Origin of the sequence: Streptomyces sp. NPDC014864 (assembly GCF_043081525.1) — a bacterium.
Taxonomy (GTDB): domain Bacteria; phylum Actinomycetota; class Actinomycetes; order Streptomycetales; family Streptomycetaceae; genus Streptomyces.
In genome coordinates this window covers 282,776-338,411 of the sequence record NZ_JBIBWT010000008.1, presented here as the reverse complement: position 1 = coordinate 338,411, position 55,636 = coordinate 282,776, and the positions used below count along the sequence as shown (strand labels likewise).

Genomic DNA, 55,636 nt, shown 5'->3' with positions numbered 1-55,636 from the left:
GCGCTCTTCCCGCTCGGAATCGCGTTGGATGATCACACGGACGTCTGACACCGGTCTCTCCTGACTGCAGGTGGGGTGCGGCGCCATACCGGGAGCGCGCGCATGACTGGGATCGTACCGAGCCGGGGCCGCCGACCGCGAAACGGTTACTGTCCGTCCTCCCCCGCGCACACCTCCCCGAAGCGGTCCCGGTCCCCGGTGTCCTCGCGCAGGGACTTCATCAGCCGGTCCCGCTCCTCGTCGTCCACCTCCACGGGTACGACTTCCCGGGCGCCGGTGAGCCGCCGGAAGCCGCCCCGGCTCTCCAACCGGCCCTCCACCCGGACCGGCAGGCCGACCAGGTGCGCGTGCCCGGCGGTCCGGTAGTCCTCCTCGTCCAGGGTGACGCGCAGGTGCGGCACCTCGGCGCCGGCGATCACCCGCAGTCTGACGGTGCCCTCGCCGCGTGGCTGCGACCGGCGCATCCGCACCACCGCGCCGGTGACCCGCACGGGCACGGACGGCTCCGCGCGCAGGTAGCGGGCGCCGGCCTCGCGCAGCACCGGCAGGTCGCCCGGTGAGAACTCGACGGGTTCCGTGGTCGCCGCGCAGTCCCCGGGGACACCCGCCGCGGGCGCCCACTCGACGGCGATCCGGGCGCCCTCGGTGCCGCGCACCAGTGCGACGAGGGCGTCGGTGAGCTCCCTGCTCACGCCCGCCGCGACGGCCCCGTCGAAGGCGTCCATCCCGCCCGCGGCCCGCCGGTAGTCGACGGCCTCCCGGACCGCGTACAGGGCCTGGTGCAGCCGTACCGCGAGCGGCCGCCCGGTGCCGACGGGGACGAACGCGGTCAGGCGGCGGCCGTCGGCCACGGAGCCGACGAGGACGTGGTCCAGGGAGGCGGCGGCCGGGCGCCGGTAGCGGGCGCCGTAGTAGCCGGCCCGGGCGCAGCCGGCGAGCGCGGCGGCGAGCAGCATCCGGCGGGCGGCGGTGCGCAGTCCCTCCTCGGCGTACCAGGGCGCCGCGTCGCCAGGCCCGCCGGGCACGTCCCGCCACCAGCGGATCTCGTCGCTGGGCACGGCGAGCGAGACCAGCACCTCGCGTGCGGACGGCGTGCCGCTGCGGGCAAGGGCGTCGATCGCCTCGCCGAGCAGGTCGTCGCTGTCGGGGAAGGCGCGGCTCTCGGGCACCAGCAGGCTGGTCCCGGCGCCGCCGGGGCCTGGCGGGGTCCAGCGGCCGTAGCGCCCGGGGGCCCCGCCGCGCCGCTGCCAGCCGTGCCGGTGCAGCAGGGCGCCGAGCACGGCGGGGTCGACGTCGGCGGGGTCGATGTCGGCCGGCCCGGGCGTCCGGTGCCAGGGGGCGACGGGCCGCGGCCGTTCCTGCCACACCGGTCGCGCCGGTCGCACTGGTCGCACGGGTGGCGGGGTCTCGCCGAGAGGGCGGTGCGTCATGGCCGGCCTCCCGGCCCCTCGAGTGGCCGGAGCGTCACGGTCTGCCTCCCGTCCCGACCCGCGTCATGATCTCGCAGAGCGCCCGGTCGTCGAAGATGCGCGAGGTCGGTATCCGCACGGTGGTGCGGTGCCGTCCGGTGATGGGGTGGCCGGCGAGGTTGATCCAGTAGCAGCAGTGCCTGAGGTCGAGCCGGTCGTGGCCGGCCCGCAGCCACTGCTCCTGCGAGCGCGGGACGATCATCACGACCAGGATCTTGTGCACCGTGACCGGGGTGCGGGCGAGCTTGGCCAGGTGGCCGTTGTCGAGCGTGAAGGAGAAGAAGCGGCCCGGGGGGTTCGGCACGATCTGGTACGTGCACTTCAGCTGCACCTTGATGGTCACCTCGTCGTCGACGGTGTGCCCGGGGGCGCTGTGGCTGACGTGCCAGTCGATGCCGTTGTCCGGGAAGGGCTGGGACAGCGAGCAGCCGGCCGCCGCGGCCACCGCGTGCAGATAGCCCACCTGCAGTGTCTCCATGCACGCGGTGGTGGCGAGTGTGCCGCGAAGGGGGCCCGCACGTTCGGGCAGCAGCCCGCCCCGCTCGGGCTGCGCGATCGCCATGACGAACAGCCTTCCACGCCGAAGAAATCCCCGCTGCGGGCCTCTGAACTGCAAAGACCCGTACTCCTGTTGTCTCCATCCGGCGTACGACGCAAACAGCCCGGGTATCACCAAACGGGCAGAAGACGGGACGTCAGCTGCCGGGACTGCGGGAGGAGTTGGGGACGTATGACGTGCTGGTACGAGGGCCCGCTGGCCGCGTTCGACACGGAGACCACCGGCGTCGACGTCGAGACCGACCGCATCGTGTCGGCCGCCGTCGTCGTCCAGGACGCCCCGGGCTGCCGGCCGCGGGTGGCGCGCTGGCTGGTGAACCCGGGGGTGCCGGTGCCCGAGGCGGCGACGGCGGTGCACGGGCTGACGGAGGAGCACCTCCAGCGCAACGGCCGCTGGCCGGCGCCGGTGATGCACGAGATAGCCGAGGAGCTGGCCGAGCACGCGGCGCGCGGCCGTCCGCTGGTGGTGATGAACGCGCCGTTCGATCTGACGCTGCTGGACCGGGAGTTGCGGCGGCACCGGGCCTCCTCGCTCGCCCGCCGGCTCGAGGCGTCGCCCCTGCACGTGCTCGATCCGCGGGTCCTCGACAAGCATCTCGACCGCTACCGCAAGGGCCGCCGTACGCTTACCGACCTGTGCGCGCACTACGAGGTCGCGCTGGAGGACGCGCACGACGCGGCGGCGGACGCGCTGGCCGCGCTGGAGGTCGTCCGCGCGCTCGGCCGCCGCTTCTCGGCCCGGCTGGAGCGCCTGACCCCGAGCGAGCTGCACACCCTCCAGACCGGGTGGCACGCGGCCCAGGCCCGCGGCCTGCAGGCGTGGTTCGCGCGCAGCGGCTCACAGGAGTCGGTGGATCCCTCCTGGCCGCTGCGCCCGGAGCTGCCGGCGGCCGCGTAGCCGTGCCGGGGCATGCAAAAGGCCGGTCCGCTGGTGCGGACCGGCCTTTCCCGGTGGGCGATACTGGGTTCGAACCAGTGACCTCTTCGGTGTGAACGAAGCGCTCTCCCACTGAGCTAATCGCCCGGGAACGCACTGAACCATACAGGCCCGTGCATGCTTCCTTCAAACCGCTGCCAGCCGGAGGGCGAGTCCGCGCCGTCCGGCGCGCATCATCATCCGGTGGTTGAGCCGGAAAACCGGCCGTCCGGGTACGGCGAGGCGCCTGAGCAGCGGTTTGTTCACGTCGACGAGCTGGTCGTAGCGGGCCAGGGTGCCGGAGCCGTGGGCGGTGACGGTCCAGCGGGCCCAGCCGTCGAGATCGCCGGTCATCGCGGTCTCCAGCACCCCTGCCCGCGGGTCGCGCCGGGCCTCGCGGACGGTGACGGTCAGGTCGTACGGGAGGAGGGAGCGGATCCTCAGCACGGCTGTCGCGCCGTCGACCCGTGCGACCTCGCGCACCTGGGGCCACCAGCGCGGATAGTCCTCGACCCGCTCCAGCTCGGCGTACACGGCGGCGGGCGGCCCGCTGAGGATCCAGAGGCTGCGGAAACGATATCGGTGCAGGTCCACGGGGAGAGTGTGGCAGCGCATCTGAGTACGCCGCCTGAGTACGCGCGCTCATGCCCGGGACCATGACCGGCGTCACACTCCGAGGCATGACGCACTTCCCGCCCCCGGCCGAGGAGTTGCGGCTCCTCGACGCCGAGCTGAGCCGACTGGACGCCCGCCGCGCCCAGTTGCTGGCCCGCCGCGGCTGGCTGGTCGCCGTGCTGCGACAGCACCCGGCGCCGCCCGCACCGCCGTTGCCCCAGGCGACGGCGGCCGCCGTCAGGCCCGCCCAGGACACCACCGCACCGCGCGTGCAGAACGTGCTGCTGGTGCTCGGCGGTGTCCTGCTGACCGTCGCGGCGATGGCGTTCACGCTGGTCAGCTGGGGGCATCTGGGCATCGCGGGGCGGGGCCTGGTACTCGGCGCGGTCACCCTGGGCGCCCTCGCGGCGCCGGTGCCGCTGCTGCGGCGGGGGCTGACGTCCACGGCCGAGTCCCTGGCCGGTCTGGGGCTCGCCCTGACCGTCCTCGACGTCCACGCACTGCACGAGACGGTGTTCGCGGCCACCGACGGCACGGGCTACGCGGCGGTGGCGTCGGCGCTGCTCGCCGCCGTGTGGGCGGCGTACGGGCACCTGCTGCGGACGGTACGGCCGCCGCGGCCGGCGGAACCTTCGCCGGCGGACCCGCGAAGCACACGCCCGGCGGAGGCCGGCGCGCCGCTGGGGCCGGCCGGGCTGCGGCTGCCGCTTCCCGCCGCGCTCGGCGCGGCCCAACTGCCGCTGCTGCTCTGGGCGGTCGCCGCCGCCACGGGTCCGTGGGGCATCGCCACCGCGCTCCTGCTGACCGGCGGGTTCGACACCGTCCTCGCCGTGCGGGCACGGACGGGGTACCTGCGGGTGACCGCCGCCGCCGGCGCGTGCGCGCTGGGCGGCTGGGGCGCGCTCGCGGCCGCGCTGCTGGCGTGGACGGCCGCCGGTCCGGCCGACGCCGTCCGGGGCGCGGTGCTCCTCCTGCTCGCCGCGGGCATCGCCCTGGCCGCCGCCGGGCGGCTCGCCGCACCGAGGGCCGCCACCGGCGCCGCCTTCGGCGCCGGGCTCCTCGTGGTCGCCGCGCTGGGCGGCGTGCCGCACGCGGTGCTGCCGGACATGTGGACCGTGCCGGTCCATCTGGTCTGGGGCGTCGCCCTGGCGGCGGCGGCCCGGACGGGCCGGCTGCCGGAGGCGGTACGGCAGGGACTGGCCCGGGCCTCGGACGTCGTTCAGGGCCTCGCGGTGCTGTGGGCGCTGCCGGCCGTCGTCGTGGTCCTGCTCGGGCCGGCCGGCTGGGTGGCGCGGGCGTGGTCCGGGGCGCCGGACGACGTCCGTGCCGCGGTGACGGCCGACCTGCCGTGGCCACCGCACGCGGTCACCGCTCCGCTGGTCCTCGCGGTGGTCGCCGGGTTCCTGGCGGTGACGGTCCGCGACCCGGCCTGGCGCCCGCGCGCGCTCGCCGGTGCTTTGCCGCTCGCCTGGGCGGCGGCCCTGGTCCTGCCCGCGGCGCTGGAACTGCCGTACGCGGTGGGCCTGATGATCGAGGGTGCCGCGACCACGGGGCTGGTGCTCCTGGCCTACGGCGTGACGCGGACCCCGGCGCCCACCACGGCCACGGGACCGTCCGTGACCGCCGGACCGCCCTCGTCCGCCGGACCGTCCGCAACCGCCACGCCCATCACCGCCGGCGGGCCGACGGCACCGTCGGAGCCGGCGTCCCAGACACCCCGCACCCCTCACGGAGCCCACGCGCCCTTCCCCTCCCCTCCCCTCGTCCCCCTCACCTCCACCGTCCTCGCGCTGACCACCTCCGCCGGTCTCGCGCTCCTCGCGCTCGCGTCCGAGCCGGCCACGCTGGTGGTGCTCGCGTTCCTCACCGCGCTGTTCGCGGCCGTCGTACGCCGTCCCGCGCCCGCGGCCGCCGTCGGTGGGTACGCCACCGCCCTCGCCTGCGCGGTCGGTGCCTGCCTCGACTGGCAGCCGCAGCACACCGCGCTGCTGGTCCTCGCCGTGCCGGCCGCCGCCGCTCTGGTCGCGCCGCGCGTCACCGGCGCCGCCCGGTACACGGTCGAGGTGACGGGCGCCGCCTCGGCCCTGGTCGGCGTCGGCCTGGCGGTCACCGACCCGCCGATGCTGGCGCCGGTGCTCGCCCTGTGCGGTGTGATCGCCGCGGGCACGGCGGCCCGGCCGGACCGGAGGCAGGCGGGCTACGCGGCGGCCGCGCTGTTCGTGCTGGCCGGCTGGGTGCGGCTGGCGTCCTGGGGCGTGGGGACTCCGGAGGCGTACACGCTGCCGGTGGCCGTCCCGGCACTGGTGGTCGGCCTGCTGCGCAGGCGCCGCGATCCGCAGTCGTCGTCCTGGACCGCGTACGGTCCCGGGCTCGCCACCGGGCTGCTGCCGAGCCTCGGCGCCGCCTGGAGCGACCCGCACTGGCCGCGCCCCCTGCTGCTGGGAGCGGCGGCGCTGCTGCTCACCCTGCTCGGCGCCCGGCACCGGCTGCGGGCACCGCTCCTGCTCGGCGGCGCGGTGCTCACCCTGGACGCGCTGCACGAGCTCGCCCCCTACCTCGTCCAGGTCACCGACGCCCTGCCGCGCTGGGTGCCGCCCGCCCTCGCCGGGCTGCTGCTGCTCGCCGTCGGGGCCACCTACGAGCAGCGACTGCGGGACGTCCGCCGGGTGCGGGACCTGCTGGGGAGGATGCACTAGCTAGGGCCTTTCTTTCGGATCAGGCCGGCTCCGGGCGGTGCCTTCCGAGGCGCCCGAGCGGGGACTGGTGCGTGCAAGGTGCAAGGCGGAGGAAGGAGGAGAGGCCCTGGGCGCGCGGCCGCGTCGAACGGATCTCCGGACCGGTGGGGCCGCCGGGGACGGCCTCGTTCCGCGGCCCGGATCCGGCCAATGCGGGCACTGGGGAAACGGCGGCCGCCGCACGCCCGCACGCGCGCCTCCGGGCGTTCCATCAGGAACGGACAGCCGTCCGGGAGGGGCAACCGCTCCGGACGACCATGACCGGTTCCTTGCCCTCGCCGGGAGGACACGCCTTAGGGTCCTCCCTCACCAGATCTGCCAGCCGGGCTCCCGGGGGAGGGCTCCTTGTCTGCCGAAATCAGCTTGTCTGCCGGAATCCGCGAAGTCCCAGCAGTCCACCCAGTAGCTTCCTTGCGTGCCGTGCCGGAGCGCTCGGCCAAGGCCGCGTCCTCCTTCACGGTGAGCCTGGAATGGGAGATTCCGGCGGCCGGCTGAGCCCGGAGCCGGGACGGTGGACGGACCTGCTGACGGCGGCGACCCTCGCGATCGACGTCCGCCTGCCCACGGGCACGTTGCGGGGAACCGGCTTCCTCGTCGCTCCGGGTCTGGTCGCCACCTGCGCCCACCTCCTCGGAGAGGACGAAGCGCCCGAGCCCCTTCGCATCATCGGCCGCATCGCGGCGCTCGGCCTGGAGTGCGACCTGGTCCTCGCCCCCGGCGGCCACCACCGCGACCGCGCCACGGGGCTGGATCTGGCTCTGCTGCTGATGGACGAGGCGGCCGCCGGCCCCGGACCGGTGCTCGTCTGCGACCGGGCGGAGCCGGGAGACCCCCTGTGGGCCTTCGGGCATCCCGACAACGAGTTCCGCGCCGGGCAGTGGGCCGGCCTCGCGTTCCAGGGCCGTTCGCGGCGCGCGACGCACACGCGGCTGGAGTTGCTGCGGGCGTACGGCACCCCCGTGGGCCCCGGGTTCAGCGGCGGCCCCGTGGTGAACGAGCGGACCGGGGCCGTGTGCGGCATGATCTGCACCTCCGACCAGGCGGGCAGCGCGCACCTGCTGCCCGCCGGTGAGATCCTCGGCCGCTGTCCGGCCGCGGAGCACGACGTCGAGGACGAGCGCGCCTGGCTGGAGGTGCTCAGCGAGCAGCAGTTGCGGATCCTGGGGCGACCTTTTCCCGGCCCCCGGCTGCGTGACTATCTGGCGGACGCCGCTCGTGCCGCGCAGGCGCATCCCTACCCCGGTGTCGTCGCCGGGGTCATGCCGCCGCTGTCCGCGGTCTACGTCCGGCAGCAGGCGGAGCGGGCGGACACCGCGGGGGCGGACGGCGGACCCGGCCACCCCGGCGGGGGGCGTCTGCCCGCGGACGCCGTCGTGACCACGCCCGGCGACGCCGTCCTGGTCGGTCGTCCGGGGGCGGGCAAGTCCAGTCTGCTGCGCACGGTCGCCCACTCCCTGGCCGGGGAATGGGCGCGGGGGCGGGGAGGCGGCTGGGTCCCGGTGCGGCTGACCGCGGCCGAACTCGTCCCCGAGCGTGCCTTTCCCGACACGCTCGCCGCGGGCATCCGGGCCGACCTGGGTGCCGTCGGCACCCGCCACGAGTGGACGCCGGACTTCTTCCGCGAACCGCCCGCACCCGGCGCCGGCTGGCTGGTGCTCATCGACGGGCTGGACGAGGTCATGGACGCGGAGCGGCGCCGGCGCGTCCTGACCAAGCTGGCCGGTCTGCGCGCCCAGGATCCGGACGGTGCGCTCTACCGCTTCGTCGTGGCCACCCGCCCCCTGCCCGACGACGAACTGGCCACCACGCCGGACTGGCGCCCGCACCGCTTCCAGCTGCTCCCTCTCGGCGCGGGTCAGTTGCCGGAACTGGCCGCCGCCTGGTTCGAGGCCCTGCGCATGGACGATCCCGCGGGTGCGGCGACGCGGTTCGTCGGCGAGGTGGACCGCCTGGGGCTGCGCCTCATGGCGAAGACGCCGCTGATGGCGACGATGCTGTGCCAGCTCTTCGCCGCGGATCCGGGACGGCGCCTGCCACCGGGGCGGTACGCGCTGTACGAGGCGTACGTCCGGCTGCTCAACGACAGCCGCTACCGGCCGGGCACCGACGGCATCGTGTCGCAGATCCGCGCGGCGGCCGACCAGTACCGCGCGGAGGTCACGACGGCCGCCGAGCGGCTCAACGACCGGACCTTCGAACTCGTCGGGATGCTGGCCATCGACCGCCTCGACGGAGGCACCCGCCCCGCCCTGGAGCTCATGGCCGGGTGGACGTCCTCCCTGTGCCCCCCGCAGATTCCGGTCCGGGTGTGGCCCGATCTCGTCCGGGACTTCCTCCGGCGCAGCGGCCTGCTCGCCGAGCGCGCCGGCGACTTCCACTTCCTCCACCAGACCTTCGTCGAATTCCTCGCCGCGCAGCGTGTCGCCGCCGACGCCCGGCGCGGCACGGCGGCGTACCGGGCACTGTTCGGTCGATGGGGCCGGGCCGCACCGCCCGGACCCGAGCAGGACGACTCCTTCTCCCGGTTCCTGATCGCGGCGTGGCACGACAGACGCGACCTGTCCGCCCCCATGCGCCGCTGGGCGGCCGACCTGACGGGCAGTCACTACATCGCGGGCCTCGCGGCGGACGGCACCCCGCTGGACGGAACGGTGGGGGAGGCCGCGCTGACCACGTTGCGCCAGGCCCCCGCCCAGGCCCTGTCCTTCGACGCCCGGGTCGAGGTGCTCCGCTCCCGTATGCGCCTCGGGGACGCCGCCGCCGGCGGCACGCTCGAGGTCATGGCCGCCGACGCGGGCCTGTCCGTGCACGACCGGGTCTGGGCGGCGAAGGCACTGTGCGAGCGGGGCGACCCACGTGGGGTCGAGGCCCTCGCCGCCATCGCCTCGGAGCCCGAGCTGGAACTCTTCCTGCGCGGGCCGGTGCTGGCGACACTGGAGGAACTCAGTCTGCGGGCGTACGCGTTCACCCTTGCCTCCCTGGCGGGGGACGCCCGAGTCGGCATGTACCAGCGCAGCTGGTCGTGGACGGAGCTGGAGGCCCTCGGTCCCCGCCGGTGCGCCGACGGTCTGGCGGCGGTCGCCGCGGACCCCGGGAAACGGGTTCCGATCCGGGTCTGGGCGGCGAGCCGGCTCCGGGAGGCCGAGGACGCCCGGGGCCTCGACGCGCTCGCCGCACTCCTCGCCGACGGGGACCGCGATGTCCATGAACTCGTCGCCGTGGCGGAGGTGTTCGAGAAGTGGGACCCCCGGTGGGCCGACGTGCTGTTCCTGATCGCCACGTGCACACGGGGGGAGAGCGACACGGACGAACTGGGTGTCAGCGAGCGCGCCCGCGCCGCCGCGCGTCTGGGGCAACTGCACGACGAGAGGTACCCCGACGCCCTCGCCGCCCTGGCGCTCGGACCTCATCCGGGCATCGAGGGCGTTTTCCTGAACACGGGCGCGCGTGCCTGGGCGACCTTCCGGCTCAGTGATCTCGGGGACGTACGCGCGGCGGACGCGTTGTCGCTGGTCGCCTCGGGCGCCGACGGTGACCTCGCGGACCGTATGCGCGCCGTCGAGTCCCTCGTCGCGCTGGGCGATCCTCGCGGCCCGGCGCATCTGATCGCCATGGGGAGGGATCCCGGTCTCCCCGCGGCCTTCCGCCTGCGCGTCGCCACCCGGCTCGAAAGTGCCGGGGAGGACGCCGGGCACCGGGACGTCCTTGCCGCCCTCGCGGAGGACCCGGCCGCCGGCCCGAACCATCGGCTCGGCGCGGCGGTACGGCTGGCCCGGCGTTCCGACGCACGCGGCCCGCGGATCCTCACCGCGATGGCCACGGGGCCCGAACTCGACTTCCTGACCCGGGCCCGGGCGGCGCAGCACCTGGTCGAGGTGGGCGAGGCGCACGGCGCCGAGACGCTCTTCGACGTGTGCAGGCTGCCGGTGCGCAGCCTGCCCGACCTGCTGGTGGCCGCCGCGCCGTTCGAGGCGGCGGCCGACCCCCGCCATCGGGAGGTGCTCGCCACCTTCGTCGCCGGCCACCGGGGCGAGCTCGACGCCCGTATGGAGGCGGCCGTGCTCCTGGCCTCAGCCGGGGACCGGCGCGGCGCCGACTTCCTGGCCGCGGTGGCGGACGGCGCGTACCACGGGAGCGCGGCGCGTCTGACGGCGGCCGAGGCACTGCTGAACACCGGCGACGCCCGAGCGCCGGACCTGCTCGCCCTGATCGCCACCGACGCGCGCGGGTCCGGCCACGGCGAGCGCATCCGGGCCGCGGGCAGGCTCGAGACGATCGAGGACCCGCGGGGCAGGCGCGCACTCGCCGAGCTGGCGGGGGACCCGGGCACGGCCACGGCCCAGCGCATCGCGGCCGCGACCGCGCTCCAGCAGTTGGGGGACGGCGCGGGGACCGAGGCGCTGCTCGGCCTCGCCACGTCCGCCGCGGTGCGGATGCACGAGCGCATCATGGCCGCGCAGCGGTTGAAGGGCGCGAGCGCCGCCCTCCACGCGGACGCCCTCGCCTCGATCGCGGGAACGGTGGGCGGGGACGTGGCGCACCGCCTCCGGGTGGCGCAGGCCCTGGACGCGCTGGGCGATCCCCGCGGCGGGGACACGCTCGCGGCCCTCGCCGCCGACCCGGCCGAGGACATCGACCACCGTGCGGATGCGGCCAGGGCGCTCGCCGCGCGGGGTGACTCCCGCGGAACTCTCGTGCTGTCCGCCGTGGCCGCCGATCCGCACGCCGCCCGGGACGACCGGCTGTTCGCCTTCCAGGTGCTGGTCGAGATCGCCGCTCCGGCCGACCTGGCTCCGTTGCGCCAGGCGGCGGTGGACCTGCGCATCCCCTTCAGCCGCCCGGCCCTGTGGGAGGTCATCGGCCCGCCGGTGCCGAGTGACGGGGGGCCGTGCGCGACACAGGGCGAAGAAAAGTGACGGCGTTTTGGAATACGTACCGGGGATTTCCGCCGGACGCCCACCTTCGGAACTTCTTCCGGAAAGGGACACAGTCCCGAAAGTCCGCCTCACCCTGACCCTATTGATCCTCTTCGCGCGTTCTTGTGCGCTCCCTCGCGAGTAACGGATCGTCACCGTCCGGACCATGGAACCGCTTTCGTCTCCGCTCCCCCGGATCGCGCGGTGTCGCCGCAGGAGGGGAGCCGGGGCGCGGCCGGTGGGGCGTGGACCGCACAGACACGGCGGACACACGACGGCGGCCCGTCTGCCGAATCGCAGACGGGCCGCCGTGCCGGGTGGGCGATACTGGGTTCGAACCAGTGACCTCTTCGGTGTGAACGAAGCGCTCTCCCACTGAGCTAATCGCCCGGGCGCAGGAAGAACATTACCCCATGTCAGGGGGTGGCCGGGACCACCGGGCGGCACGGGGCGGCCACGGGCCGGGGAGCAGCCGGAGGGTGGCCCCCGACGGGCCGGAGCGGCCCGGAGCGCGCGGGCCGGCCCGGACGTCCCGGATCACTGGTTCTCTAGGGCCCAGGGCGACTGAAGGCCGAATTTCCACACGTAGACGCCCACCAGGACGGCGATGATCACCAGCCCGGTCAGGGTGAGGACGATGTTGCGGCGGCGCACCCTGGGATCGAGGGCCCGCTGGGCGGCCTCGGTGACCTTGCGCTTGGTCCAGCGGAGCACGAGCTGGGCCCAGACGAACTCGGTCGCCCAGATCGCCATGCCGCCGAAGATCACGACCCAGCCCGGTCCGGGGAGCGGGAGCATGACGACACCGGCGCCGACGACGGCCAGCCCGACGACGAACACCCCGACCTGCCAGCTCACGTGCAGCGCGCGGCGTGACCGGATGAAGCGCGGCGCGCGCGACCCGAGTCCCTGCCGGTCCCGCGCCTCGTCCGCCTTCGCCCCGTCCGGCGTCACGGCGACCTCGCCAGAACCGTCACTCCCCGTATTCATACAGCCCGAGCCTACCCGAGAGATTCGAGTCACCGGAATGGTGGTACCTCGCGAACAGGTTCTCGGCCGGAAGAGTTACGTAAAGGCAGGCAAAACACTCAGAGGGGTTTACAACGGCACCGTAGGTGGCATGTCGATTTCGCCGACGTGCGAATCCCCGAGCGCACACTGAGCGAAAGGCCCCGGCGCTTATGAACACCACGGTCAGCTGCGAGCTGCACCTGCGCCTCGTTGTGTCGAGCGAGTCATCCCTGCCTGTCCCCGCAGGCCTGCGGTACGACACGGCCGACCCCTACGCCGTGCACGCCACCTTCCACACCGGAGCCGAGGAGACCGTCGAGTGGGTGTTCGCCCGCGACCTCCTCGCCGAAGGGCTTCACCGTCCCACCGGGACCGGCGACGTCCGTGTCTGGCCGTCGCGCAGTCATGGCCAGGGCGTCGTGTGCATCGCCCTGAGCTCGCCGGAGGGCGAGGCCCTGCTGGAGGCCCCGGCGCGAGCCCTGGAGTCCTTCCTGAAGCGAACCGACGCCGCCGTGCCCCCCGGCACGGAACATCGACATTTCGATCTGGATCAGGAGCTCTCGCACATCCTCGCGGAAAGCTAGCCCCGGATCCCTCCAGGGCCTCAAGCTGCCCGGCGCCGTCCACTCGGGGAGACGGCTCGGGCCAGGACAACCGCATACGGGATGCAACGGCACCGTTCCCAGCCAGGGGACGGTGCCGGTGTGCGTAGGGGGATGTGCGCGCAGTGCAGGGATGTCCTCCGGACGCACCGGCCGGGAGTGCCCGTCACGCAGGGTGAGTGCCGGGCGGCGACGGCCGCGGGAACCCCGGACCGCGTCACCGCGTTGATATCGACGGACGCCGGTGCGTGGTGAGGCGGGGTCGGCCGGCGGGCCGAGCCACTACGATCGGCCAGCATCGGCGGGCGTGTGTGCCCGATCCCCAGGGCAGGGAGCGAAACGTGCTGATCACCCACGACACCCGGTGTGCGCTCGACACCGTGGTCGATCTGGTGAACACCGCACCGGAGGAGGACGCGGCGCCGGACGGGCTGTCGGACGTCACGGCACTCGAGGAGTTCGTGCGGTCGCACCGGATGAGCGACGTCGGGGTGCTGTCGGAGTTCGACCTCTCGGCGGTGCGCCGGATCCGCGCGCGCTTCGCCGGGATCTTCGCCGCCCCGGACAGCCGGACGGCCGCCGGGATGATCAACGAGCTGGTCGCCGCCGCGGGCACCACGCCCCGGCTGACGGACCACGACGGCTACGACTGGCATGTGCACTACTTCGCCCCCGGCGCGTCCGTCGCCGACCACCTGGCCGCCGACTGCGGCATGGCGCTGGCGTTCTTCGTGGTGGCCGGGGAGCGGGAGCGTCTGCGGCGCTGCGAGGCACCCGACTGCCGTCGCGCCTTCGTCGACCTCTCCCGCAACCGCTCCCGGCGCTACTGCGACAGCCGCACCTGCGGCAACCGGCTGCACGTGGCCGCGTACCGGGCGCGGCGCAAGGAGGCGGCGGGCTGACAACCGGGGGCGTTCGTGGTCGACGCCGGAGCGTCCGCGGCGACGGCTGACACCGGAGCGCCCGTGCCGGACACCGGAAGGCCCGGCGGCTCACGTCGGAGCGTCGGTGGCGGAGAGCGGAAGGCCCGGCGGCCGGCACCCGGAGCCTCGGCGGGCTCGTGGTCGTGGTCCCCCGGCGGGTGACGCCGAGGACCCACGGTACGGCTCACAGCAACAGCAGGTCGTGCAACGAAGCCATGAGCAGCAGACACCCGATCACCGCAAGGAAGATCATCAGCGGTGGCTGGGAAAGGGCGAAGAGGCACCCGCGCGGCTCGTCCTTCGGCGGCGCGGCCTCGCTCTGTGTCGTGTCCACCATCTCGCGGCGATGATGACGCAGCGGGCACCCGCCGCGCGATCAACACGCGAGGAACGTCCGGGAGTTCGCCGGATTCCGTGATCTTCGTTTCGGTTCGGGTCAGGTCCTGAGCACTTCCCGGCCCACCCCTGACTCGCGCGCCGTTCCGGAGGGCACACGCCGACCGCGCTCCGGTCAGATGCCGTGCTTCTTCAGGATGGCCTCGATGTCGCTGAAGTCGTCCTCGGCGCGGGGCGCGGCCGCGGGACGGTCGGCCGGGCGCAGGGCCGGGGCCGACGTCCCCGGAGCGGCCACCTCCTGCCGCTCGGCCCGGGCCGCGGCCCTGCGCTCCCTGCGGGTGCCGCCGCGGCGCCGCTCCACCGCGCGGGTGGTCAGGAAGAGCACCCAGGCGACGCCGAGCACGGCGAAGCCTGCCCAGGCGGTGGGGCTGAATGCGGTGTCGGCCAGCCAGCCGACGACGCCCGTCATCACCAGACCGACCGGGACGAGGGAGTACGCGGCTATCCGGGCAGCCGCGAGGAAGCGCTTGCGGAACGCCGTGACCGCGGCGATGCCCAGGCCGGCCGCGGAGACGGCGGAACAGACGGTCTCGGCAATCATCCGGGCCTCCAGGCAGGGCTCACCGGTCGGGGCGGTTTCCTCCCTTCCATCCTGCACCCCGGCCGCGGCGCCGTGCCACGATCCGGGCGGACATCAGGGACATCTCCGGGTCGCCTCCTCCCCGGGGCCGGGTAGGCCGTACGACGGGCGCGGGACCCCGCCGGGCCAGGTGTGATCCCGGATTGGGCGGTCCGGGGCGGGGCTGGGAGACTGGGAGCATGAGCGACTCCTCCCCCGCACGCACCGCCGCCCCGGTCCTCGACGTCTGGTGCGAACTCCAGTGTTCGGACTGCCGCACGGCGCTGGCCGACCTGCGCGCGCTGCGCGAGCGCTACGGCGACCGGCTGGAGCTGCGGCTGCGGCACTTCCCGCTGGAGAAGCACAAGTACGCCTTCGCCGCGGGGCAGGCCGCCGAGGAGGCCGCGATGCAGGGGCGGCTGTGGCCGTACGTGGAGGCGGTACTCGAACGGGTCGAGGAGCTGGACCGCGGGGGTGAGTCCTTCCTGGTCGAGGTGGCCCGCGAACTGGGCCTGGACGCCGAGGAGTTCGACACCGCGCTCATCGACGGCCGGCACATCCTGATGGTCGACGCCGACCAGGCCGAGGGCAAGGCGATCGGCGTGACGGGCACACCGACGTACGTGGTCGGGGGCGAGCGCCTGGACGGCGGCAAGAGCCAGGAGGGGCTGCGCGAGCGCGTCGAGGAGATCGTGGACCGGCTGCTGGCCGGCCAGGAGGACTGACCCGGTCCCCGCGCGAGGGGCCATGGCGGCGGGCTACAGCAGGGGCTTGTACAGGGCGTACCTGGTCGTCACGTAGCCGAGCGACGCGTAGAGCCGCTCGGCCGGGGTGTTGCCCGCGAACACGTTGAGGCCGAGGCGCCGCCGGCCGGCCGCGATCGCCTGCGCCTCCGCGAGCCGCATGAGCGTACGGCCGTGGCCTTCGCCGCGGTGGTCGGCCTCCACCTCCACGTCGAAGACGAACGCCTCGTCGTCGCGCAGCGCCAGCCACAGGACGCCCACCCGCGCACCGTCGTGCTCCAGGACACTGAGGAGTGTGTCCTCGGTGGCGAGGCCGCGCGGCAGGAGCTGTTCGTGGTCGCGACGCGACTTGGCGTACGCCTCGGCCTCGGGCACGCCCCGCTCGATCCAGGTGCGGGCGTAGTGCTCGGACTGGTACGCGTGCCAGCCGGTGAACTCCGCCTCCGTCATGGGGCGGGCGCGGCTGCCCGGGGGCAGGTCGGGCGGCACGTCGCCGAGCTGCTTCTCCATGCCGCGGTTGCGCTGCACGTAGCCGAGCGCTTGGGTGAGCCGCAGGGCCGCCGCGTCGTCGGCGGGGACGAGGGTCTCGATCTGCCGGCAGCCCCAGCCGCGGACGACCTCCTCCGCGGCGAGCGCGGCCACGGTGCCCCGGCCGCGCCGGCGGTCGGGCTCGTCGATGCGCAGGTGGACGATGCGCGCCAGCGAGTCGCCGAAGGAGGGCGACGTGGCCAGGTGGATCACGCCGACGGGGCGGCTGTTCACGCACACCTGGTAGCGGCGCGAACGGGTCCCGTCGGCGTGGTGCTGAAGCGGCTCGCTCGGCCGCAGGGTCGTGGTCATCAAGGGTGTTCTACCCGCCGGGGCCGCGGGCGTCAGCCCGTTTTCCGGCTCCGGGGCGGGTGTGACGCGATGCTACGGATCGAGGTCGTCCCCGGACCGCTCCTGGAAGATCCGCATGGCCTTGGCGGTCACCGGCCCCGGCGTGTCCCCCAGGTCGCGGGCGTCGACCCGGTGCACGGCCTGGACGTCCCGCAGGGTGGAGGTGAGGAAGATCTCCTCGGCCCGCTCCAGCACGTCCAGCGGCAGGTCGGTCTCCTTCGCCCCGGTCCACTCGACCGTGAGCTCGCGCGTGATGCCGGCGAGGCAGCCGGAGGCGAGCGGCGGGGTGTGGATTTCGCCGTCGAGGACGACGAAGACGTTGGAGCCGGTGCCCTCGCACAGCTGCCCGACCGTGTTGGCGAACAGCGCCTCGGAGGCGCCCTGTTCGTGGGCCCGGGAGAGGGCGACGACGTTCTCGGCGTACGAGGTGGTCTTCAGGCCGGTGAGCGCGCCCCGTTCGTTGCGGGTCCACGGCACGGTGATCACGGCGGTGGAGTCGGGGCGGCGGGAGGTCTCGCCCAGGGCGACCACCAGGGTGGGGCCGTGGTCGCCGCGGTCGGAGCCGAGGGGGCCGTGGCCGCCGGTGTACGTGATCCGCAGCCGGCCGAGCGGCATCGGGTTGGCCGCGAGGACGGCCGCGCAGGCGTGGCGGACCTCGTCGTGGTCGGGGTCGGGCAGTCCCAGGCCGCGGGCCGAGCGGGTCAGCCGGTCCAGGTGGCGGGTGAGCGCGAACGGCTTCCCGTCGGCCGCCTTCACCGTCTCGAAGATGCCGTCGCCCACGGTCAGCCCGTGGTCGAAGACGGAGACGCGGGCGGTCTCGGTGTCCTGCAGCCCGCCGTCGAGCCAGATCTTCACGTGTGCAGTCCCTCTCCGATGGCCTCGTAGGCTCCCGACGCTACCGCGAGGAGCCGGGCCGCCTTCAGCTCGGTCTCCCGCCACTCGCCCTCGGGGTCGGAGTCCCAGGTGATGCCGGCGCCGGCGCCGAAGCGCAGCAGGGCGGAGCCGTCGGCGGCCCGGTCGATCCAGAAGGTGCGGATGCCGACGGCCAGCTCGCCCGTGCCCCGGTCGGCGTCCACCCAGCCGATCCCGCCGCAGTAGGGGCCGCGAGGGGCGGTCTCCAGGGCGTCGATGATCCGCAGGGCGCTGGACTTGGGGGCTCCGGTGATGGAGCCGGCCGGGAAGGCTGCGTCGAGCAGCTCGGGCCAGCCGGCGCCGGGGAGCAGTTCCCCGCGGACGGTGGAGACGAGGTGGACCAGGCCGGGGTGCTTCTCGACGGCGCAGAGGTCGGGGACGGTGACGGTGCCGGTGGCGCAGACACGTCCGATGTCGTTGCGGACCAGGTCCACGATCATCACGTTCTCGGCGAAGTCCTTCGCCAGCAGTTCCGCCTCGGTGGGGGCGGTGCCCTTGATGGGGCCCGACTCCACGGTCCGGCCGTCACGGCGCAGGAACAGCTCGGGGGAGGCGGTGGCTATCTCCACGCCGTGCTCGGGCAGCCGTATCGTTCCCGCGTACGGCGCCGGGTTGCCGCGGGCCAGGAGGGCGGTGAGGGCGTCCACGTCGGCGTCGGGGGCGACCGGCGCGGACAGCACCCGGCAGAGGTTCGCCTGGTAGACCTCGCCGGACGCGATGTGCTCGTGGATGCGCCGCACGCCGGCCGTGTACGCGGCGCGGTCGAGGGACGACGTCCAGTCACCCACCGCCGGACCCCGCCACCGGCCCGGCACGGGTCCGGGCACCGGCTCCTCCCGTACGTCCCGGAAGCGGGCGCAGGTCAGCCGGCCCTCGTAGTCGGCGGCGACGGCCCAGAAGCCGGTGGAGTCCAGGGCGGCGGGGTCGTCGGTGACGTCGAGGAGGCCGGTGGCGACGCGGTCGCCGAAGCGGGCAAGAGGAGGCAGGTCGGGCACGCAGTCGAGTCTATGGCGGGTGTCGGCCGGGCGACCCGGGTGTGTCCTTCCGGGTGCCCGCCCGGGTCCTCCCGGGGACGCAGCGCAGCACGCTGCACAAACGCGTTTTTGTACTGGCCCCGGAATCCGCTAGAGTTCAACACGTCGCCGGGCCGCGGAAGCGGACCGAAACGACAGGCGGACGTAGCTCAGTTGGTAGAGCGCAACCTTGCCAAGGTTGAGGTCGCGAGTTCGAGCCTCGTCGTCCGCTCGAAGGAAGCAGGGGACTCCCGGTCCCCGCACTCCTGGTGGAGTGGCCGAGAGGCGAGGCAACGGCCTGCAAAGCCGTCTACACGGGTTCAAATCCCGTCTCCACCTCCAAGGACGATTAGCTCAGCGGGAGAGCGCTTCCCTGACACGGAAGAGGTCACTGGTTCAATCCCAGTATCGTCCACTGGACCTGCGGGTCCGCCGGATCTCCGGATCCTCCGCGCGATTAGCTCAGCGGGAGAGCGCTTCCCTGACACGGAAGAGGTCACTGGTTCAATCCCAGTATCGCGCACGCAGTGCCCGTGATCTTCGGATCGCGGTCCCGAGGACGATTAGCTCAGCGGGAGAGCGCTTCCCTGACACGGAAGAGGTCACTGGTTCAATCCCAGTATCGTCCACACACCGAAGCCCCCGGCCGTCTCATACGGTCGGGGGCTTCCTCGTGGTGCAGGCGGGCTGTCCGCGGGGGCGGCTGCCGCCCGGCCACGGGGTCAGCCGGAGAACGGCACCCGCGGGGTCAGCTGGAGAACAGCATGTGGCCGAAGCTCTTGTGGCGGTGGTGGCCGTAGTGACCCTGACCGCCGCCGTGATGGCCGCCGTGCGGGGCGCCCCAGGCGGGGGCGGAGGGATACGCCTGCGGGGCGGGCGGGGCCGGCGGCGCGGGCTGGGACCACTGGGACTCCAGGCGGGTCAGCGACTCCAGCTCGCCGTAGTCGAGAAAGATGCCGCGACAGCCGCTGCACTGCTCGATCTGAACGCCGTTGCGGTTGTACGTGTGCATCGGCGCATGGCACTTCGGACACTGCATGGTCGGCTCAACTCCTCGCCGGTCGGTCCTGCTTCGGGTGTCGCCAGGACAGACTCTGTCCGGCTGCGGTCGGTTGCACCCTACTTCGGCACGCCCTGGGTCAACTCCGCCGGGATGCCCCTCATTCGGTCGCAGGCGTCCACCACGGCCCGCTCCACCTCGTCCAGCGGCCGGTCCGCCGCGGTCGCCCGGACGACGGCCAGGGCCGCGGTCTGCACGGTGAGCGCCCGGGCGGATACGTCGAGGGCGGGCCAGGGGTCGCCGTCCGCGGGCACGGCCGGACCGCCGGCCGCCCGGTAGGCGTTCAGGAAACGGGTCCACTCGTCGGGCGGCAGCAGCCCGCAGGCGAACCAGGCCGCCGGGCGGGCCAGGTCCCAGGCCGGTACGCCGGTGCCCAGGTCGTCGACGTCGATGAGCAGCCAGGGGCCGTCGGGCGCGGGGTGGCGCACGAGCTGACCGAGGTGCAGGTCGCCGTGGCAGAGGACGGCGGAGTCCGGCATGGGCGCCTCGCCTCGGGACCAGGCGGGGAGGGTGTCCCAGGCCCGCAGCACGGGAGCCGCGGCGGGATGCCCGGGCGCCACGGCGAGAAGACGGTCGCACGCGCGGGCGGCCTTGAGGGGGCCGCGCATGGGCGGCGGCGCGGCGGCGGGACGGATGTCGGGGGACCCGGCGCGCGTCGCCGGCGGGGTGAGGGGACGGGCCTCCCACTCACCGGCGCGTGTCGCGGGCGCGGTGGCGGAACGGGCGTCCGGGGTCCCGGCGTTCCCCGGCGGCGGGGTGAAAGGACGGGCGTCCGGCGCGCCCCAATCGCGCGCCGGGGGCACGGTGGCCGGGGTGGGGAGCGGGCTGCGGTGGAGGCGGGCCAGGAGGGTGGCGGCGGCTTCCCAGGGGGCGGCGTCCGGGGCGTCGGGGTCGACGGGGTCACCATAGGGCCAGAAGGTGACGAGGCGGCCGTGCAGGTCGGCGGGGGCCGGGCACAGCGGGGACAGCAGGATCCCGGGCAGCCGGGCCGCCACGGCCAGGCGCGCGGTCAGCTCGGCGCGGTCGGCGTCCGGGGCGTGGGCCTTCGCGACGGTGTCCGCGTGGCGGACGACGGTGCCGTCCGGGCGGTCGGCGAGGGTGCCGGCCGCCTCGCAGGCGCAGTCGCCCGCGCGCGCGTGGGCGGCGGCCCTCGCGCGGCCGGTCAGGGCGGGCAGCAGGTCTGCGGTCACGGTCCCCCCGGTGGTCGGCACTGGGGGTGAGCGTACGGGGACGGGCCCGGCGGAGGGCGAGGGGCCCGGGGAAGAGCAATGCCGGCGCAGCTGTTCAGCTGCGCCGGCATTTGTGCCGTCCGCCGCACCCCCGTCCCCACGGGGTTTCATGGGTGGATGTCCCCGCCCGGACCGCTCTTCCGGGCCTGGGGTCGCCGTTCAGCGCCCCAGCATCACGCCCACGGACGACGCCTGTGTGGTCACCGTCTCCCACCCGTCGAAGACGAGCAGGAGCAGGACCGCCAGGGGAAGGGCCATCAGCGTCGCCACCAGAGGGTGGCGAGGGCCCTGACGGCGCGGGCGGAGCGCGGTGTACACGCGGCGTCCCTCCGTGCGGAGCAGTGCCCGCGGTGCCGTATGGGCCATGGTCCCTCTCCCGACCGTGCTCGGTTGTCCTTCGGCAGCGGCGGGTGCTGACCTCGGGGGACGAGTGCTGCACCCGCCGCTTGACCTCAAATCTAGGCGCGCGGCGGGCACCGGGCGTCATGCCTTCGTATCGATTGCCGGGCCTCCCGGAGGATGAGCCGTGACGCCGGGACTACTCCCCTGGGTGGAGACGCGCCTCCGGATCTCCGGGTCTTCCCCGAAGGGGTGCCCGATGCGCCCCGGCTCTTCCGGTCCGTCCGGCCGGGGTGTGCGTGACTTCGCTCACTTCCCCGGCATTCCGGCGCACCTCGGACTCCCCGCGGCGGCGCCTTCCGCCCGCCGCGGCCGCGCACCCGCGCACCGGGTCGGCGGCGCCCCCGCCCGGCGCCATGCCGTGGGCGGCGCGGTGATCAACCACCCGTGCGCGGGCGGCGGTTGAGTTCCGACACTTCCTCAATACCGGTCACCGGCCGCCTTCCTGACCGCACTTCAGCCGCACCGTGCGGCAGTCACAATCGTTCGGGTCGAGAGGGCGCGGCCTCTGCGCGCGGACGGCCCCGGAAACGTAAGCTGTGGCTCGTCACAGGGACCGGGCAGCGGGGATGAACATGGCGATGATGCGCCTGAGGCGCGAGGACCCGCGTGTCGTCGGCTCGTTCAGGCTTCACCGGCGGCTGGGCGCGGGCGGGATGGGCGTGGTCTACCTGGGCTCCGACCGCAAGGGCCAGCGCGTCGCCCTCAAGGTCATCCGGCCGGATCTGGCCGAGGACCAGGAGTTCCGGTCGCGGTTCGCCCGCGAGGTCTCCGCGGCCCGGCGGATCCGGGGCGGGTGCACGGCGCGGCTCGTCGCGGCGGATCTGGACGCGGACCGGCCGTGGTTCGCCACCCAGTACGTGCCCGGCCCCTCACTGCACGACAAGGTCGCCGACGAGGGCGCGCTCGGCGCGGCGGTGGTGGCCGGCATCGGGGCCGCCCTGTCCGAGGGCCTGGTGGCCGTGCACGAGGCCGGGGTCGTGCACCGGGACCTGAAGCCGTCCAACATCCTGCTGTCCCCCAAGGGCCCCCGGATCATCGACTTCGGCATCGCCTGGGCCACCGGCGCCTCGACGCTCACCCACGTCGGCACCGCGGTCGGCTCCCCCGGCTTCCTCGCCCCGGAGCAGGTGCGCGGCGCCGCCGTCACCCCGGCCACCGACGTGTTCTCCCTGGGGGCGACCCTGGCCTACGCGTCGACGGGCGACTCCCCCTTCGGGCACGGCAGCTCCGAGGTCATGCTCTACCGCGTGGTGCACGAGGAGCCGCACCTGCACGGCGTGCCGGACGCGCTGGCCCCGCTCGTCCGGGCCTGTCTGGCGAAGGACCCCGAGGAACGGCCGAGCACGCTGCAACTGTCGCTGCGGCTGAAGGAGATCGCCGCCCGCGAGGCGCAGGACCTGAACGACCTGCGCCCGCCCGCGCCCCGCTCCGCCGAGGCGGACCGCCCGACGGGGTGGCTCGTCGACACCTATCCGGACAACCGGCGCGGCAGCCTTTCCGCCCGGCAGCGGGCCGGTCACCCGGAGCAGCAGCGGGGGCAGCGGCGCCCCCAGGGCTCCCCCGGCACTCCCGCTCCGCGCGGCTCCGTCCCGCCCTCCCGGGCCGGCACCCCGGCGCGCGCGGGCGGCGCGTCCCGGGGCGGGAGCGCCGCACGCGGGAGCTCCACGGCATCCCGTACGGGCGGAACGCGGTCGACGCCGGCACCCCGGGGCGGCTCCCGCTCGGGCAACCGTCCCGTGCGCGGCGGCACCGGTCGGCCGGGACCGCGGAGCACGTCGACGGGGCGGCGGCCCGCCAACCCGCGGCTGCTGCGCCAGCGGCTGTTCGTGTTCGTGGTGGTGACGCTGCTGGTCGCGCTCGGCATCGCGGTGGCGCAGGGCTGCCAGGGACCGGCGCGCGGCCTCGGCGACGGCGGCGGGGACCGGGTACGGCTGGAGAAGGTACGGCAGGAGCCGGAGCGGCGGGGAGCGTGGGATGCCCGGCCGGGCCGGCCCGTTCCGGACGCGCGGCCGACGGCCGCCACCGGCGAGTGACCCGGAGCGGCTGTCCGTCCCCTCGACCACGAGGGGTTCGAGGAGTTCGGCGGTTCGGGCCCGCGCCGCTCCGGCGCGTTCGGGCCCCCGCCGCGGCCGCCGGTCCGGCGCGCCGGTCTCAGGTGCGGGGGCGGCCGGTCGCCACCGCGTAGAAGGCGACGGCGGCCGCGGCGCCCACGTTGAGCGAGTCGACGTCGTGGGACATCGGGATGCGCACCCATTCGTCGGCGGCCACCAGGGCCTGGGTGGAGAGGCCGTCGCCCTCGGCGCCGAGCATCAGCGCCACGCGGTCCATCCGGTGCGGGGCGGTCTCGTCGAGGGTCCTGGCCCTCTCGTCGGGGGTGAGGGCGAGGAGAGTGAACCCGGCCTCGCGGACCGACTCCAGGCCCTTGGGCCAGGACTCCAGACGGGCGTACGGCACGGAGAAGACCGCGCCCATCGACACCTTCACGCTGCGCCGGTACAGCGGGTCGGCGCAGTCCGGGGAGAGCAGCACCGCGTCCATGCCGAGGGCGGCGGCCGAGCGGAAGATGGCGCCGATGTTGGTGTGGTCGTTGACCGCCTCCATCACCACGACCCGGTGCGCGGTCCGCAGCAGTTCGCCCGCCGTGGGCAGCGGCTTGCGCCCCATGGAGGCGAGCGCGCCGCGGTGCACGTGGTAACCGGTGACCCGCTCGGCGAGCTCCGGGCTGACCGCGTACACCGGGGCCTGGAGCTCGCCGATGACGTCCCGCATGACGTCGACCCACTTGGCCGACAGCAGCATCGAGCGCATCTCGTACCCGGCGTCCTTGGCCCGGCGGATGACCTTCTCGCCCTCGGCGATGAACAGGCCCTCGGCCGGTTCGCGCCTGCGGCGCAGCTCGACGTCGGTCAGGCCCGTGTAGTCGCGCAGGCGGGGGTCGTCGGGGTCCTCAATGGTGATGAGATCGGCCACGAGTGATACTGCCTTGTCCTGGATGCGGTGCGGTGTGCCGACGGCTCGGCGGCTCGGTGCGGGTTGCTCACCCCGGGGTTACCCGGTTGTCCGGGGGCCGACGGCGACGACCTCTCCGACGACGATGACGGCCGGCGGCCTCACGTCCTCGGCGCGCACGGTCTCGGCGACCGTGGCGAGGGTGGCGTCGACCCGGCGCTGGGCGGCCGTCGTACCCTCCTGGACCAGGGCGACCGGGGTGTCCGGGGACCTGCCGTGCGCCACGAGCGTCTCGGCGATCCTGCCTATCTTGTCCACTCCCATGAGGATCACCAGCGTGCCGGTGAGCTTCGCCAGGCTCGGCCAGTCGACCAGGGAACGGTCGTCGTCCGGGGCGACATGGCCGCTGACCACCGTGAACTCGTGGGCGACCCCGCGGTGGGTGACGGGGATGCCCGCCGCCCCGGGGACCGAGATGGAGCTGGAGATGCCGGGGACCACCGTGCACGGGATGCCGGCCTCGGCCAGCGCCTGCAGCTCCTCCATGCCCCGCCCGAAGACGTAGGGGTCGCCGCCCTTGAGGCGTACCACCGACTTGCCCTGCCGGGCGTGCTCGATCAGGGCGGCGTTGATGGCCTCCTGGGCCATGTAGCGGCCGTAGGGGATCTTCGCCGCGTCGATCACCTCGACGTGCGGCGGGAGTTCGGCGAGCAGGTCGCGCGGACCGAGGCGGTCGGCGATGACGACGTCGGCCTCGGCGAGCAGGCGGCGGCCGCGCACGGTGATCAGGTCCGGATCGCCGGGTCCGCCGCCGACCAGGGCGACGCCCGGGGTGCGGGTGCGGAAGTGCGGGGCGACCAGGGTGCCGTCGCGCAGGCCCTCGACGACCGCGTCGCGGACGGCCGCGGTGTGGCGGGGGTCGCGCCCCTTGGCCTCGCTGGTGAGCACGGCCACCGTGACGCCCTCGCTGTGCCCGGTGGCCGGGGTCCAGGCGGTCGCCGCGTCGGCGTCGTCGGAGCGGACGCACCAGACCCGCCGGCGCTCCGCCTCGGCGGAGGCACGGGCGTTGGCCTCGCTGTCGTCGCTGGCGACCAGGGCGTACCAGGCGTCCGCGAGGTCGCCGTCCTCGTAGCGGCGCCGTGTCCAGGTGATCTCGCCCGCGTCCGCCATCGCCTCGACGGAGGGGGTCGCCTCCGGGGAGACGAGCACGACGTCCGCGCCCGCGGCGACGAGTGCGGGGAGGCGGCGCTGGGCGACCTGGCCGCCGCCGACGACGACCACGCGGCGGCCGGTCAGACGGAGACCTACGGGGTAGGCGGGGTGTTCGGCCATGTGCGGTGCGGCTCCTCGTCCGGGCGGTACGCATGGGCGCTACGGCGCTGGAGCAGCCCTGACATGCGGATTTTAGAGGCGGTTTCAGCGTACGGCCGCGCCGGGGGCACGCGGGAGCGCGTACCCGCCGGGCGCGGCCGCCGGCTCACTTCTCGGTGACGCCGGCCGAGTCGAACGTCGCGACCTCGTGCATGGCCCGCGCGGTGCTCTGCACCAGCGGCAGTGCCAGCAACGCGCCGGTGCCCTCGCCCAGGCGCAGGTCGAGGTCGACCAGCGGGCGCAGGCCCAGCTTGTTGAGGGCGGCGACATGGCCCGGCTCGGCGCTGCGGTGGCCCGCGATGCAGGCGGCCAGGACCTCGGGCGCGATGGCGCGGGCGACCAGCGCGGCGGCGCCGGCGCTGACACCGTCCAGGATCACCGGGGTGCGCAGGGAGGCACCGCCGAGCAGCAGACCCACCATGGCCGCGTGCTCGAAGCCGCCGAGCGCGGCGAGGACACCGATGGGGTCGGACGCGTCCGGCTGGTGCAGTTCGAGCGCCCGGCGGACGACCTCGGTCTTGCGGGCCAGCGTCTCGTCGTTGATGCCGGTGCCCCGGCCCGTGACCTCGGCGGGGTCCGCGCCGGTGAAGACCGAGATCAGGGCCGCGGACGCCGTGGTGTTCGCGATGCCCATCTCGCCGGTGAGCAGCGCCTTGTTGCCCGCCGCGACCAGGTCGCGGGCGGTCTCGATGCCGACCTCGATGGCCTTCTTGGCCTCCTCGCGGGTCATCGCGGGGCCGGCGGTCATGTCGGAGGTGCCCGCGCGGACCTTGCGGGGCAGCAGGCCCGGGGTGGCCGGGAGGTCGGCGGCGACGCCCACGTCGACGACGCAGACCTCGGCGCCCACCTGGCCGGCGAACGCGTTGCAGACCGCTCCCCCGCCGAGGAAGTTGGCCACCATCTGCGCGGTGACCTCCTGGGGCCAGGGGGTGACGCCCTGGGCGTGCACGCCGTGGTCGCCGGCGAAGATCGCGACGGCCGCGGGCTCCGGGATCGGCGGCGGGCACTGGCGGGACAGGCCGGACAGCTGCGCGGAGATGATCTCCAGCATGCCGAGCGCGCCCGCGGGCTTGGTCATCCGCTTCTGCCGCTCCCAGGCCTCGCCGAGCGCCTTGGCGTCCAGCGGGCGGATCTGGGAGACGGTCTCGGCCAGCAGGTCGTGCGGGTCCTCGCCGGGCAGCGCGCGACGGCCGTACGTCTCCTCGTGCACGACCCACGACAGCGGCCGACGCCTGGACCAGCCGGCCTGCATCAGCTCGGGCTCGTCCGGGAACTCGTCGACGTATCCCACGCACAGGTAGGCGATGACCTCCAGGTGCTCGGGCAGGCCGAGGTCGCGGACCATCTCGCGCTCGTCGAAGAAGCTGACCCAGCCGACGCCGAGACCCTCGGCGCGCGCGGCGAGCCAGAGGTTCTCGACCGCGAGGGCGGCGGAGTACGGCGCCATCTGCGGCTGGGTGTGGCGGCCGAGGGTGTGCCGGCCGCCGCGGGTCGGGTCGGCGGTGACGACGATGTTCACCGGGGTGTCGAGGATGGCCTCGATCTTCAGTTCCTTGAACTGCTTCGCGCGGCCCTTGGGCAGCGACTTCGCGTACGCCTCGCGCTGGCGCATGGCCAGTTCGTGCATGGCGCGGCGGGTGTCGGCGGAGCGGATGACGACGAAGTCCCAGGGCTGCGAGTGGCCCACGGAGGGCGCCGTGTGGGCCGCCTCCAGGACACGGAGCAGCACCTCGTGCGGGATGGGGTCGCTGCGGAAGCCGTTGCGGATGTCGCGCCGCTCGCGCATCACCTTGAGCACGGCCTCGCGCTCGGCGTCGTCGTAGCCGGGTGCGGCGGGACCGGTGGACTGTCGTTCCTCTGCCACTGCGGCCATGCTCTCTTCCTGGTCGGCGACCTGTGTGTCCAGGTCGTCCGCGTGCTGCACGACCTCGATCGGGGGTTCCCCGCCGGGCGCGGCGGGGGCGGTGTCCGCCCCGCGGGGAGCGGGGAGGGGGACGACGGGTTCCGCGGGGCCCTCGGGGCTCTGGGCCGCCTGCCCGGCGAGCTGCTCGGCCGGGACGACGAGCGGGTGCGGCGGAGCGGGGGCCAGGTGCGGGGTGGTGGGCACCGAGCCCTCCACCGGCACGAACCGGCCCATCGGCCGGCCCGGCTGCGCCTGGAGCGGCACGCCGGACGGGAGGGGCGCGCTCTGGCCGGGGTCCTCGGCGTGGGACGGCTCTTCCGGCCCCTGGGCGGCGGGCGCGGACGCGGGGACGCCGTCGGCCGCGACCGTGGGGCCGGCCGGATCGACGGTGCCGGGCTCGGCGATTCCGGGCTCGGCTGTGCCCGGCTCGGTCAGCCGGGCCGGTGGCGCCGCCTGGAGGCCGGCCGGATCCCCGGGGGCCGCGGCCACGGCCTGCTGGGCGTCGGTGAGGGCGTCCTGGTCCTGCCCGCCGGGAACGGCGGAGTGGGTGGCGACGGCCTCGCCCGCCTCGGCGGGCGGTGCCGACTGCGGCTGCCCGGCTGCCTGCGCGCGCCCGGGGGACGAGGTGTGGTCCGCCGCCTTCGCGGCGTCACGGGCGATCGCGGCCTCCAGGGCGGACTGCTGGGAGAAGTGCGGGAGGTGCGGGCCCGGCTCCGGCAGCGCGGCCGGGTCCTCCCCCGGTACGGCGGCGTCCGCGAGGTGGGCCGCGGGCACGGCCGCGTCCGCGCCCTGCGGTTGCTCCGCCGGGAGGGCCTGCGCGGGCTGCGGCTCGTGGGTGCCGGGTCCCGCGTCGGCCGACTGCTGGGGGCCCTGCGCGTCGAGAGGCCCGGGGACGCCCGCGGCGGGAATCGCGGTGCCCTCGGCGGGCGTCCGCGCCGGGTCGGCGTCCGCGGCTGCCGGCACGGGCGTGTCAGCGGGCGCGTCCGCGACTGGGGCGGGGGCCTGCGCGGTGCCGGAGTCTGCGGCCCCGGTCGTCGCCTGCGGGCCCTGGGCCCCCTGGGTGTCCTGAGCGCCCTCGGCGGCGGACGCGGCCTCGTGGTCCCGCGGGATCTGCGCGGCGTGGACGGCCTCCGGTGCCTGGCCGCTCTCGGCGGCGGCCGGGTCCAGGGGCTGCTCCGGTCCGGCGGCGGCTTGGTCCGGCACCTGTCCCTGCTCGGCGTCGGGCGCGGCCGTGGCCGCGTCCGGCGCCTGGCCGGAGTCGGCCGGGACCGCGTCCGGGGACGGGCCCGCCTCGGCGGCGGCCGGGATCTCGGCCGGATCCGCACCGGCGGACTCGGCGTTCGCGGCAGCCGGTGCCGCGCCGGTCTCCGACGTTCCGTCGGGCACGGCCCCGTCCGGAGTGGGGGCCGCGGCGGGGACCTGCCCGGTCTCCGTGCCCGGCGCGAGCGTGTCCGGGACCGGTCCGGCGTGCACGGCCTGCGTGCCGTCCGAGGTCACATCGGCGTCTGCGGCGGGCGCGCCCCCGGCCGTCGCCGCGTCCACGCTCTCGGGCGCGGGTCCGGCCGCGGGCTCCTGCCCGCCGGGCACGGCGTCGCCGCCTTCCGGCTCCTGGCCCGACGGGGAGGCGTGCGCGTCCGCCGGAGCGAGACCCACCTCGGGACCCCGACCGGGACCGGCGAGCTGAGCACCGTCCGCACCGGGCGCCAACGTCGCGGCACCGTCCGCACCGGACACCGTCGCAGCCGCATCCGCACCGGGCGCCACCGGCTCGGCTCCGTCGGCACCCGGAAGCACCTGAGCACCGCCGTCCGCCACCGGCACGCCGTGCGCACCGTCGCCCACCCCGGGCTCCGTCCGCGCATCGCCGACCGCTCCGGGAACTGCCGCGCCCCCGTCCACACCGGGCACCGTGAACGCACCGTCCACACCGGGCACCGCGGACGCGGCACCGTCGGTTCCGGGCACCGCCTGCACGCCGTCCGCGCCGGAGACCGGGTGCGCACCATCGCCGCCCTGCACCACCTGCGCGCCACCGTCCGCCCCCGGTGTCACCGGCGCGCCGGTCTCCGGGTCGTAGGCCGTGGCGGCCGTGTCCACCGGGGCGGGACCGGTGGCGGACGTCTGGGTCGCGAGACGGGCCAGGGTGGCCTCGGCCGGCCCGCCCGGTTCCGCGCCCCCCTCCGGAATAACCGTTTCCGCAGCCGGGACCTGCGCGCCGGCCGGCGCCGGGGCCGCCCCCCGGGTGGGAACGTGGGCGCCCCGGGGCGCGGCACCCTGCGGGGTGCTCTCGCGCGGCTGCTGGGCGTCGAGGTGCTCCGGGCCGATCGTCGCCGGGCCGGGCCGGACCGGAGCGCCCGCCGGGCCACGGTCGGCCAGGGAGCGGACCGGGCTGGCGGAGGTGTCCGGGATCGGCGGGCCGAGGTGCAGCGGACGGCGCGGAGCCGCCGGCGCGGCGGGCGACGCGTACGCCGGGTTCGGGTGCAGGACGCCGCCGAGGTCGACGGAGCCGCTGTCACGGCCGGACAGCTCGTGCGGACCCGGCTCGTGGACGGCCTCGAACACCGGTTCCGGGGCGGGCGGCGGCACCTCGTTGCCCCACGCGCCGTGCGAGCCGGGCAGCAGCAGGTCTTCGTCCTCGGCCGGGGTCTCGGAGAGGTAGGCGTACGACGCACCGTGCGTGGGGACGCCCGGCTGCTCCACCATGCCTGCGCTCTCCGGCAGTCCCTCGGCCGGGACCTGGCCGGTGTCGGTCATGCGTACCCCTCGCCCATCGGTTAAGTGCTTCTGCGACCAGCTCACCGGGAACGGCGCACCGACCGCCCCGCAGTGAAGAACGAGCGTGCGTGCCCAGCGGCACGAACGACCCGCCCGTAAAAGACGACAAAGCCATTGAGTGGCATTGTCGCGGGCGTGCCGCCGCCACGACAGCTTGATCCGTGTCGGTCCGCTGTGGACTGCGCCACGTTGCGCGTCCTCCGGTTCTGCCGTACCACACTCACCTCAAAACGGGCGGGGTTTCCGGACATTGGCGAACGAAGTTCCGGACCACCCCGTGCGGTACAACGATCGGCCAGCCTACCCCGCGCGGTACGACAACCCGATCACGGGGCGCGGTCGGGAAGTACCCCGCTGAGCAGGAACGCAACGCTCCGTTCCTTCTCCGTCCAGGCCCGCGTGTCGAGTTCGACGGACTGCAGGAGGGCGCACTCGACTTCGTACCCGTGCTCCGTGAGGTCGCGGCCGACGAGTTCGGCCTCGTCCCGGGTCGCGGCGTGCGTGACGATGCGCTGCGGGCGCCGGTCGGCGACCGCGGAGACGACGGCCGCGCCGCCGCCGCCGATCCGGACGACGTCCGGTTCGGGCAGGATCTCCAGAATGTGCGGGGCGGTCCCGTGCACCACTTGGAGGTGGACGCCGAAGCGGCGGGCGGCCGACTCGGTGCGGCCGCAGGACTCCGGGTCGCGGTCGACGGCGATGACGGCGGCGCCGCCGCGCGCGGCCTCGGTGGCGAACGCGCCGCTGCCGCAGCCGATGTCCCAGACCAGGTCGCCGACGCGCGGTCCGAGGCGGGCGAGTTGGGCGGCCCGGAGCAGATCCGTTTCTCCCTCGCCGAACACGCCGCCGTAGACCTCGGCGGGCTGGGTCCAGCCGCGCGGTCCGGCGGCGGGGTCGCGCCCGGCGATCCAGCCGACGCCGTCGCCGCCGGCGGCCGGGCCGCCGATGACGATGACGACGTTCGGGTCCCGCCAGACGTGGTCGGCGGCCTTGTCGGAGGTGACGACGGTGACGCGTTCCCGTTCGGTGCCCAGTTCCTCGCAGATGACGAAGGTGCGGTGGACTCCGTCGAGGAGCAGGCCCAGTTCGGCGGGCCCGGCGCCGGGGGCGGTCAGGACGGCGACCTTGCTGTGGGCGCGGCACACGTTCACCGCGCGTCGCAGGGTGCGCTTGTGTGCGACGACCACCTGGGCGTCGTCCCAGGGCATCCCGGCGCGGGCGAAGGCGGCGGCCACCGAGGAAACGGCGGGGACGACCTCGACCTCGAGGCCGAACTCCGGGGCGCGCAGGGTCCGTACGACACCGAAGAAGCCGGGGTCGCCGTCCGCGAGCACCACGGCGGTGCCGCGGTGGGCGGCGATGCGGCGGGCGGCGAGGTCGAGGCTGCCGAGGCGGATGCGCTCGGCGGTGCCGGGCACCTCGGGCAGTGCCAGGTGGTGGGCGGCGCCGGCCACGAGGGTGGCGGCGCCGAGCGCGCCGCGTGCCGCTTCGGTCAGCGGCGAGCCGTCCCAGCCGATCACCGTGACCCGGTCGGCCATCGTCGTCAGTCTCCAGGGGGTTCGCGCAGGTCGTCAGGGGCCGCCCGTACGGGCCCCGTGAGCGTACCCCGTCACGTCGTACGGCGTGGCCCCCGGCCGTGCCGCGTCGCCGCGCTTCCCGTCCGGTCAGCTCCATTCCGGGAACGACGTGAAACCGTCCGAGCCGGCGAGGCCGTCCCCCGCGCCCTCCAGGTCCTCCGGGAGCAGGCTCCAGACGATGAAGTCGGTGCGGACGTCGGCCCAGCCGCCGTCCTCGGTCCGCACGTGGGCTATGCAGGCGTTGCGCAGCACGCCCTCGCTGATGCAGCCGATCTTCTGCGCGACCTGCTGGGAGGCGGTGTTGTCGGCGGCGGTGCGCAGTTCGACGCGCTCGAACTTCTGGTCCTGGAACAGCCAGCGGGCGGTGGCGAGCGCCGCCTCGGAGGCGTAGCCCTCGCCGCGGGCCCAGGGGGCGACGATGTACGACAGCTCGGCGGAGCGGACGTGCCAGTTGGCCCTGGTCAGCTGCACGACGCCGACCAGGCGCTGGGTGAGGAACTCGGTGACGGCCAGGTCCAGGCCGCGGCCCTCGGCGCGCTCGGTGGGCGCGTACTCGGTGATCCAGGTGCGGGCGCCGTCCTCGGTGAAGGGCTGGGGGACGTCGGTCCAGGCGGCGACCTGTTCGTCGTTCATCATCGCGGCCAGGGCGGGGACGTCGTCCTCGTCGAGGGGACGCAGCACCAACCGCTCCGTGCTGATGGAGATGTTGGGGAAGGTGCTAGTCATGCGCCGCTCCGTAACCTTCGGTGAACCTTCAGGGCCAGGCTGAACTGCCCAGCATGCAGCATGCAAGCATCGCACCGCACCACGGGGTCCACACCCGGTGAGGGTGCGGAACCCGTGCGTGGCGACACGCCGTGACGAGCCGTCAGGCGCGAGCCGGCGGTACCGGCCGTGCTCAGAAGGAGGGGATGACGGAGCCGGCGTACTTGTCCTGGATGAACTTCTTGACCTCGGGCGAGGTGAGGAGCTTGGCGAGCTTCACCACGCGCGGGTCCTTCTCGCTGCCCTTCTTGACGGCGAGGAAGTTGCCGTAGGGGTTGTTCTTGGCGGACTCCAGGACGAGGGCGTCCTGGGCGGGCTTCAGGCCCGAGGAGATGGCGTAGTTGCCGTTGACGACCGCGGCGTCCACGTCGTCCAGGGAGCGCGGGGTCTGGGCCGCCTCCAGCTCCTTGAACTTGAGGTTCTTGGGGTTCTTGGTGATGTCCCGCGGGGTCGCCTCGGTGCCCACGCCGCTCTTGAGGGTGATGAGCCCGTTCGCGGCGAGGAGCTTCAGGGCCCGCGCCTCGTTGACCGTGTCGTTGGGGACGGCGACGGTCGCACCGCTCTTCAGGGCGTCGGCCTTCTTGACCTTGTGGGAGTACAGGCCGAGCGGCTCCAGGTGCACCGTGACGACGGGCACGATGTGGGTGCCGTTCTTCTTGTTGAAGTCGTCGAGGTAGGGCTGGTTCTGGAAGTAGTTGGCGCCGACGGAGCCGTCCTCGGTCGCCGTGTTCGGCGTGACGTAGTCGGTGAACTCCTTGACCTCCAGGTCGAGGCCCGCCTTCTTCGCCAGGTTCTTCTTGACGAAGTCGAGGATCTCGGCGTGCGGGGTCGGGCTCGCGGCGACGACCAGCGGGCCGCTGGTGTCGGAGGCGGAGTTCTCGCTGTCCGCGCCGCAGGCGGTGAGCCCGAGGGTGAGGGCCGAGGCGGCGAGAACGGCTGCGGTGATCTTGGCGGTGTTACGCACGAAAAGTGCCTTTCCTTCAGGGTGGTGCGACCCCGTCGTGGGTGGGACGGGGAGTTCCGGGGGTCAGGCGACCTTGCCGACGTCGGCGGCCGCGGGCTCCTTCGCCTTCAGCAGCCGCAGCTTCGGCGCCGGGCCGGAGCGGCCGCCGCGGTGGTACAGGGAGCGGGCCGCGAAGTCGCCGGCGAACTGGATGAGCGAGATGACGACGGCGAGGATCGCCACGGTGATCCACATCAGCTGGGTCTCGAAGCGCTGGTAGCCGTAGCGGATGGCGATGTCCCCGAGGCCGCCGGCACCGACCGTGCCGGCCATCGCGGAGTAGCCGATGAGGGCGACGACCGTGGTGGTGGCGCTGGAGATCAGCGAGGGCAGGGACTCGGGCACCAGCACCTTGCGGACGACGGTCCAGGTGTTGCCGCCCATCGCCTGCACGGCCTCGACGAGCCCGCCGTCCACCTCGCGCACGGCCGTCTCGACCAGGCGCGCGAAGAAGGGGATGGCGCCGATGGCCAGCGGCACGATCGCGGCCTCGCGGCCGATGGTGGTGCCGGTGATCGAGCGGGTGAAGCCCATCAGCGCGACCATCAGGATGATGAACGGCATCGAGCGGGCGACGTTCACGACCTGCCCGATGAGTTTGGCGGCGGGCAGGTTCTGCAGCAGCCCGCCCCGGTCGGTGAGGACCAGCAGGATGCCGAGCGGGAGTCCGCCGAGGACGGCGACGAGCGTGGACCAGCCGACCATGTAGAGGGTGTCCGCGGACGCCTGGGACAGCAGCGGCTGCATCTCGGACCAGGTCACTTGGCCCCCTCCTTCACCAGCGGGGCCTCGAAGGCCGGGGTGTTCACGACGTCGATCTGCAGTCCCTGTTCGCGCAGGAAGCCGATCGGCACCACGTTGTCCTCGTAGCGGCCGGGCAGTTCGACGCGCATCCGGCCGACCTGGAGACCGCCCACGGTGTCGAGGGCGGCGCCGAGGATGGAGACGTCGATGTTGTAGGTGCGCGCGAGCTGCGAGAAGACCGGCTGGGTGGCGGCCTCACCGTGGAAGGTGACGTCGACGACGGTCCGGTCGGCGCCGGAGGCCTCGCCGCCCACCGGGAACAGCGCGGCGGCCAGTTCCGAGCCCGGGGTGGCGAGCAGTTCGCCGACGGTGCCGGACTCGACGATGCGGCCCTTCTCCATGAGCGCGGCCGAGTCGCAGACCGACTTCACGACGTCCATCTCGTGCGTGATGAGCAGGACGGTCAGGCCGAGCTGCCGGTTCAGGTCGCGCAGCAGCTGGAGGATCGAGCGGGTGGTCTCCGGGTCCAGCGCGCTGGTGGCCTCGTCGGACAGCAGCACCTCGGGGTCGCCGGCGAGGGCGCGGGCGATGCCGACGCGCTGCTTCTGCCCGCCGGAGAGCTGGGCGGGGTAGGCACGGGCCTTGTCGGCGAGGCCGACCAGGTCGAGCAGTTCGAGCGCCCTGCGGGAACGTTCCCGCCGCGAGGTGCCGAGGATCTCCAGCGGCAGTTCGACGTTGTCCTGGACCGTCCGCGAGGCCAGCAGGTTGAAGTGCTGGAAGACCATGCCGATACGGCTGCGCGCCCGGCGGAGTTCCCGGCCGGCGCGGGGGCCGCGCCCGGCGAGGGCGGTGAGGTCCTGCCCGGCGACGGTGACCGTGCCGGAGGTGGGGCGTTCCAGCAGGTTGACGCAGCGGATGAGCGAGGACTTGCCGGCGCCGGACTGGCCGATGACGCCGAACACCTCGCCTTCGCGGACATGCAGGTCGACGCCGTCGAGGGCGGTGACCTCGCGGCCGCGTGAGCGGTAGACCTTGGTCAGGCCCGTTGTCGTGATCACGTGGGGTTTCCGTCACTGTCGAGTGCGCGGCGCGTCGTGGGCACCGGCGCACGGCGTTCATGGTCGTGGGCAGCCAGAACGCGGCACGGTTCCCGGCAGGACGCGGAAGACGGCGGGAAACGTGCGCGCGATGGGGTCCCCTCACGCCGTTCCGGCGGTGAGGGAGGGAGCTCGGTCGTCCGCGCCGGACGGGCCGGACGCTGCGGTGGACACGAGCGGGCTCTCGCTTCGGGGCGCGAGGCTCAGGTGGTGCGGGGGCCCTCTAGCAGGCGCACATTCGACGCACAGGACACAGACAACGAGCACCGGGCGTCATCGTCGCCTCGGTCGCAGGGGTGCGGTCGCTCGTCGTGGTCATGCGAGCAGTAAAGCAGACCGGCGGCGCCGACCCGGCATCGCTGTCCGCATGGTGGACGCCCGTGGACACCCCGTGGTCCGGACCTGGCCGCCGCCTCCGCCCGCCCGTGACCAGCAAGGACGGGGCCGGCACCGGGACTTGCGCCGCTGTCCCCGCCCGCCTGGGGGGCCGGGGCTGTGGCCGACACCACGACCGCGGTGCCCGGCCGGGGAGCACCGGCCGTACCCCCTGGGGGCACGCGCCGGGGCCGGGGACACCGGGGTATTTGGGCCGTAATAAGGTCGCACCATGCTTGATGCCCTGACGCTGGTGACCGGCGTCGCCGCGCTGCTGCTCGCCGCCTGGTGCGGCTTCGCGGCCTACCGCGACCAGCCGACGAAGGACTGGCACTTCATCGGGATGGCCGTGGTCACGCTGCTGGCCACGGTGCAGTTGGTGATCGGGATCGTGGCGCTGGCGCGGGGCGGGAAGCCGGAGCAGGGGACGGCGATCTTCGTGGCCTATCTGCTGGGCGCCTTCGCGTGCGTCCCGGCGGCCGGCTTCATGTCGCTGGCCGAGCGGACGCGCTGGGGCTCGGTGACGGCCGCGGCCGGCGGTGTCGTCCTCGCCGTCCTCGAAGTGCGGCTCCACGACATCTGGGGAGGCTGAGATGGCGACCACGCAGCAGAAGCCGCCGCGGACACGGCTGATCAGCGGTCCTGGGATGCTGCTCGTCTGGCTGTACGGGGTGATGGTCGTCGGCGCGGTGTCGCGCTCCGTCTTCCAGATCGCCACCGAGTTCGACCGGGCACCGCTCGCCTACACCCTCTCCGCGCTGGCGGGCCTGGTGTACGGCTTCATCACGTACTCGCTGGTCCGCGGTGGCGAACGGGCGCGCAGGGCGGCGCTGGTGTGCTGCGCCGCCGAACTCGCGGGTGTGCTGGTCGTCGGGACCTGGACGCTCGTCGAGCCGTCCGCCTTCCCCGATGCGACCGTGTGGTCGGACTACGGAATGGGCTACCTCTTCATTCCGGTGCTGCTGCCGGTCTCGGCGCTGTACTGGCTGCGCAGGGCCGAGAAGCGGCAGCCGGACGCCGTCTGATCCGCTACGCCGTGGCCACGTAGGTGCCGGCCGGCTTCTCCAGGACGATCATCGGTACGCCGTCCTCGCCCTGGGAGGTGCCCACCGCCTGGTAGCCCACGCGCCGGTACAGGCGCAGGCTGCTCTCGCTGCGGTGACCGGTGTGCAGCCGGAACCTGGTGGCCCCGCGCTCCCCGGCCAGTGCGGCCTCCGCCGCGCGCAGCAGTCGCGCGCCGATGCCGTGGCCCTGGAGGCGCGGGTGGACGCAGAGCTTGCCGATGGAGGCGGCGCCGTCGCCGGTCACGCTGCCCCGCACCGAGCCCACCACCTCCTCGCCGAGCCGCGCGACGAACACGCAGTCCTGGGTGACCTCCCCGCGCACCGAGTCCAGGCTCTGGACGAGCGGGTCGATGCGGTAGTTGCCGTAGAGCGCCGCCTCGCTCTGGAAGCACAGGTACTGCAACCTGAAGATCTGCTCCGCGTCCTGCTCGGTCGCCGCAGAGATGGTCACGCTCATGCCCATGTGCGCACGCCTCCCGCTCACCTGATCCGCTGTCGTTCCCGACTTCTATCCCCGCGCTTCGCGGGCCGCAACCTCCGAGGTGAGCAATCGCCGCAGACATCCCAGGCATCGGGAACGTTCCGGGCCGAGGCTGCCCTGTGAGATAGCCAACTCCCCCGCGATCTCCCGGTAGGTGAGGTCCCGCGGCGACAGCAGCGCCTCCAGCAGCCGCGGGCAGCGGCCCGGCAGCCGGCGCACCGCGTCGCGCAGCGCCCGCCGCCGGGAGGCGGCCAGGGCGAGGTGTTCGGGGGTGCGCTCGTGGTCGTCGGCGGGTTCGATGCCGTACGGCAGTTCCCGCCGGACCGTGCGGCGGGTGCGGCGCGCCTCGAGGCGCACGGCCCGGCGCAGCCAGCCCTGCGGATCGGGCGGTGGGCCGCCCGCCTCCATGCGCTCCAGCAGCCGGACCCAGACCGCCTGTTCCAGGTCGCCCGGTTCGGATCCGGACGCGTACGCCTCGGCCGACGCCTCGGCGGCGAGCAACGGGCCCAGGGCGGTGAGCAGGTCGTGCGTCATATGCGGCACGACGCGGCCGCCCCGGCGCGGGTTGCCGGAGCGGCCGTCGTTTCACCCCAACCGGGGCCGCGTCTCTCAGCCGTTGACGAAGTCCTCGCGGGCCAGCAGACCGGTGTCCGCGTTGTCGGTGAAGACGCCGTCGATGCCGGTCGCGAAGTACGCCCGGAAGACGCCGAAGACGTCACCGTAGGCGTCCGGGTCCGTGCCCCTGCGGAACTTCGGCGGCAGGAAGGGGTTCTCGTTGCGGACGGTCCACGGGTGCACGACCAGGCCCGCCGCGTGCGCGTCGCGGACGAGCGAGCTGGGCGTGGTGAGGTTGCCGTCCTTGTCCTTGGGGATGACCAGGTCGAAGGTCGGGCCGATGCCCTGGGCGTAGGAGGCGATCTCCTTCAGGCCCTTGGGGGTGATGAGGTCGGCCACGGTGCGCGGGTCGCCCGCCTCGACGAAGTCGTAGGGACGGCTGTCGGCGCCGGACAGCAGCACGGCGAGCGGGTTGCCGACGAGCCGGTTCAGGCGCTGGATGCTGCTCGGTTCGAAGGACTGGACGATGACCGGTGCGTCCTTCCCGTCCTTGCCGTGCTTGCGCAGCAGCCGGGCGACCCGCTCCTCCAGGCCGAGGCCGAGCTTGCGGAAGTAGGTGGGGTGCTTGGTCTCGGGGTAGATCCACACCTGCCGGCCGCGCCTGCGGGTCTGCTCGTCCTGCCACTTCAGGACCTCTTCGAAGGTGGGGACCTCCCAGCGCCCGTTGTAGAGGGTGTTGTGCGGGCGGTTCGCCGGGATGCGCTCGATGGCGCGCAGCGTCTTCAGCTCCGCCAGCGTGAAGTCCTCGGTGAACCAGCCGGTGGTGGGGACCCCGTCGAGGGTCTTGGTGGTCTTGCGGTCGGCGAACTCGGGGTGGTCGGCGACGTCCGTGGTGCCGCCGATCTCCGGCTCGTGCCGGCAGACCAGGTGACCGTCCTTGGTGGGCACCAGGTCACCGGCCTCGACGATGTGCGCGCCCAGGTCCAGGGCGAGGTTGTACGAGCCGAAGGTGTGCTCCGGCCGGTAGCCGCTGGCGCCCCGGTGGCCGATGATCGTGGGCACCGGCAGGCTCTTCAGTCCGCCGCCCGCCGGCCCGGTCGTGGTGCCGCCCGCCGCCCGCGCGGCGCCCGGCAGCCCGAGGACCGCGCCGCCCGCGCCGAGCACCGCCGCGCCGAGCAGCGCCCGCCGTCCGGTCGCGTGTTCCTGTCCGTCCGACCCCTGCGTCGCCATGACCGTCTCCTGCCCGTCGTGTCGTGGGTGGTGCGGGCCGGTGGTAGGGGGGTGCGCATGACATGAGGGAGACCTCGTGCCGAACACAGGGGTGACGCCGGATGTCGTAACGGGCACGGCGGGTGACGCACCGTCGGGCATGACCCGGGCCCGGCGGGGAACCCGCAGGGGGACGCGGCCGGCGCGGCGCGCGCGACCTCCGTCACATCGTTCCGTCCCGGTTTCCGGGGCGCTACGGAGTGCCGTCGCAGGTAAACATGCGTCAATAGTGCGTAAGACGTGGTGAGCCCGATGTGCAATCCGCCCGGGGCCGCGAGTATCGTCCTCACCTGCACAGACTCATACCGAATCCCTTGACACCGGAGGGCCCGTTGTCCCGCTTCGCGCTCATCAAGGCAGTGCTCGGTCCGATCATGCGCCTGATGTTCCGCCCACGGGTGGAGGGCGCGGAGCGCATCCCGGGCGACGGTCCGGTGATCCTGGCCGGCAACCATCTGACGTTCATCGACTCGATGATCCTGCCGCTGGTCTGCGACCGTCAGGTCTTCTTCATCGGCAAGGACGAGTACGTCACCGGCAAGGGCCTCAAGGGCCGGCTGATGGCCTGGTTCTTCACCGGCGTCGGCATGATCCCGGTCGACCGCGACGGCGGCAAGGGCGGCGTCGCGGCGCTGATGACCGGCCGGCGGATCCTGGAGGAGGGCCGGGTCTTCGGCATCTACCCCGAGGGCACCCGGTCCCCCGACGGCCGGCTCTACCGGGGGCGCACCGGCATCGCGCGGCTGACGCTGATGACCGGGGCTCCCGTCGTCCCGTTCGCCATGATCGGCACGGACAAGATCCAGCCCGGCGGGTCGGGGATGCCGCGGCCGAGCCGGGTCACCGTCCGGTTCGGCGAGCCGATGGAGTTCTCCCGCTACGAGGGGATGGACCGGGACCGGTATGTGCTGCGGGCGGTGACCGACTCGGTGATGACCGAGGTCATGCGGTTGTCCGGGCAGGAGTACGTGGACATGTACGCCACGAAGGCGAAGGCGGCGTAGGCCTCCGGCGGTCGGCCGGGGTCGCGCCGCTGGGGGACCGACGTTTTCCGGGTGCGGGTGATCTGCGGCTGAGCGCGCAGTTCCCCGCGCCCCTTTGGGGCACGCCTGCCTCAGGGCGCTTCTTCGAGGTGCCGGCCCCTCAGCAGGAACCACGCTGCCGCCGCCGTCGCCAGGAGGACCGCCGCGCCGGCGCCCGAGGCCAGGTGGAGGCCGTGGACGAAGGAGTCGCGGGCCGCCGTCAGCAGTGCTTCCGCGGTGGGCCGGGGCAGGGCCGACGCCGCCTCCACGGCGCCGCCCAGTGACTCGCGGGCCTGGGCCGGGGTGCCGGGCGGGCCGGTGAAGCCGCGGTAGGCGCCGGTCACGATCGAGCCGAGCAGGGCGATCCCGAGGGCGGCGCCGAGTTCGTACGCCGTCTCGGAGACCGCGGAGGCCGCGCCCGCCTGCTCCTTGGGGACTCCGGCCAGGACGACGTCGGCGGTCACCGTGAAGGAGAAACCGGCGCCTACGCCGACCACCAGCAGGGCCGCGCCCAGGAGCGGGTAGCCCGTCGAGGCGCTCAGCGTCGTCAGCCCGGCCAGTGCCAGGCCCACCGCGGCGAGTCCGCCGGAGACCACGGCCCGCACCGAAAAACGGCGGGCCGCGCGGCCGGCGACCAGACCCGCGGCGACCGCGCCGACGGCGGCGGGCACTTCGGCCAGCCCCGCCTCGAACGGCGCCCTGCCCTGCACCAGTTGCAGGTACTGGGAGAGGAAGAAGACCAGCCCGGACATGCCGAGAACGGTCAGGAGGTCGGCGAGGACGGCGCCGCTGAAGCCGCGGTCGCGGAACAGCCGCATGTCCAGCAGCGGCACCGGCAGTGTGAGCTGGCGGCGCACGAACCCGTGGAGCGCGGCCGCGCCGAGCAGTCCGGTGGCGAGGGCCACCGGGGTGGGCCCGTGGGCGGCGGCGTCCTTCACCGCGTACACGACGCCGATCACGCCGGCCAGCGAGAGCGTCACGCTCAGCAGGTCCCAGGGGCCGGGACGCGGGTTGCGGGACTCCGGCAGCGTCCGGACCCCGACGAGCACGAGGACCGCCATCACGGGCAGGTTGATGAGGAAGACCGAGCCCCACCAGAAGTGTTCGAGCAGGAATCCGCCGGCGACCGGGCCGACGGCCGTACCGGCGGAGGCGGTCGCGCCCCAGACGCCGACGGCGAGGCTGCGCTCGCGCGGGTCGGGGAAGATGTTGCGGATCAGCGCGAGGGTGGCGGGCATCAGGGTCGCGCCCGCGACACCGAGCAGCGCCCGCGCCGCGATCATCAGTTCGGGCGTCGTGGCGTAGGCGTTGAGGACGGAGACCGCGCCGAACGCCGTGGCACCGCCGAGCAGGACGCGCTTGCGGCCGACGCGGTCGCCGAGGCTGCCCATGGAGACGAGCAGACCGGCGATGACGAACGAGTAGACGTCGCCGATCCACAGCAACTGGGTGCCGGAGGGCTTCAGGTCCTCACTGATATAGGGGGTCGCGAGGCCGAGGACGGTCGCGTCGACGGCCACCAGCAGCACGGCCAGGACGAGGACGGAGAGCGCGAGCCAGCGGCCCGGACGCCTCTCCACCTCCGTCACCGTCGCCGGCCGCAGGGTGCTGGTCATGGTTCCTCTCTTCGTGTCGCTCCGCCGAGCAGCAGCTCGACGATCATGTGGGTGAAGTCCTTGGGGGCGACGCGGCCCTCGGCCACGGCCCAGGCTCCGGAGGCCAGCAGTCCGTACAGCGCCTCGGTCAGCCAGGCCGGGGTGAGGTCGATGCGGAACTCGCCGGTCGCCTGGCCGCGCCGGAACAGGGCCGTGACGCGGTCGTCGATGCGGGTCCAGCCCGCGTTCTGCTCCTCGCCCTCGAAGAGCTGGTTCTCGGTGTAGAGGAAGGCGAGCAGTCCGGCGGCCGACTCGATCGCGCGCACCAGACGCCGTACGGCCTCGCCCGCCGGTCCCTCGTCGAGGCGGGCCGTGTCGAGCGCGGCCTCGCACTCGGCGATGCCGAGCGACTCCAGCGCCCGGACGAGCGCGTCGCGCCCGGCGAAGTGGCGGTGCAGCGTGGCCCGGCTGATCCCGGCCGCCCTGGCGACCTCGTCCATGGTGGCGGTGGATTTCCGGGTGAGCAGGGCGGCTGCGCTGCGCAGCACGCGCTCACGGTCGACGGCCATGAGACAAGAGTAACCCATGTGAGACATCTATGTCTCATTACAGGCGCGTCCGTCTCACGGGCGGGGACCGGAGACGTGAAGCGGGCGGGAAGCGGGCAGTGGGAGCTGTGAGAGGCGGTGGGGCGGTGGGAGCTCAGTGCCAGGGCAGCTGTCCGCGCCGCTCCCAGTAGGCACGCGGCTCCTCGGCCAGTGCGTCGAGGCGGGCGAGCTGGTCCTCGTCGAGGTCCACGGCCGGGGCGTGCAGGTTGGACGCGAGCTGGGCGGCGGTGGCCGCGCCGGACAGCACGACGCCCGCCCACGGCCGGTGCAGGACCAGCGCGAGGGCGACCGCGTCGCAGTCCATGCCGGTCTCCCGGGCCACGGCCCGCAGCGCCTCGGGGGCGTCCGGCCCGGCGAGCCGCCCGTTGGCCATGCCCTCCTTGACGATCACCGTGAGCCCGGCGTCGTGCGCCTCGGCCAGGGCGGGCCCCGCCGAGGTCTCCAGGGCGTTGTACGTCGACTGGACGGTACGGAAGAGGGGCTCGCCGTCGACCGTCACGGCCATCGCGGCGCGGATGGCGTCGGCCTGCGCGGGGCCGCTGGTGGAGAAGCCGATGGTGAGGCCCCGCCCGGCGGCCTCCGCCAGCTCGGTGTGCAGCTTCTGGTCGGTGAGGGCGGGGCTGTCCGGCGTCACCGAGTGGATCTGGTACAGGTCGAGCCGGTCCCCGAGCAGTTCGGCGCTCTCCGCGCGCTGCCGCTCGTAGGTGGCGAGGCTGTGGTCCTTGACCTCGTGGTGCTCGGCGTCGGTGCGCCAGTCGGCGGTGTAGGTGTAGCCCCACTTGCTGCCTACGACGACGTCGCCGGCCTCGGGGCGGGCGCGCAGCCAGTCGGCGAGGAACTCCTCGGAGCGACCGTAGGAGCGGGCGGCGTCGAAGTAGCGGACGCCCTGCGCGTAGGCGGCGTCCAGGAGTTCGTGGGTGCGCGCGCGCAGGGCGTCGACGGTGCGGTCGGACGGGAGGTCCCGCTCGCGGCCGAGGTTGATGTAGCCGGGGCGCCCGACGGCGGCGAGCCCCAGGCCCATGTGGCAGGTGGCAGTCGTGGCTGAGGCCAGCCGGGCGAAGGGCATCACAGGCTCCGTTCGGTCGGTTCCTCGCGGTGTGTGGACCAACGTATCCCGTGCCGCCCCGCCCGTCGCGACCTGCTACTTCCTCGGCTGCTTGGCGTTGGCCCAGGCGTGCTGCGCCGCCACGTCCGCCTTCACCTCGGCGAGCTGGACGGCGACCGCGCTCGGTGCGGTGCCGCCGCGGCCGCTGCGGGAGGCGAGGGCGCCGGGAACGTCGAGGACCGTACGCACCTCGGGGGTGAGATGGGCGGAGATCTCCGCGAACTGCTCGTCGGTCAGCTTGTCCAGCTCCTTGCCCTCGGCCTCGGCGACCTTGACGCACTCGCCGGCCACCTCGTGCGCCACCCGGAACGGCACGCCCTGCCTGACCAGCCACTCGGCGATGTCGGTGGCGAGCGAGAAGCCGGCCGGGGCCAGTTCCTCCATCCGCTCGCGGTGGACGGTGAGGGTGGCCATCATGCCGGTGAAGGCGGGCAGCAGGACCTCCAGCTGGTCGCAGGAGTCGAAGACGGGCTCCTTGTCCTCCTGCAGGTCACGGTTGTACGCGAGGGGCAGCGCCTTGAGGGTCGCCATGAGCCCCGTCAGGTTGCCGATCAGCCGGCCGGACTTGCCGCGGGCCAGCTCCGCGATGTCCGGGTTCTTCTTCTGCGGCATGATCGACGAGCCGGTGGAGAAGGCGTCGTGCAGGGTCACGAAGGAGAACTCCTTCGTGTTCCAGAGGATGACCTCCTCGGCGATCCGGGAGAGGTTCACGCCGATCATCGCGGTGATGAAGGCGAACTCGGCGACGAAGTCACGGGAGGCCGTGCCGTCGATGGAGTTGCCGACGCTGCCGTGCTCGAAGCCGAGGTCCGCGGCCACCGCCTCGGGGTCCAGGCCGAGGGAGGAACCCGCCAGGGCGCCCGAGCCGTACGGCGACACGGCCGTCCGCTCGTCCCACTGGCGCAGCCGCTCGGCGTCCCGGGACAGCGACTGCACGTGCGCGAGGACGTGGTGGGCGAAGAGCACCGGCTGGGCGTGCTGGAGATGGGTGCGGCCGGGCATCGCCAGGTCGGGGTGGGCATCGGCCAGCCCGATCAGCGCGTCCTGGAGGTCGGCGATCAGGCCGCCGATGATCCGGGCGTGGTCGCGCAGGTACATGCGGAACAGGGTGGCGACCTGGTCGTTGCGGGAGCGGCCGGCGCGCAGCTTGCCACCGAGGTCGGGGCCGAGGCGCTCCAGCAGGCCGCGTTCCAGAGCGGTGTGGACGTCCTCGTCGGCGATGGTGCCGACGAAGTCGCCGGACGCCACGTCCGCCTCCAGCCGGTCGAGCCCGGCCAGCATGCGCTCGAGTTCGTCGTCCGTGAGCAGGCCCGCCCTGTGCAGCACGCGCGCGTGGGCGCGCGAACCGGCGATGTCGTAGGGCGCGAGCCGCCAGTCGAAGTGGACGGACGCGGACAGCTTCGCCAGGGCCTCGGCGGGACCGTCGGCGAACCGGCCGCCCCAGAGCCGTACGTCACCGCTGTTGCTGCTCACTTGCGTAGCTCCTCGAGGGTCTGGATGTGCCACCGCCTCCCCACCCGGGAGCGAGGAGACGGTTGCCAGGCTAGTGCGTGCGGGGCGCCCCCGGCGGATCAGGCGGTCAGGCCAGGTCGCGCTTGGCGGCGATCTTCGACGACAGGCCGTAGATGTCGATGAAGCCCTTGGCCGCGGCCTGGTCGAACGTGTCGCCCGTGTCGTAGGTGGCCAGGTTGAAGTCGTAGAGCGAGGACTCGGAGCGCCGGCCGGTGACGACGGCGCGGCCGCCGTGCAGGGTCATCCGGATGTCGCCCGAGACGTGCTGGTTGGCCTCGTTGATGAAGCCCTCCAGGGCGCGCTTGAGCGGGGAGAACCACTGGCCGTCGTAGACCAGTTCGCCCCAGCGCTGCTCGACCTGCCGCTTGTAACGGGCCAGTTCGCGCTCGACGGTGACGTTCTCCAGCTCCTGGTGGGCGGTGATCAGGGCGATCGCGCCCGGAGCCTCGTACACCTCGCGGGACTTGATGCCGACCAGCCGGTCCTCGACCATGTCGATCCGGCCGATGCCCTGGGCGCCGGCGCGCTCGTTGAGCTGCTGGATGGCCTGCAGGACGGTGACGGGCTTGCCGTCGACGGCGACCGGGACACCCTCCTTGAAGGTGATGATCACCTCGTCGGCCTCGCGCGGGAGGGCCGGGTTCTGGGTGTACTCGTAGATGTCCTCGATCGGGGCGTTCCAGATGTCCTCGAGGAAGCCGGTCTCGACGGCGCGGCCGAAGACGTTCTGGTCGATGGAGTACGGGGACTTCTTGGTGGTCGCGATCGGGAGGTTCTTCTCCTCGCAGAACGCGATGGCCTTGTCCCGGGTCATCGCGTAGTCACGGACCGGGGCGATGCACTTGAGGTCGGGGGCGAGGGCGACGATGCCGGCCTCGAAGCGGACCTGGTCGTTGCCCTTGCCGGTGCAGCCGTGGGCGACCGTGGTGGCGCCGTGCTTCTGGGCGGCGGCGACGAGGTGCTTGACGATGGTCGGCCGGGAGAGGGCCGAGACCAGCGGGTACCGGTCCATGTAGAGGGCGTTGGCCTTGATCGCCGGGAGGCAGTACTCGTCGGCGAACTCGTCCCTGGCGTCCGCGACCTCGGCCTCGACGGCACCGCAGGCGAGCGCGCGCTTGCGGATGACGTCCAGGTCCTCGCCGCCCTGGCCGACGTCGACCGCAACGGCGATGACCTCGGCGCTCGTCTCCTCGGCGATCCAGCCGATGGCGACGGAGGTGTCCAGACCGCCTGAGTAGGCGAGTACGACGCGCTCGGTCACGGGTTTCTCCTCACAGTGCATTGGCTACATGCATGAGTATGCAGGAGTCTGCATGATTCGTCAATCTCGTCGGGTGTGAACACGCGGAGCCGCTCTTCCGTACCTCGCGCTGTGGCCGCCCCGAAGCAGCGCCGGCCGGGGCGGCCACCGCACGATCGTTCTCGGCCAAGTCCTTAGACAGCCGAAGGAAACGCCTCGATAATCGGTCGACATGGGAAAGACCTACGAGCGCATAGACGGCAGGCTGCGGGCGTTCATCGAGGCGCAGCCCCTCTTCTTCACCGCGACCGCCCCGCTGTCCGGCGACGGCACCGTCAACCTCTCCCCCAAGGGCCTCAGGGGTTCCTTCGCCGTGCTCGACGAGCACACCGTGGCCTACCTGGACTTCGCCGGGTCCAACGCGGAGACCGTGGCGCACCTGCGGGAGAACGGGCGGATCACCCTCATGTGGTGCGCCTTCCAGGGGCCGCCCACCGTCGTCCGCGTGCACGGCCGGGGCGAGCCGGTCTTCCGCGACGACCCGCGCTTCGGGGAACTCCTCACGCGCTTCCCGGACATCGACCCGTCCACGCACGGGCTGCGCGCGATCATCGTCGTCCGGGCCGAACTGGTGCGGGACACCTGCGGCTACGCGGTGCCCTTCATGGCCTACGAGGCCGACCGCGACCTGCACGGCAAGCGGTTCGCACGCGAGGACGACGCCTCGCTGAGCGCGTACTTCGCCGGGAAGGACCACGTGGCCACCAGCCTGGACGGACTTCCCGGCCTGCCGCTGCCGCTCCCGCCGTCCACCGCCTGAGCCGCTCAGCCGAGCGGGAGGCGCACCGTGAACGTCGTCGCCCCCGGGCGGGACTCCAGGTCCACGCTCCCGCCGTGCGCCTCGGTCACCGCCGCCACGATCGACAGGCCGAGGCCCGCTCCGGCGCCCCCGGAGGCCCCGGTGCGGCGGCGGTCGGCGCGGGTGAAGCGCTCGAAGACGCCCGGCTGGACCTCCTCGGGGACGCCGGGGCCGTCGTCGCGGACCTGGAGGACGGCCGCCGGGCCGTCGGTCTCCAGCGACACCGTCACCTTGGTGCCGGCAGGGGTGTGCAGCCGCGCGTTGGCCAGCAGGTTGGCGAGCACCTGCTGGAGCCGGTGGGCGTCGCCGGTCACCGTCACCGGCTCCTCCGGCAGCTCCATGGTCCAGCGGTGCCCGGGACCGGCGGCGCGGGCGTCGGTCACCGCGTCCAGGACCAGACGGGTCAGGTCGACCGGGCGGCGCTCCAGCGGCCGGCCCGCGTCCAGACGGGCCAGGAGCAGCATCTCGTCGACCATCACGCCCATCCGGGCGGACTCCGCGGCGATGCGCTCCAGTGCGCGGGTGACCTCGGGCGGCACCGGCCCGGGATGCAGCAGGGCGAGCTCCGCGTGACCGCGGACGGAGGCGACCGGGGTGCGCAGCTCGTGGCTGGCGTCGGCGGCGAAGCTGCGCAGCCGCTCCTCGCTGGCGTGCCGTTTGGTGAGCGCGTCCTCGACGTGGTGCAGCATCCGGTCGAAGGCGGTGGCGACCCGGCCCACCTCGCTGCGCGGGTCGGACTCCGGGCCCCGCGGCGGCAGCGTCACCTCACCGCTGGCCAGCGGGAGCTCGCTGACCCGGGTGGCGGTCGCCGCGACCCGGCTCAGCGGCCGCAGCGACCAGCGCACCCACAGGGCCCCGGTGACACCGGCCAGCGCGAGGGCCGCGCCGAACACGACGGCTGCGACCAGCTCGAGGCGGCGCACGGTGGCCTCCACCGGCTCCAGCGGAAGGCCGGTGATCAGCACGTCGCCGTCCTCGCCGCGGGTGGCGACGACGCGGTAGCGGTGCAGGGACGACAGGCCGACGGTGTGCGCGGCGCCGTCGAGCGGCACCCGGGCCAGCTCGGCCTGGTCGTGCGGGGTGAGCCGGGCGGTCAGGTCGGTGGAGTCGTCGGAGTCCACGCCGGGCACGACGGCGGCGTTGGTCACCCGGCCGTGCACCAGGCGGGCGCCGAACGTGCCGGACGCCTGCCGACGGGTGTCGCCGTGCTCGTCGCCGTCGTGGTCGGTGCGGGGCGGCGCGCCGTGCTCCAGGCTCGCCGGGTAGCGGGCACCGACGTCCCGCAGCTGCTGGTCGACGCGGCTGGTCAGGAAGCCGTCGAGCTCCACCACGGCGGCCACGCCGACGGCGGCGCAGCTGACCGCGAGCAGCACCACCAGGCCCGCCGTCAGCCGGGCCCGCAGGGTGCGCGGCCGGGGCAGCCGCCGGAGCCATCGGCCCGCCGTCGCCCACACCGCCCTCACCGCACCGCCGGCTTCAGCACGTAACCGGCCCCCCGCACCGTGTGGATCATCGGCTCGCGGCCCGCGTCCACCTTCTTGCGCAGGTAGGAGATGTACAGCTCCACCACATGGGCCTGACCGCCGAAGTCGTACGACCACACGCGGTCGAGGATCTGCGCCTTGCTGAGCACCCGCCGGGGGTTGTTCATCAGGAAGCGCAGCAGCTCGAACTCGGTCGGGGACAGCTCGATCAGCTCTCCGCCCCGGCTGACCTCGCGGGCGTCCTCGTCCATCACCAGGTCGCCCACGGTGAGCCGTGGCCCGTCCTCCCCCAGCTGCCGGGCCATGCCCGCGCGCCGCATCAGTCCGCGCAGCCGGGCGACGACCTCCTCCAGGCTGAAGGGCTTGGTCACGTAGTCGTCGCCGCCGGCGGTGATCCCCGCGATGCGGTCCTCCACCGCGTCCCGCGCAGTGAGGAAGAGCACGCAGACGTCCGGCTTCACCTCGTGCAGCGAGCGCAGCACGGCGAAGCCGTCGGTGTCCGGGAGCATCACGTCGAGGACGACCGCGTCGGGCAGCAGGTCGCGGGCCTCGGCGACGGCTCCCGCGCCGTCGCCCGCCGAACGCACCTCCCAGCCCTGGTAGCGCAGGGCACCGCTGAGGACCTCGGCGAGGTCGGGGTCGTCGTCGACGACGAGGACCCGTATGGGGCTGCCGTCGGGCCGGGTGAGGGCGTGCGGACCGGGGCGGGCGGGACCGGTCGGGGGGGCGGGGGAAGCGTTCATGGCCCCTCCAGCATCCCCCGCCGCGCGACTTCTCCGCGAGGCCCGTCCCTCTGAGTTTCCTGTGAGTGGCCCCACGCCGTGCCGCCCGCGCAACCGCACGGACACCCCGCCGATCGCCCCGCGGACCGCCGTCGAGCCCCCTTCGGGCACCGTGCGGGCACCTGCGGCGGGTCCCGCGTGAGATCCGCGTGAGATCCCGGTGAGAGCCCGCTCGGGTGCGCTCTGAGTTCCCTGTGGGTCGGCCGGGCGGGGCCCGGCGTCTCAGAGCGCCCTCAGAAGTTGGCGCCGCACAGTTGCGTCCCGGACAGGTGAAAGGACGCGAACCATGACGACGGTCCAAGAGCGGCGGGCTGCTCCGCCCGTACCGCCGGCCCCCCGGCGCTCCCCGGCCTCAGCCGTGCTCCTGGCGCTGTGGACCGGGGCCGCCGCCGTGATCGCCCTGTGGTGGTTCGGCACGGACTCGGTCGTGGGCACCGCGGGCTGGCTGACCGGCGCGGGCCGGATCGCCGGACTGCTGTGCGGGTACGCCTGCGCGGTGCTGGTCGGTCTGATGGCCCGGGTCCCGCTGCTGGAACGGCGGGTCGGCTCGGACCGGGTGGCACGGTGGCACGCGATGGCCGGCCGGTACACCGTCTGCCTGCTGGTCGCGCACGTGGTGCTGATCCTCGCCGGGTACGCGGCCCAGGACCGTGCCTCCCTGTGGCACGAGACGGTCACGGTGGTCATGGACTACCCGGAGATGCTGAAGGCGACGGCCGGCACGGTCGTCCTCCTCGCGGTCGGGATCACCTCGGCGCGCGCGGTGCGCCGCCGCACCAGCTACGAGTTCTGGTACTACGTGCACCTGCTCACCTACGCGGCGGTGTTCCTCGCCTTCGGGCACCAGCTCGCACTGGGCAACGAGTTCAACGGCCGTCTCCTGGCCACCGGCGCCTGGTACGCGCTCTACCTGGGCGTCGCGGCCCTGGTGGTGTGGTTCCGGTTCCTCGCCCCGGTACGGCTGAACCTGCGCCACCGGCTGCGGGTGGAGTCCGTGCACCACGAGGCGCCCGGGGTCTACTCGGTCGTGATGCGCGGCCGCCGGCTCGACGAGCTCGGCGCGCAGCCGGGGCAGTTCTTCCGCTGGCGGTTCCTGGGTGAGGGCATGGGCTGGACGTCCACGCCGTACTCGCTGTCGGCGCCGCCGCGGCCGGACCTGCTGCGCATCACGGTGAAGGCGCTCGGCGACCACAGCGCGGCCGTGCCGCTGCTGCGGCCGGGCACACGGGTGTGGGCGGAGGGCCCCTACGGCTCGATGACCGCCGACCGGCGCACCTCGCACAAGTCCCTGCTGATCGCGGCCGGCGTCGGCATCACCCCGATGCGGGCGCTGTTCGAGACGCTGCCCGGTGACGTCACGCTCCTGTACCGGGCCCGCACGGCGGAGGACCTCGCCCTCGGCGCCGAGCTGGAGGAGATCGCGCGGTGGCGCGGGGCGCGGGTGCTGTACGCGCTCAACGGCCCGCGCGGGGAGCGGCCGCCGTTCACCGTCGAGGCCCTGCGGGGCGCCGTCGCCGACCTCGCCGGGCACGACGTCTACATCTGCGGCCCCCATGCCTTCGCCCAGGACCTGTACCGGGTGCTGCGCGCCGCCGGAGTGCCGGACCGGCGTATCCACCACGAGTCGTTCGAGCTGTGAGGTCCCCTTGCACGCGTTGAAGAAGAACCGTCCGCTGCGCCGCGTCGTGCTGGCGAGCGCCGCCACCGTCTCCGGACTGGTGATGCTGCTGTCGCTGAAACCGCACACGCCGCCGGAGATCGCCACGGCGCCCGCCCCCGCCGTCTCCGGCGGCTCCGGCGCCACCGCCGGGCCGGACGGATCCGGGTCGTCGTCCGGTGGATCGTCGTCCGGCGGGACCTCGTCCGGCGGCGGGAGCACGGGCACGAAGACCACCACGGGGCAGACGGTGCAGACCCGCTGGGGCCCGGTCCAGGTGCGGATCACCGTGAAAAACGGGAAGATCACCGATGTGACCGCGGTCTCCTACCCCTCGGAGAACCCCAGGGACCAGCAGATCAACGGTTACGCGATCCCCCGGCTGAGGAGGCAGGCGCTGGCCGCGCAGAGCGCCCGGATCGACGGGGTGTCGGGCGCCACCTACACCAGCGACGGTTACCGACAGTCGCTCCAGTCCGCACTGGACTCGGCCGGACTCTGAACATCCGCCGGGCGCTGAACGCACCGCCGCCCCGGCACGTATTGCAGGGCCAAGGGACCACGCCACCCCCCTTGCCCCGTCCACGGAGGAACCGTGACCACCACGCTCGCAGGAGGCCGCGCCGCCCGGCGCCAGACGATGCGCCGCATCCGGCCGCGCCGCTCCCCCGCCGTTCCGCTGCTGCTCGCCGTGTGGGCGGGCGCGGCGGCCGTGCTCTGGCTGTGGTGGATGAACACCCCGTCCGTCGCGGGCACCGGCGGGCGGATCCTCAACGCGGGCCGGATCACCGGCCTGCTGGCCGGCTATCTCATGGCGCTGGTCGTGCTGCAGATGGCCCGGGTGCCCGCCCTGGAACGGAGGGTGGGCTCGGACCGGGTCGCCCGCTGGCACGCCATGAGCGGCCGCTACACGCTCTGCCTGGTCCTCGCGCACGTCTTCCTCACCATGTGGGGCTACGCGCTGCAGGCCGGCAAGACGCTCGGTGACATCGTCCAGCAGACCGTCGACTCCATCAACCAGCTGCCCGACATGGGCAAGGCCGCCGTCGGCACCGGCCTGCTGATCGTGATCGGCCTGGTCTCGATCGGCCCGGTCCGCCGCCGGATGCCGTACGACACCTGGTACCACGTGCACCTGTTCACGTACGCGGCGGTGTTCCTCACCTTCTGGCACCAGATCACCACCGGCAACGACTTCGCCGTCGAGCCGGCCGCCAAGACCTTCTGGTACGGGCTGTACGGCGCGGTGACGGCGCTGGTGGTCTGGTACCGGATCCTCACCCCGATCCGGCTGAACCTGAAGCACCGGATGCGGGTCGAGGCGGTGATCGAGGAGACGCCGGGGATCGTGTCCGTGCTGATCGGCGGCAGCAAGCTGCACCGGATGGGCGCGGAGGCCGGGCAGTTCTTCCGCTGGCGGTTCCTGGCGCCGGGGATGCGGTTCAGCTCCCACCCGTACTCGCTGTCGGCGGCACCCCGCCCGGACCTGCTGCGCATCACCGTGAAGGCGATCGGCGACCACAGCGCCCGGCTGCGCGAGCTCGCCCCGGGCACCCGGGTGTGGGCGGAGGGCCCGTACGGCGCCCTGACCGCGTCCCGGCGCAGCCGCGGCAAGGTGCTGCTGGTCGCGGGCGGTGTCGGCATCACCCCGATGCGGGCGCTGTTCGAGACGTTGCCCGGCGCGGCCGGGGACATCACCCTGCTCTACCGGGCCAACAGCACCCAGGACCTGGCCCTGTGGGACGAGCTGGCGAAGATCGCGGACGAGCGCGGCGCCCGGCTGATGTACGCGGTCAACAGTCCGGACGGGGAGCGCCCCGACATCTCCGCCGAGTCCCTGCGGCGGAAGATCCCCGACATCGACCACCACGACGTCTTCATGTGCGGGCCGAACGGCTTCGCGCAGTCGGTGTACGAGGCGCTGCGCGGCGCGGGGGTCCCCGCCCGCCGTATCCATCACGAGTCGTTCGAGATGTGAGCGACGGGAACCCCGACCATCCGGACTTCACGGAAATCAGGAGCTCAGGAGCGATGAGGAAGAGCCACCCCGTCCGACGTGCCGTGCTCGCCGGTGCCGCCACCGTCTCCGGCATCGTGCTGCTGCTGTCGTTGAAGCCTGCGTCCGACCCGGCCGCCGCCGCGGCGGCGGGCGGCGCGGCGCCGCAGCAGACCGCGTCGGCGCAGGACTCGCCCCAGGGCGGCGCCCGGGGCACCGGTGACGGCACGGTCACCGGGACCGTCGCCCAGACGCAGTACGGGCCCGTCCAGGTCCGCCTCACGGTGAGCGGCGGAAAGATCACCAAGGCGGAGGCCGTGCAGGCCCCGAAGGGCGGGCTCAGCAGCCAGAAGACCGAACTGGCCGTGCCCAGGCTCAACCAGGAGACGGTGGCCGCGCAGAGCGCGCGGATCGACGCGGTGTCCGGGGCCACCTACACCAGCGGCGGCTACAAGAAGTCGCTCCAGTCGGCGCTGGACCGGATGAAGACGGCCGGGTCCTCGTCCGCCGACAAGGGCGGCGGCACGGCGTCCGGATCGGCGTCCCCGAGCTCCTCCGGTGCCTCGGGCACGTCGGGCTCCTCCGGGTCGTCCTCGGGCTCCTCCCGGACCCGCACCCTCACCGGCAAGGTCGTCCAGACCCAGTACGGTCCGGTCCAGGTCCGTATCACGGTGAGCGGCGGAAAGATCACCAAGGCGGACGCGGTACAGGCCCCCCAGGGCGGGCTCAGCAGCCAGAAGACCCAGCTCGCCGTGCCCAGGCTCAACCAGGAGGCGCTCGCGGCCGGCAGCGCGGACATCGACGCGGTGTCCGGGGCCACCTACACCAGCGGCGGCTACAAGAAGTCGCTGCAGTCGGCGCTGGACCAGGCCGGTGGCTGAGGCCGTGGCCGAGCAGCCGGCAGGAGCTCCCGCCGCGGTGCGTCACGTGGAGGAGGTCATGGGGACCGTCTTCTCCTTCGACGTCCGCGGCGGGGAACCGGATGCGGTCCGCGCGGCGCTGGGCGAGGCCGTCGCCGGGCTGCGGCGGGCCGACGAGGTGTTCAGCACCTACCGCGACGGCAGCCAGGTCTCCCGGCTGGCGCGCGGCGAACTGACCGTCGAGGAGTGCGAGCCCGAGGTCGCCGAGGTGCTCGGTCTCGGCGCCGAGGCCGAGCGCGCCAGCGACGGCTGGTTCAGCCTGCGCTACGAGGGGCGGCTCGACCCGACCGGCATCGTCAAGGGCTGGGCGGCCGAACGGGCGGCCCGGCGGATCGCGGCGGCCGGCGCGAGCGGGGTCAGCGTCAACGGCGGCGGGGACGTCCAGCTGCTCGGCGCGCCCGAGCCGCGGCGGCCCTGGCGGATCGGGGTGTCGGACCCGCTCCGGCCGGGCGGGCTGGCCGCGGTGATCTCCACGGCCGGGGCGGCGGAGCTGGCCGTCGCGACCTCGGGCACGGCCGAGCGCGGCGCCCACATCGTGGACCCCCGCACGGGCCGCTCCGCGGTGACCGACCTGGTGGCCGTCACGGTGGTCGCCCCGCGGCTGACCTGGGCCGACTGCTGGGCCACGGCCGCCTTCGCGATGGGTTCACGGGAGGGGCTGGCCTGGCTGGAGTCCCTCCCGGACGTGGAGGCCCTGCTGATCACGGCGGGCGACGAGGTGCGCTGCACGGGAGGTCTGGCGGCGCGGCTGGGCTGATCCGGCCCCCGCCCGGATGGGACCGCGCGCCGGACACAGGCGTGGCGGAGGGGGCGTACCGATGCCGGTACGCCCCCTCCGCCATGCCTCAGTTGCCGTTCTGGGCAAGCCTCAGCAGGTGGTCCGCGAGAGCCTGACCGCCGGTGGGGTCACGGCTGATCAGCAGGAGAGTGTCGTCGCCTGCGATGGTGCCGAGGATGTCCTGCAGCTCGGCCTGGTCGATCGCCGAGGCCAGGAACTGGGCGGCCCCCGGCGGGGTGCGCAGGACCACGAGGTTGGCGGAGGCCTCCGCGGAGATCAGCAGCTCCTGCGACAGCCGCCGCATCCGCTCCTCCTTCGCCGACCCTCCGAGCGGGGCGCGCGGGGTGCGGAAACCGCCCTCGCTCGGCACCGCGTAGATGAGGTCGCCGTCGGTGTTGCGGATCTTCACCGCGTTCAGCTCGTCCAGGTCACGGGAGAGCGTCGCCTGGGTGACACTCAGCCCGTCGTCGGCCAGCAGCTTCGCCAACTGGCTCTGCGAACGCACCGGTTGCCGGTTGAGGATGTCCACGATCCGGCGGTGGCGTGCGGTGCGGGTCTGCGGCACGGCCGGTCCGGCCCCGTTCTGCCCGTGGTCCTCCTGCGCCTGACTCATCGTCGTCCCATTCTCCGGATCATCCGTCCCCCTTGGCCACGTCCAGGACGCCGGGCAGCGCCCCGAGGAAGGCGTCCACCGCGTCGTCGCCGAGGTTCAGCGGCGGCATCAGCCGTACGACGTCGGGGGCGGGCGCGTTCACGAGGAAGCCGGCGTCCTGAGCCGCCTGCTGCGTCTGCGGCGCGAGCGGCTCGGTGAGCACGATACCCAGGAGCAGCCCCGCGCCCCGGACGTGGGCGACCAACGGGTGGCCGAGGGACTCGATCCCCTCCCGCAGCCGCTCGCTCTGCCGCTTGACGTTGTCCAGGAGTCCCTCGCCCGCGATGGTGTCGAGGACGGCGAGTCCGGCGGCGCAGGCGACCGGGTTGCCACCGAAGGTGGTGCCGTGCTGTCCCGGCCGGAGCAGCCCGGCGGCGCGCCCGAAGGCGACGGTGGCGCCGAGCGGCAGCCCGCCGCCGAGGCCCTTGGCGAGGGTGACGACGTCCGGCAGCACGCCCTCGTGGGCCTGGTACTCGAACCAGTGGCCGGTCCGGCCGATGCCGGTCTGCACCTCGTCGAGGACCAGCAGCGAGCCGGTGCCCGCCGTGATCGCCCGGGCC

Annotated in this window: 49 protein-coding genes and 7 tRNA genes (2 of these 56 cut by a window edge); 21 read left to right on the top strand and 35 right to left on the bottom strand. The window is 73.9% G+C overall.

Annotated elements, in window-relative coordinates:
- From thrS to ACF1A5_RS17750, 3 genes are all read right to left on the bottom strand, one after another.
- Positions 1–51 carry the beginning of a threonine--tRNA ligase gene (thrS, locus tag ACF1A5_RS17760; protein ID WP_392193766.1) on the bottom strand. The gene continues 1,926 nt to the left of window position 1, outside the view, so the window shows 51 of its 1,977 coding nt (coding positions 1–51); it begins with the start codon at positions 49–51; its stop codon lies off the left edge, out of view.
- Between the two features lie 95 nt (positions 52–146).
- Positions 147–1,430, bottom strand: coding sequence for a hypothetical protein (locus ACF1A5_RS17755; protein ID WP_392193765.1), 1,284 nt, complete (start codon positions 1,428–1,430; stop codon positions 147–149).
- 34 nt (positions 1,431–1,464) lie between these two features.
- Positions 1,465–2,031 carry a DUF4365 domain-containing protein gene (locus ACF1A5_RS17750; RefSeq protein ID WP_392193764.1) on the bottom strand — a complete coding sequence of 189 codons (567 nt, stop codon included), beginning with the start codon at positions 2,029–2,031 and terminating at the stop codon, positions 1,465–1,467.
- Between the two features lie 168 nt (positions 2,032–2,199).
- Here ACF1A5_RS17750 and ACF1A5_RS17745 point away from each other — a divergent pair, with 168 nt between their 5' ends.
- The gene (locus ACF1A5_RS17745) at positions 2,200–2,925 is read left to right on the top strand and encodes a 3'-5' exonuclease (RefSeq protein ID WP_392193763.1); all 726 of its coding nucleotides are present in this window, start codon (positions 2,200–2,202) and stop codon (positions 2,923–2,925) included.
- A gap of 54 nt (positions 2,926–2,979) precedes the next feature.
- Here ACF1A5_RS17745 and ACF1A5_RS17740 read toward each other — a convergent pair.
- Positions 2,980–3,051 (bottom strand) — tRNA-Val (locus ACF1A5_RS17740).
- Positions 3,052–3,090: 39 nt separating this feature from the next.
- Complete coding sequence (locus ACF1A5_RS17735) at positions 3,091–3,537, bottom strand: SRPBCC family protein (protein ID WP_392193762.1); 447 nt, start codon at positions 3,535–3,537, stop codon at positions 3,091–3,093.
- Positions 3,538–3,623: 86 nt separating this feature from the next.
- On the opposite strand from ACF1A5_RS17735, the gene ACF1A5_RS17730 reads away from it, so the two are divergent.
- Both ACF1A5_RS17730 and ACF1A5_RS17725 read left to right on the top strand, forming a co-directional pair.
- Positions 3,624–6,254: an SCO7613 C-terminal domain-containing membrane protein gene (locus tag ACF1A5_RS17730; protein ID WP_392193761.1), complete on the top strand. Its 2,631-nt coding sequence runs from the start codon at positions 3,624–3,626 to the stop codon at positions 6,252–6,254.
- 509 nt (positions 6,255–6,763) lie between these two features.
- Positions 6,764–11,209: a trypsin-like peptidase domain-containing protein gene (locus ACF1A5_RS17725; protein WP_392193760.1), complete on the top strand. Its 4,446-nt coding sequence runs from the start codon at positions 6,764–6,766 to the stop codon at positions 11,207–11,209.
- A gap of 318 nt (positions 11,210–11,527) precedes the next feature.
- Here ACF1A5_RS17725 and ACF1A5_RS17720 read toward each other — a convergent pair.
- Both ACF1A5_RS17720 and ACF1A5_RS17715 read right to left on the bottom strand, forming a co-directional pair.
- Positions 11,528–11,599 (bottom strand) — tRNA-Val (locus ACF1A5_RS17720).
- A gap of 147 nt (positions 11,600–11,746) precedes the next feature.
- Positions 11,747–12,199 carry a TIGR02611 family protein gene (locus ACF1A5_RS17715; RefSeq protein ID WP_392193759.1) on the bottom strand — a complete coding sequence of 151 codons (453 nt, stop codon included), beginning with the start codon at positions 12,197–12,199 and terminating at the stop codon, positions 11,747–11,749.
- Positions 12,200–12,390: 191 nt separating this feature from the next.
- On the opposite strand from ACF1A5_RS17715, the gene ACF1A5_RS17710 reads away from it, so the two are divergent.
- On the top strand, positions 12,391–12,804 hold the full coding sequence (locus ACF1A5_RS17710; protein ID WP_004002642.1) for an SsgA family sporulation/cell division regulator: 414 nt from the start codon (positions 12,391–12,393) through the stop codon (positions 12,802–12,804).
- 359 nt (positions 12,805–13,163) lie between these two features.
- Positions 13,164–13,724: a CGNR zinc finger domain-containing protein gene (locus ACF1A5_RS17705; RefSeq protein ID WP_392193758.1), complete on the top strand. Its 561-nt coding sequence runs from the start codon at positions 13,164–13,166 to the stop codon at positions 13,722–13,724.
- Positions 13,725–13,929: 205 nt separating this feature from the next.
- On the opposite strand, the gene ACF1A5_RS17700 is transcribed toward ACF1A5_RS17705, so the two are convergent.
- The gene (locus ACF1A5_RS17700) at positions 13,930–14,082 is read right to left on the bottom strand and encodes a hypothetical protein (RefSeq protein ID WP_356185338.1); all 153 of its coding nucleotides are present in this window, start codon (positions 14,080–14,082) and stop codon (positions 13,930–13,932) included.
- 174 nt (positions 14,083–14,256) lie between these two features.
- Positions 14,257–14,682, bottom strand: coding sequence for a hypothetical protein (locus tag ACF1A5_RS17695; protein ID WP_392193757.1), 426 nt, complete (start codon positions 14,680–14,682; stop codon positions 14,257–14,259).
- Positions 14,683–14,900: 218 nt separating this feature from the next.
- Here ACF1A5_RS17695 and ACF1A5_RS17690 point away from each other — a divergent pair, with 218 nt between their 5' ends.
- Positions 14,901–15,425: a DsbA family protein gene (locus tag ACF1A5_RS17690; protein ID WP_392193756.1), complete on the top strand. Its 525-nt coding sequence runs from the start codon at positions 14,901–14,903 to the stop codon at positions 15,423–15,425.
- A 33-nt stretch (positions 15,426–15,458) separates the two neighbouring features.
- On the opposite strand, the gene ACF1A5_RS17685 is transcribed toward ACF1A5_RS17690, so the two are convergent.
- The 3 genes from ACF1A5_RS17685 to ACF1A5_RS17675 form a co-directional block, all read right to left on the bottom strand.
- Complete coding sequence (locus ACF1A5_RS17685; RefSeq protein ID WP_392193755.1) at positions 15,459–16,283, bottom strand: GNAT family N-acetyltransferase; 825 nt, start codon at positions 16,281–16,283, stop codon at positions 15,459–15,461.
- A gap of 72 nt (positions 16,284–16,355) precedes the next feature.
- Complete coding sequence (locus ACF1A5_RS17680; RefSeq protein WP_392193754.1) at positions 16,356–17,177, bottom strand: aminotransferase class IV; 822 nt, start codon at positions 17,175–17,177, stop codon at positions 16,356–16,358.
- On the bottom strand, positions 17,174–18,229 hold the full coding sequence (locus ACF1A5_RS17675) for a chorismate-binding protein (RefSeq protein WP_392193753.1): 1,056 nt from the start codon (positions 18,227–18,229) through the stop codon (positions 17,174–17,176). Before ACF1A5_RS17675 ends, ACF1A5_RS17680 begins: the two co-directional genes overlap by 4 nt.
- Positions 18,230–18,406: 177 nt before the next feature.
- On the opposite strand from ACF1A5_RS17675, the gene ACF1A5_RS17670 reads away from it, so the two are divergent.
- The 5 genes from ACF1A5_RS17670 to ACF1A5_RS17650 all read left to right on the top strand — a co-directional run bounded on the left by ACF1A5_RS17670 (position 18,407) and on the right by ACF1A5_RS17650 (position 18,876).
- Positions 18,407–18,479: transfer RNA gene (locus tag ACF1A5_RS17670), tRNA-Gly, on the top strand.
- A 36-nt stretch (positions 18,480–18,515) separates the two neighbouring features.
- Positions 18,516–18,589, top strand: a tRNA-Cys gene (locus tag ACF1A5_RS17665).
- 1 nt (position 18,590) lies between these two features.
- Positions 18,591–18,662 (top strand) — tRNA-Val (locus tag ACF1A5_RS17660).
- Between the two features lie 36 nt (positions 18,663–18,698).
- Positions 18,699–18,770: transfer RNA gene (locus ACF1A5_RS17655), tRNA-Val, on the top strand.
- Between the two features lie 34 nt (positions 18,771–18,804).
- Positions 18,805–18,876, top strand: a tRNA-Val gene (locus tag ACF1A5_RS17650).
- A gap of 119 nt (positions 18,877–18,995) precedes the next feature.
- Here ACF1A5_RS17650 and ACF1A5_RS17645 read toward each other — a convergent pair.
- The 3 genes from ACF1A5_RS17645 to ACF1A5_RS17635 all read right to left on the bottom strand — a co-directional run bounded on the left by ACF1A5_RS17645 (position 18,996) and on the right by ACF1A5_RS17635 (position 20,902).
- Positions 18,996–19,286 (bottom strand): zf-TFIIB domain-containing protein, encoded by a 291-nt coding sequence (locus tag ACF1A5_RS17645; RefSeq protein ID WP_392193752.1) that lies wholly within the window; start codon positions 19,284–19,286, stop codon positions 18,996–18,998.
- A gap of 80 nt (positions 19,287–19,366) precedes the next feature.
- Complete coding sequence (locus ACF1A5_RS17640; protein WP_392193823.1) at positions 19,367–20,473, bottom strand: aminoglycoside phosphotransferase family protein; 1,107 nt, start codon at positions 20,471–20,473, stop codon at positions 19,367–19,369.
- A 222-nt stretch (positions 20,474–20,695) separates the two neighbouring features.
- Positions 20,696–20,902, bottom strand: coding sequence for a hypothetical protein (locus ACF1A5_RS17635; protein WP_392193751.1), 207 nt, complete (start codon positions 20,900–20,902; stop codon positions 20,696–20,698).
- 602 nt (positions 20,903–21,504) lie between these two features.
- On the opposite strand from ACF1A5_RS17635, the gene ACF1A5_RS17630 reads away from it, so the two are divergent.
- Positions 21,505–22,971, top strand: a complete 1,467-nt coding sequence (locus ACF1A5_RS17630) for a protein kinase (protein WP_392193750.1) — start codon at positions 21,505–21,507, stop codon at positions 22,969–22,971.
- A 118-nt stretch (positions 22,972–23,089) separates the two neighbouring features.
- Here ACF1A5_RS17630 and ACF1A5_RS17625 read toward each other — a convergent pair whose 3' ends face one another.
- From ACF1A5_RS17625 to ACF1A5_RS17590, 8 genes are all read right to left on the bottom strand, one after another.
- On the bottom strand, positions 23,090–23,908 hold the full coding sequence (locus ACF1A5_RS17625; protein WP_392193749.1) for a TrmH family RNA methyltransferase: 819 nt from the start codon (positions 23,906–23,908) through the stop codon (positions 23,090–23,092).
- Positions 23,909–23,986: 78 nt separating this feature from the next.
- Entirely contained in the window at positions 23,987–25,219 is a 1,233-nt protein-coding gene (gene cobA, locus ACF1A5_RS17620) for a uroporphyrinogen-III C-methyltransferase (RefSeq protein WP_392193748.1), read from the bottom strand.
- A 145-nt stretch (positions 25,220–25,364) separates the two neighbouring features.
- The gene (gene cobT, locus ACF1A5_RS17615; RefSeq protein ID WP_392193747.1) at positions 25,365–29,915 is read right to left on the bottom strand and encodes a nicotinate-nucleotide--dimethylbenzimidazole phosphoribosyltransferase; all 4,551 of its coding nucleotides are present in this window, start codon (positions 29,913–29,915) and stop codon (positions 25,365–25,367) included.
- A 347-nt stretch (positions 29,916–30,262) separates the two neighbouring features.
- A complete protein-coding gene (gene cbiE / locus ACF1A5_RS17610) occupies positions 30,263–31,474 on the bottom strand; it encodes a precorrin-6y C5,15-methyltransferase (decarboxylating) subunit CbiE (RefSeq protein ID WP_392193746.1) in 1,212 nt (403 codons plus the stop codon).
- A 126-nt stretch (positions 31,475–31,600) separates the two neighbouring features.
- The gene (locus tag ACF1A5_RS17605) at positions 31,601–32,239 is read right to left on the bottom strand and encodes a GNAT family N-acetyltransferase (protein ID WP_392193745.1); all 639 of its coding nucleotides are present in this window, start codon (positions 32,237–32,239) and stop codon (positions 31,601–31,603) included.
- Between the two features lie 172 nt (positions 32,240–32,411).
- The gene (locus ACF1A5_RS17600; protein ID WP_392193744.1) at positions 32,412–33,242 is read right to left on the bottom strand and encodes a MetQ/NlpA family ABC transporter substrate-binding protein; all 831 of its coding nucleotides are present in this window, start codon (positions 33,240–33,242) and stop codon (positions 32,412–32,414) included.
- 63 nt (positions 33,243–33,305) lie between these two features.
- A complete protein-coding gene (locus ACF1A5_RS17595) occupies positions 33,306–34,043 on the bottom strand; it encodes a methionine ABC transporter permease (protein WP_392193743.1) in 738 nt (245 codons plus the stop codon).
- Positions 34,040–35,083: a methionine ABC transporter ATP-binding protein gene (locus tag ACF1A5_RS17590; RefSeq protein WP_392193742.1), complete on the bottom strand. Its 1,044-nt coding sequence runs from the start codon at positions 35,081–35,083 to the stop codon at positions 34,040–34,042. Before ACF1A5_RS17590 ends, ACF1A5_RS17595 begins: the two co-directional genes overlap by 4 nt.
- 646 nt (positions 35,084–35,729) lie before the next feature.
- Between ACF1A5_RS17590 and ACF1A5_RS17585 the strand changes: the two genes are divergently transcribed.
- The gene (locus tag ACF1A5_RS17585) at positions 35,730–36,089 is read left to right on the top strand and encodes a hypothetical protein (protein WP_392193741.1); all 360 of its coding nucleotides are present in this window, start codon (positions 35,730–35,732) and stop codon (positions 36,087–36,089) included.
- A gap of 1 nt (position 36,090) precedes the next feature.
- On the top strand, positions 36,091–36,522 hold the full coding sequence (locus ACF1A5_RS17580; RefSeq protein ID WP_392193740.1) for a hypothetical protein: 432 nt from the start codon (positions 36,091–36,093) through the stop codon (positions 36,520–36,522).
- A gap of 4 nt (positions 36,523–36,526) precedes the next feature.
- On the opposite strand, the gene ACF1A5_RS17575 is transcribed toward ACF1A5_RS17580, so the two are convergent.
- The 3 genes from ACF1A5_RS17575 to ACF1A5_RS17565 form a co-directional block, all read right to left on the bottom strand.
- The gene (locus ACF1A5_RS17575) at positions 36,527–37,024 is read right to left on the bottom strand and encodes a GNAT family N-acetyltransferase (protein ID WP_392193739.1); all 498 of its coding nucleotides are present in this window, start codon (positions 37,022–37,024) and stop codon (positions 36,527–36,529) included.
- A gap of 45 nt (positions 37,025–37,069) precedes the next feature.
- Positions 37,070–37,576: an RNA polymerase sigma factor gene (locus ACF1A5_RS17570; RefSeq protein WP_392193738.1), complete on the bottom strand. Its 507-nt coding sequence runs from the start codon at positions 37,574–37,576 to the stop codon at positions 37,070–37,072.
- Positions 37,577–37,651: 75 nt separating this feature from the next.
- Positions 37,652–38,827: a glycerophosphodiester phosphodiesterase gene (locus ACF1A5_RS17565; RefSeq protein ID WP_392193737.1), complete on the bottom strand. Its 1,176-nt coding sequence runs from the start codon at positions 38,825–38,827 to the stop codon at positions 37,652–37,654.
- Between the two features lie 371 nt (positions 38,828–39,198).
- Here ACF1A5_RS17565 and ACF1A5_RS17560 point away from each other — a divergent pair, with 371 nt between their 5' ends.
- Positions 39,199–39,870: a lysophospholipid acyltransferase family protein gene (locus tag ACF1A5_RS17560; RefSeq protein ID WP_392193822.1), complete on the top strand. Its 672-nt coding sequence runs from the start codon at positions 39,199–39,201 to the stop codon at positions 39,868–39,870.
- A gap of 110 nt (positions 39,871–39,980) precedes the next feature.
- Here the strand turns inward: ACF1A5_RS17560 and ACF1A5_RS17555 are convergent, their stop codons facing one another.
- From ACF1A5_RS17555 to ACF1A5_RS17535, 5 genes are all read right to left on the bottom strand, one after another.
- The gene (locus tag ACF1A5_RS17555; protein ID WP_392193736.1) at positions 39,981–41,504 is read right to left on the bottom strand and encodes an MFS transporter; all 1,524 of its coding nucleotides are present in this window, start codon (positions 41,502–41,504) and stop codon (positions 39,981–39,983) included.
- Positions 41,501–42,052, bottom strand: coding sequence for a TetR/AcrR family transcriptional regulator (locus tag ACF1A5_RS17550; RefSeq protein ID WP_392193735.1), 552 nt, complete (start codon positions 42,050–42,052; stop codon positions 41,501–41,503). The genes ACF1A5_RS17555 and ACF1A5_RS17550 overlap by 4 nt, the downstream gene beginning before the upstream one ends.
- A 133-nt stretch (positions 42,053–42,185) precedes the next feature.
- Positions 42,186–43,157 carry an aldo/keto reductase gene (locus ACF1A5_RS17545; protein ID WP_392193734.1) on the bottom strand — a complete coding sequence of 324 codons (972 nt, stop codon included), beginning with the start codon at positions 43,155–43,157 and terminating at the stop codon, positions 42,186–42,188.
- A gap of 75 nt (positions 43,158–43,232) precedes the next feature.
- Positions 43,233–44,669, bottom strand: a complete 1,437-nt coding sequence (gene argH / locus ACF1A5_RS17540) for an argininosuccinate lyase (protein ID WP_392193733.1) — start codon at positions 44,667–44,669, stop codon at positions 43,233–43,235.
- 106 nt (positions 44,670–44,775) lie between these two features.
- Complete coding sequence (locus ACF1A5_RS17535) at positions 44,776–45,969, bottom strand: argininosuccinate synthase (protein WP_392193732.1); 1,194 nt, start codon at positions 45,967–45,969, stop codon at positions 44,776–44,778.
- A 211-nt stretch (positions 45,970–46,180) separates the two neighbouring features.
- Between ACF1A5_RS17535 and ACF1A5_RS17530 the strand changes: the two genes are divergently transcribed.
- The gene (locus ACF1A5_RS17530; RefSeq protein WP_392193731.1) at positions 46,181–46,768 is read left to right on the top strand and encodes a pyridoxamine 5'-phosphate oxidase family protein; all 588 of its coding nucleotides are present in this window, start codon (positions 46,181–46,183) and stop codon (positions 46,766–46,768) included.
- Between the two features lie 5 nt (positions 46,769–46,773).
- On the opposite strand, the gene ACF1A5_RS17525 is transcribed toward ACF1A5_RS17530, so the two are convergent.
- Positions 46,774–48,270 carry a sensor histidine kinase gene (locus ACF1A5_RS17525; RefSeq protein ID WP_392193730.1) on the bottom strand — a complete coding sequence of 499 codons (1,497 nt, stop codon included), beginning with the start codon at positions 48,268–48,270 and terminating at the stop codon, positions 46,774–46,776.
- Positions 48,267–49,034 (bottom strand): response regulator transcription factor, encoded by a 768-nt coding sequence (locus ACF1A5_RS17520; protein ID WP_392193729.1) that lies wholly within the window; start codon positions 49,032–49,034, stop codon positions 48,267–48,269. The genes ACF1A5_RS17525 and ACF1A5_RS17520 overlap by 4 nt, the downstream gene beginning before the upstream one ends.
- Positions 49,035–49,359: 325 nt before the next feature.
- Between ACF1A5_RS17520 and ACF1A5_RS17515 the strand changes: the two genes are divergently transcribed.
- The 5 genes from ACF1A5_RS17515 (at position 49,360) to ACF1A5_RS17495 (ending at position 54,403) form a co-directional block, all read left to right on the top strand.
- Entirely contained in the window at positions 49,360–50,712 is a 1,353-nt protein-coding gene (locus ACF1A5_RS17515) for a ferric reductase-like transmembrane domain-containing protein (RefSeq protein WP_392193728.1), read from the top strand.
- Between the two features lie 7 nt (positions 50,713–50,719).
- Positions 50,720–51,232, top strand: a complete 513-nt coding sequence (locus ACF1A5_RS17510) for an FMN-binding protein (protein WP_392193727.1) — start codon at positions 50,720–50,722, stop codon at positions 51,230–51,232.
- Positions 51,233–51,325: 93 nt separating this feature from the next.
- Positions 51,326–52,708 carry a ferric reductase-like transmembrane domain-containing protein gene (locus ACF1A5_RS17505; protein WP_392193726.1) on the top strand — a complete coding sequence of 461 codons (1,383 nt, stop codon included), beginning with the start codon at positions 51,326–51,328 and terminating at the stop codon, positions 52,706–52,708.
- Between the two features lie 53 nt (positions 52,709–52,761).
- Entirely contained in the window at positions 52,762–53,607 is an 846-nt protein-coding gene (locus tag ACF1A5_RS17500) for an FMN-binding protein (protein WP_392193725.1), read from the top strand.
- Between the two features lie 58 nt (positions 53,608–53,665).
- Positions 53,666–54,403 (top strand): FAD:protein FMN transferase, encoded by a 738-nt coding sequence (locus tag ACF1A5_RS17495; protein WP_392193821.1) that lies wholly within the window; start codon positions 53,666–53,668, stop codon positions 54,401–54,403.
- A gap of 88 nt (positions 54,404–54,491) precedes the next feature.
- Here the strand turns inward: ACF1A5_RS17495 and ACF1A5_RS17490 are convergent, their stop codons facing one another.
- A complete protein-coding gene (locus ACF1A5_RS17490; protein WP_392193724.1) occupies positions 54,492–55,037 on the bottom strand; it encodes an arginine repressor in 546 nt (181 codons plus the stop codon).
- A gap of 19 nt (positions 55,038–55,056) precedes the next feature.
- Positions 55,057–55,636, bottom strand: partial view of an acetylornithine transaminase gene (locus ACF1A5_RS17485; RefSeq protein WP_392193723.1) — the 3' portion only. 605 nt of this gene lie beyond the right edge of the window; the window shows 580 of its 1,185 coding nt (coding positions 606–1,185); its start codon lies off the right edge, out of view; its stop codon occupies positions 55,057–55,059.

Excerpts from the sequence above, each read along its gene's own strand:
- ACF1A5_RS17755 (WP_392193765.1), bottom strand. The coding sequence starts at position 1,430 with ATGACGCACCGCCCTCTCGGCGAGACCCCGCCACCCGTGCGACCAGTG.
- ACF1A5_RS17750 (WP_392193764.1), bottom strand. The coding sequence starts at position 2,031 with ATGGCGATCGCGCAGCCCGAGCGGGGCGGGCTGCTGCCCGAACGTGCG.
- ACF1A5_RS17745 (WP_392193763.1), top strand. The coding sequence starts at position 2,200 with ATGACGTGCTGGTACGAGGGCCCGCTGGCCGCGTTCGACACGGAGACC.
- ACF1A5_RS17730 (WP_392193761.1), top strand. The coding sequence starts at position 3,624 with ATGACGCACTTCCCGCCCCCGGCCGAGGAGTTGCGGCTCCTCGACGCC.
- ACF1A5_RS17725 (WP_392193760.1), top strand. The coding sequence starts at position 6,764 with ATGGGAGATTCCGGCGGCCGGCTGAGCCCGGAGCCGGGACGGTGGACG.
- ACF1A5_RS17715 (WP_392193759.1), bottom strand. The coding sequence starts at position 12,199 with ATGAATACGGGGAGTGACGGTTCTGGCGAGGTCGCCGTGACGCCGGAC.
- ACF1A5_RS17710 (WP_004002642.1), top strand. The coding sequence starts at position 12,391 with ATGAACACCACGGTCAGCTGCGAGCTGCACCTGCGCCTCGTTGTGTCG.
- ACF1A5_RS17700 (WP_356185338.1), bottom strand. The coding sequence starts at position 14,082 with ATGGTGGACACGACACAGAGCGAGGCCGCGCCGCCGAAGGACGAGCCG.
- ACF1A5_RS17695 (WP_392193757.1), bottom strand. The coding sequence starts at position 14,682 with ATGATTGCCGAGACCGTCTGTTCCGCCGTCTCCGCGGCCGGCCTGGGC.
- ACF1A5_RS17690 (WP_392193756.1), top strand. The coding sequence starts at position 14,901 with ATGAGCGACTCCTCCCCCGCACGCACCGCCGCCCCGGTCCTCGACGTC.
- ACF1A5_RS17685 (WP_392193755.1), bottom strand. The coding sequence starts at position 16,283 with ATGACCACGACCCTGCGGCCGAGCGAGCCGCTTCAGCACCACGCCGAC.
- ACF1A5_RS17645 (WP_392193752.1), bottom strand. The coding sequence starts at position 19,286 with ATGCAGTGTCCGAAGTGCCATGCGCCGATGCACACGTACAACCGCAAC.
- ACF1A5_RS17635 (WP_392193751.1), bottom strand. The coding sequence starts at position 20,902 with ATGGCCCATACGGCACCGCGGGCACTGCTCCGCACGGAGGGACGCCGC.
- ACF1A5_RS17630 (WP_392193750.1), top strand. The coding sequence starts at position 21,505 with ATGAACATGGCGATGATGCGCCTGAGGCGCGAGGACCCGCGTGTCGTC.
- cobA (WP_392193748.1), bottom strand. The coding sequence starts at position 25,219 with ATGGCCGAACACCCCGCCTACCCCGTAGGTCTCCGTCTGACCGGCCGC.
- cobT (WP_392193747.1), bottom strand. The coding sequence starts at position 29,915 with ATGACCGACACCGGCCAGGTCCCGGCCGAGGGACTGCCGGAGAGCGCA.
- cbiE (WP_392193746.1), bottom strand. The coding sequence starts at position 31,474 with ATGGCCGACCGGGTCACGGTGATCGGCTGGGACGGCTCGCCGCTGACC.
- ACF1A5_RS17605 (WP_392193745.1), bottom strand. The coding sequence starts at position 32,239 with ATGACTAGCACCTTCCCCAACATCTCCATCAGCACGGAGCGGTTGGTG.
- ACF1A5_RS17585 (WP_392193741.1), top strand. The coding sequence starts at position 35,730 with ATGCTTGATGCCCTGACGCTGGTGACCGGCGTCGCCGCGCTGCTGCTC.
- ACF1A5_RS17580 (WP_392193740.1), top strand. The coding sequence starts at position 36,091 with ATGGCGACCACGCAGCAGAAGCCGCCGCGGACACGGCTGATCAGCGGT.
- ACF1A5_RS17575 (WP_392193739.1), bottom strand. The coding sequence starts at position 37,024 with ATGGGCATGAGCGTGACCATCTCTGCGGCGACCGAGCAGGACGCGGAG.
- ACF1A5_RS17570 (WP_392193738.1), bottom strand. The coding sequence starts at position 37,576 with ATGACGCACGACCTGCTCACCGCCCTGGGCCCGTTGCTCGCCGCCGAG.
- ACF1A5_RS17565 (WP_392193737.1), bottom strand. The coding sequence starts at position 38,827 with ATGGCGACGCAGGGGTCGGACGGACAGGAACACGCGACCGGACGGCGG.
- ACF1A5_RS17555 (WP_392193736.1), bottom strand. The coding sequence starts at position 41,504 with ATGACCAGCACCCTGCGGCCGGCGACGGTGACGGAGGTGGAGAGGCGT.
- ACF1A5_RS17550 (WP_392193735.1), bottom strand. The coding sequence starts at position 42,052 with ATGGCCGTCGACCGTGAGCGCGTGCTGCGCAGCGCAGCCGCCCTGCTC.
- ACF1A5_RS17545 (WP_392193734.1), bottom strand. The coding sequence starts at position 43,157 with ATGCCCTTCGCCCGGCTGGCCTCAGCCACGACTGCCACCTGCCACATG.
- ACF1A5_RS17530 (WP_392193731.1), top strand. The coding sequence starts at position 46,181 with ATGGGAAAGACCTACGAGCGCATAGACGGCAGGCTGCGGGCGTTCATC.
- ACF1A5_RS17520 (WP_392193729.1), bottom strand. The coding sequence starts at position 49,034 with ATGAACGCTTCCCCCGCCCCCCCGACCGGTCCCGCCCGCCCCGGTCCG.
- ACF1A5_RS17515 (WP_392193728.1), top strand. The coding sequence starts at position 49,360 with ATGACGACGGTCCAAGAGCGGCGGGCTGCTCCGCCCGTACCGCCGGCC.
- ACF1A5_RS17500 (WP_392193725.1), top strand. The coding sequence starts at position 52,762 with ATGAGGAAGAGCCACCCCGTCCGACGTGCCGTGCTCGCCGGTGCCGCC.
- ACF1A5_RS17495 (WP_392193821.1), top strand. The coding sequence starts at position 53,666 with ATGGGGACCGTCTTCTCCTTCGACGTCCGCGGCGGGGAACCGGATGCG.
- ACF1A5_RS17490 (WP_392193724.1), bottom strand. The coding sequence starts at position 55,037 with ATGAGTCAGGCGCAGGAGGACCACGGGCAGAACGGGGCCGGACCGGCC.